48 protein-coding genes (2 of these 48 only partly in view) are annotated in these 56896 nt (G+C 67.6%); 24 read left to right on the top strand and 24 right to left on the bottom strand.

Going from position 1 to position 56896, the window contains the following annotated elements:
• Nucleotides 1-1195 carry the 5' portion of a propionate catabolism operon regulatory protein PrpR gene (gene prpR, locus ACI48D_RS17460; RefSeq protein WP_435572512.1) on the bottom strand. 728 nt of this gene lie to the left of the window's left edge, so 1195 of the gene's 1923 nt are visible here — the first part of the coding sequence; the start codon lies at nt 1193-1195; its stop codon lies off the left edge, out of view.
• 169 nt (nt 1196-1364) lie between these two features.
• Here prpR and ACI48D_RS17465 point away from each other — a divergent pair, with 169 nt between their 5' ends.
• The 8 genes from ACI48D_RS17465 to leuD all read left to right on the top strand — a co-directional run bounded on the left by ACI48D_RS17465 (nt 1365) and on the right by leuD (nt 9084).
• Entirely contained in the window at nt 1365-2561 is a 1197-nt protein-coding gene (locus ACI48D_RS17465; RefSeq protein WP_435572513.1) for a CaiB/BaiF CoA transferase family protein, read from the top strand.
• 13 nt (nt 2562-2574) lie between these two features.
• Entirely contained in the window at nt 2575-3507 is a 933-nt protein-coding gene (locus ACI48D_RS17470; RefSeq protein WP_435572514.1) for a hydroxymethylglutaryl-CoA lyase, read from the top strand.
• A 100-nt stretch (nt 3508-3607) separates the two neighbouring features.
• A complete protein-coding gene (locus ACI48D_RS17475) occupies nt 3608-4588 on the top strand; it encodes an ABC transporter substrate-binding protein (RefSeq protein WP_435572515.1) in 981 nt (326 codons plus the stop codon).
• An 11-nt stretch (nt 4589-4599) separates the two neighbouring features.
• Nucleotides 4600-5436: an ABC transporter ATP-binding protein gene (locus tag ACI48D_RS17480; RefSeq protein ID WP_435572516.1), complete on the top strand. Its 837-nt coding sequence runs from the start codon at nt 4600-4602 to the stop codon at nt 5434-5436.
• Nucleotides 5433-6260, top strand: coding sequence for an ABC transporter permease (locus ACI48D_RS17485; RefSeq protein WP_435572517.1), 828 nt, complete (start codon nt 5433-5435; stop codon nt 6258-6260). The genes ACI48D_RS17480 and ACI48D_RS17485 overlap by 4 nt, the downstream gene beginning before the upstream one ends.
• Nucleotides 6257-7039: an ABC transporter permease gene (locus tag ACI48D_RS17490; RefSeq protein WP_435572518.1), complete on the top strand. Its 783-nt coding sequence runs from the start codon at nt 6257-6259 to the stop codon at nt 7037-7039. The genes ACI48D_RS17485 and ACI48D_RS17490 overlap by 4 nt, the downstream gene beginning before the upstream one ends.
• Nucleotides 7040-7054: 15 nt before the next feature.
• Nucleotides 7055-8464 carry a 3-isopropylmalate dehydratase large subunit gene (leuC, locus tag ACI48D_RS17495; protein ID WP_435572519.1) on the top strand — a complete coding sequence of 470 codons (1410 nt, stop codon included), beginning with the start codon at nt 7055-7057 and terminating at the stop codon, nt 8462-8464.
• A complete protein-coding gene (gene leuD, locus ACI48D_RS17500; RefSeq protein ID WP_435572520.1) occupies nt 8461-9084 on the top strand; it encodes a 3-isopropylmalate dehydratase small subunit in 624 nt (207 codons plus the stop codon). The genes leuC and leuD overlap by 4 nt, the downstream gene beginning before the upstream one ends.
• Before the next feature lie 58 nt (nt 9085-9142).
• Here leuD and ACI48D_RS17505 read toward each other — a convergent pair whose 3' ends face one another.
• The 4 genes from ACI48D_RS17505 to ACI48D_RS17520 all read right to left on the bottom strand — a co-directional run bounded on the left by ACI48D_RS17505 (nt 9143) and on the right by ACI48D_RS17520 (nt 12583).
• Nucleotides 9143-11074: a DUF2382 domain-containing protein gene (locus ACI48D_RS17505; RefSeq protein WP_435572521.1), complete on the bottom strand. Its 1932-nt coding sequence runs from the start codon at nt 11072-11074 to the stop codon at nt 9143-9145.
• Nucleotides 11075-11096: 22 nt separating this feature from the next.
• The gene (locus ACI48D_RS17510; protein WP_435572522.1) at nt 11097-11507 is read right to left on the bottom strand and encodes a DUF2382 domain-containing protein; all 411 of its coding nucleotides are present in this window, start codon (nt 11505-11507) and stop codon (nt 11097-11099) included.
• A 114-nt stretch (nt 11508-11621) separates the two neighbouring features.
• Nucleotides 11622-11888 (bottom strand): hypothetical protein, encoded by a 267-nt coding sequence (locus ACI48D_RS17515; protein WP_435572523.1) that lies wholly within the window; start codon nt 11886-11888, stop codon nt 11622-11624.
• Complete coding sequence (locus ACI48D_RS17520) at nt 11885-12583, bottom strand: DNA/RNA non-specific endonuclease (RefSeq protein ID WP_435572589.1); 699 nt, start codon at nt 12581-12583, stop codon at nt 11885-11887. The genes ACI48D_RS17515 and ACI48D_RS17520 overlap by 4 nt, the downstream gene beginning before the upstream one ends.
• Before the next feature lie 324 nt (nt 12584-12907).
• On the opposite strand from ACI48D_RS17520, the gene ACI48D_RS17525 reads away from it, so the two are divergent.
• From ACI48D_RS17525 to ACI48D_RS17540, 4 genes are all read left to right on the top strand, one after another.
• Nucleotides 12908-13300 (top strand): hypothetical protein, encoded by a 393-nt coding sequence (locus ACI48D_RS17525; protein ID WP_435572524.1) that lies wholly within the window; start codon nt 12908-12910, stop codon nt 13298-13300.
• Complete coding sequence (locus ACI48D_RS17530; RefSeq protein WP_435572525.1) at nt 13301-13558, top strand: DUF5985 family protein; 258 nt, start codon at nt 13301-13303, stop codon at nt 13556-13558.
• Between the two features lie 11 nt (nt 13559-13569).
• Nucleotides 13570-13833 (top strand): DUF5985 family protein, encoded by a 264-nt coding sequence (locus ACI48D_RS17535; RefSeq protein WP_435572590.1) that lies wholly within the window; start codon nt 13570-13572, stop codon nt 13831-13833.
• A gap of 80 nt (nt 13834-13913) precedes the next feature.
• On the top strand, nt 13914-14198 hold the full coding sequence (locus tag ACI48D_RS17540; protein WP_435572526.1) for a hypothetical protein: 285 nt from the start codon (nt 13914-13916) through the stop codon (nt 14196-14198).
• Here the strand turns inward: ACI48D_RS17540 and ACI48D_RS17545 are convergent.
• A complete protein-coding gene (locus ACI48D_RS17545) occupies nt 14195-15040 on the bottom strand; it encodes a phytanoyl-CoA dioxygenase family protein (protein ID WP_435572527.1) in 846 nt (281 codons plus the stop codon). The genes ACI48D_RS17540 and ACI48D_RS17545 overlap by 4 nt on opposite strands.
• A gap of 120 nt (nt 15041-15160) precedes the next feature.
• On the opposite strand from ACI48D_RS17545, the gene ACI48D_RS17550 reads away from it, so the two are divergent.
• Nucleotides 15161-16720 carry an ATP-binding protein gene (locus tag ACI48D_RS17550; RefSeq protein ID WP_435572528.1) on the top strand — a complete coding sequence of 520 codons (1560 nt, stop codon included), beginning with the start codon at nt 15161-15163 and terminating at the stop codon, nt 16718-16720.
• A gap of 15 nt (nt 16721-16735) precedes the next feature.
• Here ACI48D_RS17550 and ACI48D_RS17555 read toward each other — a convergent pair whose 3' ends face one another.
• Together ACI48D_RS17555 and ACI48D_RS17560 are read right to left on the bottom strand one after the other, a co-directional pair.
• Entirely contained in the window at nt 16736-17170 is a 435-nt protein-coding gene (locus ACI48D_RS17555; RefSeq protein ID WP_435572529.1) for an NUDIX hydrolase, read from the bottom strand.
• A complete protein-coding gene (locus tag ACI48D_RS17560; RefSeq protein ID WP_435572530.1) occupies nt 17167-20454 on the bottom strand; it encodes a response regulator in 3288 nt (1095 codons plus the stop codon). Before ACI48D_RS17560 ends, ACI48D_RS17555 begins: the two co-directional genes overlap by 4 nt.
• A gap of 125 nt (nt 20455-20579) precedes the next feature.
• On the opposite strand from ACI48D_RS17560, the gene ACI48D_RS17565 reads away from it, so the two are divergent.
• The 4 genes from ACI48D_RS17565 to ACI48D_RS17580 all read left to right on the top strand — a co-directional run bounded on the left by ACI48D_RS17565 (nt 20580) and on the right by ACI48D_RS17580 (nt 24629).
• A complete protein-coding gene (locus tag ACI48D_RS17565; RefSeq protein ID WP_435572531.1) occupies nt 20580-21689 on the top strand; it encodes a mechanosensitive ion channel family protein in 1110 nt (369 codons plus the stop codon).
• Nucleotides 21690-21828: 139 nt separating this feature from the next.
• Entirely contained in the window at nt 21829-22137 is a 309-nt protein-coding gene (locus tag ACI48D_RS17570) for a KGG domain-containing protein (protein ID WP_435572532.1), read from the top strand.
• Between the two features lie 388 nt (nt 22138-22525).
• Nucleotides 22526-23680, top strand: a complete 1155-nt coding sequence (glf, locus tag ACI48D_RS17575) for a UDP-galactopyranose mutase (protein WP_435572533.1) — start codon at nt 22526-22528, stop codon at nt 23678-23680.
• A gap of 106 nt (nt 23681-23786) precedes the next feature.
• Complete coding sequence (locus tag ACI48D_RS17580; RefSeq protein ID WP_435572534.1) at nt 23787-24629, top strand: metallophosphoesterase; 843 nt, start codon at nt 23787-23789, stop codon at nt 24627-24629.
• Nucleotides 24630-24632: 3 nt separating this feature from the next.
• Here ACI48D_RS17580 and ACI48D_RS17585 read toward each other — a convergent pair whose 3' ends face one another.
• The 3 genes from ACI48D_RS17585 to ACI48D_RS17595 all read right to left on the bottom strand — a co-directional run bounded on the left by ACI48D_RS17585 (nt 24633) and on the right by ACI48D_RS17595 (nt 28809).
• On the bottom strand, nt 24633-25904 hold the full coding sequence (locus tag ACI48D_RS17585; RefSeq protein WP_435572535.1) for a lipoprotein-releasing ABC transporter permease subunit: 1272 nt from the start codon (nt 25902-25904) through the stop codon (nt 24633-24635).
• A gap of 76 nt (nt 25905-25980) precedes the next feature.
• Complete coding sequence (locus ACI48D_RS17590) at nt 25981-27222, bottom strand: glycosyltransferase (RefSeq protein ID WP_435572536.1); 1242 nt, start codon at nt 27220-27222, stop codon at nt 25981-25983.
• Between the two features lie 369 nt (nt 27223-27591).
• Nucleotides 27592-28809, bottom strand: coding sequence for a hypothetical protein (locus tag ACI48D_RS17595; protein WP_435572537.1), 1218 nt, complete (start codon nt 28807-28809; stop codon nt 27592-27594).
• A 151-nt stretch (nt 28810-28960) separates the two neighbouring features.
• Here ACI48D_RS17595 and ACI48D_RS17600 point away from each other — a divergent pair, with 151 nt between their 5' ends.
• Entirely contained in the window at nt 28961-30271 is a 1311-nt protein-coding gene (locus tag ACI48D_RS17600) for an NCS2 family permease (protein WP_435572538.1), read from the top strand.
• Here the strand turns inward: ACI48D_RS17600 and ACI48D_RS17605 are convergent.
• Together ACI48D_RS17605 and ACI48D_RS17610 are read right to left on the bottom strand one after the other, a co-directional pair.
• Nucleotides 30256-32931, bottom strand: coding sequence for a GGDEF/EAL domain-containing response regulator (locus tag ACI48D_RS17605; protein WP_435572539.1), 2676 nt, complete (start codon nt 32929-32931; stop codon nt 30256-30258). The genes ACI48D_RS17600 and ACI48D_RS17605 overlap by 16 nt on opposite strands.
• Before the next feature lie 327 nt (nt 32932-33258).
• Nucleotides 33259-33891 carry a response regulator transcription factor gene (locus ACI48D_RS17610; protein ID WP_435572540.1) on the bottom strand — a complete coding sequence of 211 codons (633 nt, stop codon included), beginning with the start codon at nt 33889-33891 and terminating at the stop codon, nt 33259-33261.
• A 207-nt stretch (nt 33892-34098) separates the two neighbouring features.
• Between ACI48D_RS17610 and ACI48D_RS17615 the strand changes: the two genes are divergently transcribed.
• Nucleotides 34099-34905, top strand: coding sequence for a DUF481 domain-containing protein (locus tag ACI48D_RS17615; protein WP_435572541.1), 807 nt, complete (start codon nt 34099-34101; stop codon nt 34903-34905).
• Here ACI48D_RS17615 and ACI48D_RS17620 read toward each other — a convergent pair.
• The 3 genes from ACI48D_RS17620 to ACI48D_RS17630 all read right to left on the bottom strand — a co-directional run bounded on the left by ACI48D_RS17620 (nt 34902) and on the right by ACI48D_RS17630 (nt 39823).
• Entirely contained in the window at nt 34902-36194 is a 1293-nt protein-coding gene (locus ACI48D_RS17620) for an MFS transporter (RefSeq protein WP_435572542.1), read from the bottom strand. The two genes, ACI48D_RS17615 and ACI48D_RS17620, sit on opposite strands and share 4 nt — an antisense overlap.
• Entirely contained in the window at nt 36191-36514 is a 324-nt protein-coding gene (locus tag ACI48D_RS17625) for a thioredoxin family protein (RefSeq protein WP_435572543.1), read from the bottom strand. The genes ACI48D_RS17620 and ACI48D_RS17625 overlap by 4 nt, the downstream gene beginning before the upstream one ends.
• Nucleotides 36515-36733: 219 nt before the next feature.
• Entirely contained in the window at nt 36734-39823 is a 3090-nt protein-coding gene (locus ACI48D_RS17630; RefSeq protein WP_435572544.1) for an amidohydrolase family protein, read from the bottom strand.
• A 257-nt stretch (nt 39824-40080) separates the two neighbouring features.
• On the opposite strand from ACI48D_RS17630, the gene ACI48D_RS17635 reads away from it, so the two are divergent.
• From ACI48D_RS17635 to ACI48D_RS17645, 3 genes are all read left to right on the top strand, one after another.
• Complete coding sequence (locus tag ACI48D_RS17635) at nt 40081-40263, top strand: DUF3606 domain-containing protein (RefSeq protein WP_435572545.1); 183 nt, start codon at nt 40081-40083, stop codon at nt 40261-40263.
• A gap of 199 nt (nt 40264-40462) precedes the next feature.
• The gene (locus tag ACI48D_RS17640) at nt 40463-41608 is read left to right on the top strand and encodes a mechanosensitive ion channel family protein (RefSeq protein WP_435572546.1); all 1146 of its coding nucleotides are present in this window, start codon (nt 40463-40465) and stop codon (nt 41606-41608) included.
• Between the two features lie 82 nt (nt 41609-41690).
• On the top strand, nt 41691-42533 hold the full coding sequence (locus tag ACI48D_RS17645) for an SDR family oxidoreductase (protein ID WP_435572547.1): 843 nt from the start codon (nt 41691-41693) through the stop codon (nt 42531-42533).
• A gap of 106 nt (nt 42534-42639) precedes the next feature.
• Here the strand turns inward: ACI48D_RS17645 and ACI48D_RS17650 are convergent, their stop codons facing one another.
• From ACI48D_RS17650 to ACI48D_RS17660, 3 genes are all read right to left on the bottom strand, one after another.
• Nucleotides 42640-45066, bottom strand: a complete 2427-nt coding sequence (locus ACI48D_RS17650; RefSeq protein WP_435572548.1) for a penicillin-binding protein 1A — start codon at nt 45064-45066, stop codon at nt 42640-42642.
• 90 nt (nt 45067-45156) lie between these two features.
• Entirely contained in the window at nt 45157-47976 is a 2820-nt protein-coding gene (locus ACI48D_RS17655) for a bifunctional diguanylate cyclase/phosphodiesterase (RefSeq protein ID WP_435572549.1), read from the bottom strand.
• 55 nt (nt 47977-48031) lie between these two features.
• Nucleotides 48032-49357, bottom strand: a complete 1326-nt coding sequence (locus tag ACI48D_RS17660) for a chloride channel protein (protein WP_435572550.1) — start codon at nt 49355-49357, stop codon at nt 48032-48034.
• Nucleotides 49358-49419: 62 nt separating this feature from the next.
• Between ACI48D_RS17660 and ACI48D_RS17665 the strand changes: the two genes are divergently transcribed.
• Nucleotides 49420-49926, top strand: coding sequence for a MarR family winged helix-turn-helix transcriptional regulator (locus ACI48D_RS17665; protein WP_435572551.1), 507 nt, complete (start codon nt 49420-49422; stop codon nt 49924-49926).
• A 164-nt stretch (nt 49927-50090) separates the two neighbouring features.
• On the opposite strand, the gene ACI48D_RS17670 is transcribed toward ACI48D_RS17665, so the two are convergent.
• Nucleotides 50091-51533 carry a metallophosphoesterase gene (locus ACI48D_RS17670; RefSeq protein ID WP_435572552.1) on the bottom strand — a complete coding sequence of 481 codons (1443 nt, stop codon included), beginning with the start codon at nt 51531-51533 and terminating at the stop codon, nt 50091-50093.
• Nucleotides 51534-51718: 185 nt separating this feature from the next.
• Between ACI48D_RS17670 and ACI48D_RS17675 the strand changes: the two genes are divergently transcribed.
• The gene (locus ACI48D_RS17675) at nt 51719-54154 is read left to right on the top strand and encodes a TonB-dependent receptor plug domain-containing protein (protein WP_435572553.1); all 2436 of its coding nucleotides are present in this window, start codon (nt 51719-51721) and stop codon (nt 54152-54154) included.
• Nucleotides 54155-54189: 35 nt separating this feature from the next.
• Here ACI48D_RS17675 and ACI48D_RS17680 read toward each other — a convergent pair whose 3' ends face one another.
• The 4 genes in view from ACI48D_RS17680 to cyoD are tightly spaced (at most 16 nt apart) and all read right to left on the bottom strand, a layout consistent with a single transcriptional unit that may run on beyond the window.
• On the bottom strand, nt 54190-54729 hold the full coding sequence (locus ACI48D_RS17680; RefSeq protein ID WP_435572554.1) for a response regulator transcription factor: 540 nt from the start codon (nt 54727-54729) through the stop codon (nt 54190-54192).
• A 16-nt stretch (nt 54730-54745) separates the two neighbouring features.
• On the bottom strand, nt 54746-56053 hold the full coding sequence (locus ACI48D_RS17685; protein ID WP_435572555.1) for an ATP-binding protein: 1308 nt from the start codon (nt 56051-56053) through the stop codon (nt 54746-54748).
• The gene (locus ACI48D_RS17690) at nt 56037-56867 is read right to left on the bottom strand and encodes an SURF1 family protein (protein WP_435572556.1); all 831 of its coding nucleotides are present in this window, start codon (nt 56865-56867) and stop codon (nt 56037-56039) included. Before ACI48D_RS17690 ends, ACI48D_RS17685 begins: the two co-directional genes overlap by 17 nt.
• A gap of 7 nt (nt 56868-56874) precedes the next feature.
• Nucleotides 56875-56896 carry the final stretch of a cytochrome o ubiquinol oxidase subunit IV gene (cyoD, locus tag ACI48D_RS17695; protein WP_435572557.1) on the bottom strand. It continues 416 nt past the right edge of the window, so only the last 22 of its 438 coding nucleotides appear in the window; the start codon falls outside the window, past its right edge; it ends in the stop codon at nt 56875-56877.

The following is a 56896-nucleotide window of genomic DNA, read 5'->3' on the forward strand; positions in this document are numbered from 1 at the left end:
CGCTTTCGAGCAAGGCCTCCGGAAAGGCCGCGCAATTGAGCGCGACGAAAGGCTGCCCCGCCCGCGTGCTGGCGTTATGGATCGCCTGCGCGAACAGCTCCTTGCCGGAGCCGCTTTCGCCGGCAATCAGCACCGTCAGGTCGGTGCGGGCGAAGCGCCGCGCGGTATTCACGGCGCGCAGGAAGCTTGCGCTGTCTCCGATCAGGTCGTCAAAATTCCACCTGGCCGCAACCTGGCGCTTGCGTTGCTGGATGCGCAGGCTGGTGTCGGCCTCGGCGATCACCTGGGCGTCGTACAGGGTCAGCGCAGCACCCACCAGCTCGCCGTATTCCCGGATTGGGGTGCGGTTGGCGATCCAGTCGCGGCGCGCAAAGCGCAGTACCACCGCGCGCTCCTCGGCGCCGTGCTCCATCGTGTGCTCGAGCGATAGTTCCGGCTCGATCTCGTCAAGGCGCTTGCCCAGCAGCGGCATGTCGGGCTTGTTCAGCAACTGCTGCATACGCGGATTGATCGCGATCACCCGGTGCCGGCGGTCCACCGCCAGCACCGCATCCTGCAGGTTGCCGAGCACGCCGTTGAGCTGCTGGTAGCGGCCGGACTCGAGCCGGCTCACCCGCGCCAGTTCGATGGCGTCATCCAGCCCGCGCCGCACGCCGGCGAGCGAGTAGGCCAGCAAGCCGCGCACGCCCTGCCCTTCGGCAATTTCGACCACCACGCTGGAGCCGACGATCACATCGAAACCATCCTCCTTCAGGCGCGCGCAGCAGCGGCGCGCCTCGTCGGTGGTCTCGTAGGCGTACTGCACCACCTCGAGCTTGAGCAGGACCTTGATGTCGTCGAGTTCAGGAATCGTGCGGCCATACATGACCACCCCGACCCGGTCCGAGATGGCGCGCGCCCTGAGCAGCGCCTGCAGCAGCGAAAATCCGTCGAGCTGGATGATCGCCACCGGTGCGGCCAGGTTCTTGCGCAAAATGGCACCGTTCGCGCCGGCGCTCATGAATACGTCCACCGCACCGCTCTTGATGCGCTCGCGCGCAATCGACAGCGCCGGGTCGAACGCGGCCTCGACCACTTCGATCTCGGCCCGCTGGCTGTACTCGGCAAACACCGGGGCGGCCAGCTGGGCGACGTGGCGGTACCCGAGAAAACAAATGCGCGGGCGGACGGCGGGGACGGCGGCTTGGTCGGGCATGCGGGTCTCGTGTCAATGCGACGCTATGGCTGTCTCAGCATTGTTTCATGAAACGTGTGTCCGCCACCATAAAAATAATCTTCCCATAAAAATCAGCGACTTGGCCCAGCCGGCATGACTTGGCACATTCCATGCAAGGGTGAAGACCACAACAACGACAGAGACGACCATGGCACTCGAACACATCACTGTTTTAGATCTCACCCACATGCTGTCCGGGCCCTACGGCACCATGCTGCTGGCCGACCTGGGCGCGCGCACCATCAAGGTCGAACCGCCGGTGACCGGCGAAGGCACCCGGCGCCTGCTCGAGAAAGATCCCGATTATTCGACCGATGGCATGGGCGCCTACTACCTGACCCTGAACCGCAACAAGGAAAGCGTCTGCGTCGACCTGAAGTCGGACGCCGGCAAGGCGGTGTTCTTCGACCTGGTGCGCAAGGCCGACGTCGTGTACGACAACTTCAGCGTCGGCGTCACCGAACGGCTCGGCATCGACCATGCCGCACTGTCGCAGATCAACCCACGCATCATTACCTGCTCGGTCACCGGATTTGGCCAGACCGGTCCGGAAACCCATCGGCCGGCATTCGACCAGGTGGTGCAGGCGATGGGGGGCGGCATGTCGATTACCGGCACGCCCGACGGCGGCCCCATGCGCAGCGGCATCCCGATCGGCGACCTGGGCGGCGGCATGTTCGGCACCATGGGCGTGCTGGCCGCGCTCGCTGAACGCGAACAGAGCGGCCGTGGCCAGCATGTGGATGTGTCGATGCTCGATGCCCAGATCTCGATGCTCAACTACATGGCGACGATGCACCTGATGTCCGGCATCGTCCCGGGCGCGATCGGTAACGGCCATTTCGTGCATGTCCCCTACAACAGCTTTGCCACCAGCGACGGCCATGTGATCGTGGCCTGCATCGGGGACGCGTTTTTCGGACGCTTCGTCGAGACCATGGACCTGCCGGAGCTGCGCAAGCCCGAATACATGCAGCAGCCGGTGCGGTTCGCGGCCAAGGACCGGATCGAGGCCGTGATCAACGCGGCGATGAAGCGGGAATCGACCGCGTTCTGGCTCGACAAGCTGCGCGCTGCGCGGATTCCCTGCGGACCCGTCAACAATTTCGAGCAGGCGCTGAACGACGTCCAGGTGCAGGCACGCGACATGGTGGTCGAAGTCACGCTGGCGTCCGGAAAAAAAGTCCGCATGCCCGGCAACCCGGTCAAGCTCTCCGCCGCTGCGCCGGCCGCCTTCACCCGTCCGCCGCAGCTGGGCGAGCACACGCAGGCGGTGCTCGGCACCGTGCTCGGCTATTCCGATGCGACCATCGACCAACTCCAGCGCAGCGGCGCGATCGCCTGAACGGAGCCCGGCCATGGAACCCATCTTCATCACCGACGTCGCCCCGCGCGACGGTTTGCAGAACCAGCCAGTGCACCTGTCGACCGCGGACAAGCTCCAGCTGATCGGCCTGCTCGCCGGCGCCGGCGTGGCCAGCGTCGAGGCAAGCAGCTTCGTGTCGCCCAAGGCAGTGCCGCAAATGGCGGACGCCGCCGAACTGCTGCAGCAGCTCGCCGCCGCCCAGCCGTCCCTGCGCGCGTCGGTGCTGGTGCCGAACTTGAAGGGACTGGAACGCGCGGTGGCCGCCGGCGCCCGCGAAATCGCGGTCGTGCTGTCGATCACCGACACCATGAACCTGAAGAACATCAACATGAGCCTGGAACAGGCGACGGCCGCCAGCGCCGATACGCTGCGCCAGGCGCGCAGCCTGGGCCTGGCCACCCGCGCTTACCTGGCGGTGGCCTTCGAGTGCCCGTTCGAGGGCGTGACTCCGCTGCCGCGGCTGCGGGAACTGGCGGCGGCGATGCTGGCCGCGGGCGCCCAGGAAATCGTCGTCGCCGACACCATCGGCGCGGCGGCGCCGGCCGCCGTCCGCGAGCGTATCGACGCGCTCGCCGAAGTCGTTCCACTTGCGCAATTGGCAATCCACCTGCACGATACACGCGGTATGGCCCTTGCCAACGCCTGGGCTGCGCTCGAAGCGGGGGTGCGCCGCTTCGATGCGAGCGCCGGCGGCATCGGCGGCTGCCCGTTCGCGCCCGGCGCCGCCGGCAACCTCGCAACCGAAGACCTGGTCCTGATGGCCGAAGCCAGCGGATATTCCACCGGAATCGACCTGGACGGGCTGCTGGCCGCCGTCGAATTCGCCGAAACCAGGCTGCAACGCTCGCTCGGCGGCGGCGCCAGCCGCTGGCTGCGCCGCCAGCGCGAACGGCGCCAGGCCGCCGCGCACGCGAAAGGAGGCTGAACCACGAGCCACAGGGCAAGCTTTGTCACGACAATAACAATGGCCGGCGCTCCCGGGTGCACAAGGCCAGTAGTCAATTCTTTTAACAGGAGACAAAACAATGAAACTCGTCCGCACCTTCAAACCCGCCGCAGCCGGCCTGCTGCTCGCCCTCGCCTTCGCCAGCGCCACCGCGTCGGCGGTCAACCTCACCGTTACCCACTGGGCCGACGGCATGTACGGGGCGCCGTTCGCGGTGGCCCTGGAAAAGGGTTACTTCAAGGAAGCCGGCGTCGACGTCACCGGCTTCATTACTTCCCAGGGCGGCGGCACCACGGTGCGCAACGCCATGGCGTCTGAAATTCCCTACGGCGAAGTGGCGCTGCCGGCCGCGATCGCCGCGGTCAAGCAAGGGGTCGACCTGACCATCGTCCACGGCGGGGTGCTCAGCCTGGCGGACATCTACTGGGTGGCCAAGGCCGGCTCGCCGCTCGCGTCGATCAACGACCTGAAAGGCAAGAAGCTCGGCTACAGCAGCCCGAAATCGGTGACCGACATGGTGTCCACCATCGCGCTCAGCAAGGCCGGCATCCTGAACGACGTGCAGCGCAAGGCGGCCGGCAGTTCGGCGGCGGCCCTGACCGCACTGCGCGAAGGCGGCCTCGACGTCATCTACGCGACCGAGCCGATGTACAGCCGCGAAAAGGCCAGCCTGAAAATGGTGATCCGCTCGACCGACCTGGTGCCGAGCGCCACCCAGACCGTGGGGGTGGTCCGCACCGATTACCTGAAGAAGAATCCGGGCATCATCAAGGCGATCATCGCCGCGCGCCGCAAGGGCGTGGAGTTCATCCAGAAGAACCCGGCCGAAGCGGGCGAGATCATGGCCAAGCACTACAAGATGCCGGCCGACGTCGCCAAGGCCGCGATCAATGAGATCCTCGCCGCCAAGGGCACGTACTGGAGCACCGGCAAGCTGGACTACGAGGGGATGAACACCATGCTGGCCGGCCTGACCCTGGTGAAGGCCGTCGAGCCCGGCCCTTTCGACTGGAACAAGATCGTCGATGAGAGTCAGCTGCCGGCCGACCAGCGCAAATGAGGACCGCCCACATGATCCCGTTCCCAGCCGAGCGCACCCCGGCGGGTGCGCCCGCCAGGGCCCACGTCGCCGTCAAGGACGCCACCCGGGTATTCGCGGCGCGCGACACCGGCCGCCCTTTCCACGCGCTCGGTCCGGTCTCGTTCGAGCTGCGCGAAGGCGAATTCTTCTCGGTGGTGGGCCCGTCGGGCTGCGGTAAATCGACCCTGCTCGACCTGATCGCCGGGCTGTGCGCGCCCTCCGGCGGCAGCGTCCATTTCGAAGGCAATCCGGTGGCCGGCGAGGTGCCCGACGGGATCGCCGTGGTGTTCCAGGAAGACGCCAGTTTCCCCTGGCTCTCGGTGCACGACAACGCCGCGTTCGGCGCCCGCCGCGCCGGCCTGCCGGAAAGCGAGATCAAGGAACGGGTCGACCACGCGCTCGCCTTCATGGGCCTGGCCGGCTTCGCCACATCCTATCCGTCGCAGCTTTCGGGCGGCATGCGCCAGCGCGTGTGCATCGCGCGCGCGATGGTGATGCGGCCGCGCCTGATGCTGCTCGACGAGCCGTTCGGCGCACTCGACCAGCAAACGCGCCTGCTGATGGGCGAGGAAATGCTGAAGCTGTGGCGCGATACCGGTTCCACCGTGATGCTGATCACGCACTCGATCGACGAAGCGGTGCTGCTGTCGGATCGCATCGGCGTGATGTCTTCGCGCCCGGGCACCTTCATCGAGATCGTGGACACCGGCTGGAGCCGCGAACGCGACGCCCGGACCGCGCTCGACCCGCGCTACGGCGCGCTGCAGGCGCAGATCTGGGGCATGCTGCGCGCCGAATCGATCAAGGCGCTCGGAGCAAAGCCATGAGCACGGTCACGCTTGCCCGGCCGGCGCCGGCGCCACGCGGCGGCCTGGCCTTGGCCCTGTACCGCTACCGGGTGCCGCTGCTGCGTAGCGCCGTCGTGGCCTGCGCGGTGCTGCTGCTCGAAGCGGCCAGCCGGCTCGGCTGGATCGATCCGGTCTCGTTCATCGCGCCGTCGAGCATGGCGGCCAGCGCCTGGACCATCCTGCTGTCCGGCACCTACAAGGCCGATATCCTGCTTTCCCTGTACACGGCCGGCGGCGCGGTGCTGCTGGCGGTGGTGTTCGGCTTCCTGTTCGGCGTACTCCTGTTCAAGCTGCCAAGGCTGCGGCGCGTGCTCGACCCGCTGCTGCTGTCGTATTACGCGGTGCCGATCTTCGTGCTCTACCCGGTGCTGATCGTGCTGTTCGGGCTGAACCGCTGGCCGCTGGTGGCGCTGGGCTTCCTGTTCGCGGTGGTGGCGATGGCGATCAACACGCTGAACGGGCTGGAGCGCGTGCCCAAGGTGATGCTGCGTACCGCGCGCATGCTGCGCATGGGCCGCGCCGACGAAGTGCGCCTGATCACGTTGCCGGCCAGCCTGCCCTTCGTGTTCACCGGGATCAAGCTGGCGATCGTGTATTCGTTCATCGCCGTGATCGGCGGCGAATTCGTGCTCTCCGGGGCCGGGTTCGGCTACCAGATCGCCTACGCCTACAACAATTTCGACAACCCGACCATGTACGGACTGATGCTGCTCCTGCTGCTGTTCGTCGGCTCCATCAACCTGCTGCTGCACAGCGCCGAACAGCGCCTGTACCAGCGCCGCGTGCTCAAGGAGCTGGCATGACTTCCCAAACCCGGCTGCAAACGAAGATGCACATGGCGGCGGGCGCACCGCGCTGGACCGACGGCCTGCTGCTGGTGGCCGTCCTGCTGGCCTGCTGGCAGGTCGCGAGCTGGGCCCTTGGCGCGGCCGTGCTGGCCGATCCGCTGCGCACGCTGCAGCAGATCGTGAGGGAAGCGAGCGACCCGGAATTCGGTGGCCACCTGCTCGAGACCGCCAAGGCCTTCGGCACCGCCCTGTGCATTTCGCTGGTCGGCGGCACCGTGCTCGGCGTGCTGCTCGGCTCGCGCCGGCTGGCCGGCGACGTGTTCGAGCCGCTCCTGATCGCGCTCTATTCGATCCCGAAAATCGCTCTCTACCCGATCGTGCTGCTGGTATTCGGCCTCGGCATCTCGGCCAAGACCGCGTTCGGTGCGCTGCACGGCATCATCCCGGTGACGATCTTCACCATGACCGCGGTGCGCAACATCCGTCCGGTGTACATGCGTTCGATCCGGACCCATCGCCTGAGCGCGGTGCAAGGCGCGCTGCATGTGCTGATCCCGGCCGCCATTCCGGAAATCGTGGCCGGGCTGCGCATCGGCTTTTCGCTGACCCTGCTCGGCACCCTGCTGGGCGAAATGTTCGCATCGCAGCGCGGCATCGGCCATTTGCTGATGCGCGCCATCGAGCGTAACGACGCGCCCACCATCATGGCGCTGGCCGTGATGCTCTTCCTTTTCGCCACCAGTGTGAGCCTGTGCCTGCTGCGCTGGGACCGCCACCTGCGCCGCGGCGCCTGAACCAGGAAACCAAGAATGCCAGATACCTTATTCGACAAGGTGTGGGACATGCACCAGGTGGCGGAGCTGCCCGGCGCCGTAAGCCTGCTGCATGTGGACCGCCACCTGATGCACGAACTGACCGGATCGGCGGCGATCGCCCAGCTGGAACGGCGTGGCCTTGCCCTGCGCAACCCGGAGCTGAGCTTCGCCACGCCCGACCACGTGATCTCGACCCGCCCGGGGCGCACCGGCGGCGACGAAGCATGGAGCAGCGCCATGGTCGATACGCTGCGCGAGCAGACCTCGCGCCTGCGCATCGCCCGCTTCGACATCGACGATGGGCGCCAGGGCATCGTGCACGTGATCGGCCCGGAACTGGGCCTGACCCTGCCCGGCCTGACCATCGTGTGCGGCGACAGCCATACCTGCACCCATGGCGCATTCGGCGCCATCGCCTGGGGCATCGGTTCGTCCGAGCTGGTGCACGTACTGGCCAGCCAGACCATCCGCCAGCGCCGCCCGAAGACCATGCGCATCAGTTTCAAGGGCGCCATCCGCGCCGGCGTCACGGCCAAGGACATGGTCCTGCATGCGATCGGCATGCTCGGGGCCGCGGCCGGCACCGGCCATGCGGTCGAATTTGCAGGCGCGGCGATCCGGGCGCTGGACATGGAAGCGCGCATGACGATCTGTAACCTGTCGATCGAACTTGGCGCCAAGTTCGGCATGGTCGCCCCCGACCAGGTGACCTACGACTACCTGCGCGGCCGCCAGTACGCGCCGCACGGCGAACGATTCGAGGCGGCCGTCGCCGCTTGGGAAGGGCTGCGCTCGGGCCCCGATGCGGTGTTCGACCGGGAGGTCGAGATCGATGCGGGTGCGATCCGGCCCCAGGTGACGTGGGGGACCAGCCCTGAACAAGTGGTGGCGGTCGACGGGCGCGTGCCCGATCCCGCGCTCGAGCAGGACCCGGTCCGTTGCGTCCAGCTCGAGGGGGCGCTCGACTACATGCGGCTGCAGCCGGGCCAGCGCATCGACCAGATCCGGATCGACCGCGTCTTCATCGGCTCGTGCGCGAACAGCCGCCTGTCCGATCTGCAGGCTGCGGCCGCCATCGTCAAGGGACGCCGCATCGCCGCCGGCGTCACGGGCTGGGTCGTGCCGGGCTCGCTGGCGGTCAAGCGCGCGGCCGAGGACCAGGGCCTCGACCGGGTGTTCCTGGATGCCGGCTTCGAATGGCGCGAGCCGGGCTGCTCGATGTGCGTGGGCGCCAACGGCGACCTGGTGGCGGCGGGGCAGCGCTGCGTATCGACCTCGAACCGCAACTTCGTCGGGCGCCAGGGACCGGGCGCGATGACCCACCTGGCCAGCCCGGCCATTGCCGCCGCCAGCGCCATTGCCGGCACCATCGCGCAGCCTGCAAGCATCGGAGCCGGAGCATGAAACCATTTACCGTGATCGAGGGCTACGCCGCGCCCCTGATGGAAGACAATATCGACACCGACGTCATCGTGCGCATCGAACGCATCGCCAGACTCAAGCGCGGAGAGTTCGCCGCCTGGGCGTTCGAGGCGCTGCGCTACCGCCCGGACGGCAGCGAGGAGCCCGGATTCATCCTGAACCAGGAACCGTACCGCGCGGCGCAGGTGCTGCTCGCCGGGGCGAATTTCGGCTGCGGCAGCTCGCGCGAGATGGCAGTGTGGGCGATCCAGGAGTTCGGCATCGGCTGCATCATAGCGCCCAGCTTTGGGGATATTTTCTATTGCAATTGCCTGCAGAACGGCATCTTGCCGATCAGGCTGGACCGGGCGCAGGTCGAGCTGCTTGCCGGCGCGGCGGCGGCAGGCGAGACCGTGGCCGTCGACCTGCGGGCCTGCACCGTGTCGACGGCATCGGCCGGGACGATCGCCTTCGAGATGCCCGCCGCCCAGCGCGAAGCACTGTTGGGCGGCCTGGATGAAGTGGCGCAGACGCTGGGCATGGCTGCCGCGATCGACCTGTTCCAGCAGCACGACCGGCAGGCGCGGCCGTGGGCGTCTCCTGAAGCGTCGGCGCGAAGATAGCGGAATCGCGAATAAAAACGCCGGCCTCAGCCGGCGTTTTCATGGTGCTGCAAGCGGATCAGTGAGCAACCTTGTCCCAGCCGTGGCGAACCGCCGCCTTCATCTTGTCCCAGGTCGAGACACCGTTCTTGCTGTAGCGGGTATCCCAATCGCTGCGCAGGTCGGATTCTACGTCGTCCCAGTTGCGACCCTGGTAACGGGCGTCGCTGCGCATCTGCGTGCCGTAGCGGTAGGCAGGATCGTAGTCGTTGTAGGTGTCGCCCGTGCTGCCGTAGTTGCTCGTCCAGTGATTGCGGTAATAGGAATCGTCCGAATCGCTGTCCGGGGTCATCTTGTCCCAGCCGTGGCGGACGGCGGCCTTGGTCTTCTCCCAGGTCGAGGGCTGGCCGACGTTCTTGCGGTCCCAGTTGGTGCGCAAGTCGGATTCGACGTCGTTCCAGTCACGGTTGCGGTACTGGTCGCTGTTGCGCATTTCCGAGCCGTAGCGGTAGGCCGGCGCGTAGTCGTCGTAGCTGCCGCCCGAGCCGGCGAAGTTGCTGTTGTAGTGGCCGCGGTAATAGCTGTCGTTGTCGGTGGTGTCCGGGGTGATCTTGTCCCAGCCACGGCGGACCGCCGCCTTCATCTTGTCCCAGGTCGAGGCGCCGCTCTTGCCGTAGCGGGTTTCCCAATCGCTGCGCAGGTCGGACTCGATGTCGTTCCAGTCACGGTTGCGGTATTTTTCGTTACGGCGCATTTCGGAGCCGTAGCGGTAGGCCGGCGCATAGTCGTCGTAGCTGCCGCCCAGGCTGGAATAGTTGGTCTGCCAGTCGTTGCGGAAATAGCTGTCGTCGTCCTGGGCGCCCAGTTTCTCGACCTGCACCTCGGTGTGGCGCACGGTGTCGTGGATGTTTTCCTGGCGCTGGGTGGTTTCCTTGCCCACCCGGACTTCCTCCACCACGCGCGCGGTCTTCTGCACCACGGCTTCCTCGGCCCTTTCGCGCATCTCGATCGTCTGTTCCTTGAAGAGGCTGGAGTCGGCGCTGGAAATCGGCTGGTCGACCGGGCGGCGTTCCACGTTCACGTGTTCTTCGCGCAGGTTGACGGTCTCGTTGACCGGGGTTTCGACCACGCGCGAGAACACGCGCACGCCGCCGCGCTGCACTTCGCGCTTGCCGATCTTGACGTCTTCCTGCACGACCGGAATCGCGGCGCTGCGCTGATCGTTGAGCTGTTCGCCCATGTCGCGCTGCATCGAGCCGGTCTGGATGGTGCCGCCCAGCGAGGCGTCGCTCGACCCCTGCAGCGACGACGTGCCCTGCAGCGTCGAGCCGGTCGAGGTGTCGAGGGTGTTGCCGGCGATATTACTGTCCATCGAGCCCCCCGCCTGCAGCGAGTCGCCGGCGCGCATCGAGCCGCCCATCGGTTCCTGGTAGGTCTGGCCCTTCGGTACCGGATCATTCAGGTCCTGGGTGGCGAAGGAGTTGCGCTGGCCCGTTTCGCCGCTCAGCGAACCGGCGCCGTAGGACGGCTCGCGGTACTCCGATTGCGAGGACATCGAGGCATCGCGCTGGATGCCGCTGCCGCCGGCCGCGCCGGCCGCCAGCATGGCCGGGTCGAGCGAGCTGGCCGAACCCGTCAGGTCGTGGCGCTCGTCCAGGTCGACCGGACCGAAGCGCTCGATGATGTCGGCGGCGCGTTCGACTTCCGGCTCGGTCTGGGTAACCAGGGTCAGCACGTGGTGGCCGCGGCTGACGACGTCCGAATAGCGGGACACGTGTTCGTCGTTGTCCGAGCCGAACAGGCCGGTGAAGAAGTGCTTGATCTGGGCGCCGATGCCTTCGTGAACTTCGCTGGTGTGGGTGGTGGTGCCGGTCACGCTGTTGGTCTGCCCGGTCGGGTCGGCGCTGGAGACGTTGACGTCGGTGCGGGTGAAGCCCGAGGCCAGCAGTTCGTCCATCGCATTCTGGGCGTCGCTACGGTTGTCGAAAACCGCTACTAAGGTATGTTGCATGGTAGTTCCTCCGATTGAGAGTTCACTCTGGTGGGCGGTCGCCGGCCTCGTCGAAGTGCTCCACGCTGACCTGCTCGGACTTGAGCATGACGGTTTCCGCGTGGCGCTCCTCGCGCCGTGTCCGGGTGATGCGAAGCTCCTCCTTGATGCGCACGCGGCGTTCGACCACGAGCACCTCTTCGAGGATCGGCACCACCAAGGTATCGCCTTCGTAGCGCGTGGCGGGCGCCGCGTCGAGCGGGACGATGCGGTCCACCGGTACGTGGCTGACCTCGACATCATCGCGCAACAGGCGTTCGTCGATATGGCAGGGATGCTCGGCGACAGTCTTGTGGATGCGCACGCCGCGCCCCGTGTCGACGACCTGCTTTTCGACCTCCACTTCCTCGCGGACCACCGGTACCTTCAGCGACTCCGGTCCGTTTGGTTGCATATGGTCAATTGGCACAGTCCATCTCCCGAGAACACGACGTTAGAGCAAACGAGGTTACTCCAAAAGTCGACTGAGCCCGCGCACCATTGACTCTCTACAAACTAGGGGGAAGGATCAAGCGAACGGATTGTCGACCGTCTCCACCTGGGGCGGCGGCAACTGGTCCGGAAGGGGCCTGCTTTCGAGGTTGGCGACGACCTGGCCGAGCAGCGCGTGCAGGCGGCGCGCCGCTTCCAGGCCGCGCTTGTCGGCGGTGAGGTCGACGTCGCCGGAGATGGTGATGCGGTCGAGACGGTTTTCCAGCATCAGGCGGCCGACTTCGATCACGTCGGCTTCGTTCGCGTAGGGCACGAAGGCCGGGTTGTCCTCTTTCTTGCTCATGATGGATTCCTCCTGTCGCCATTGTTCTGGCGGATGTTCGGCAGGCGCAGCATGTGCTCCTTTTCTTCCTCGCTGAGGGCGGGCAGCAGGTTGATGCCGATGATGCGTTCGAGCTCCGGGATCGGGATCACGTTCGGCTTGGCGTCGGCCTTGTTCTCGACGAACCAGGCGGCGCCGGCTTTCTGGCGCGGACTGTATACCAGTTTGTACAGGTGGGTCGGCACCAGCACATTGCCGACCTTCTGCAGATTGCTGCCGAGGAAGGCCGGCCCGGTCACCACGTACAGGTCGCCTTCCTTCTTGGCCATCTTGCGCACCACCCCCTCGATCCCGGCCCACAGGTGGCGGTTGTTCTCGCCGTCCTGCGGCACGATGTTGGCCAGGCTGAAGCTGTCGCGCTGGCTGTCGCGGTCGGGCATGTCGCCGTTCGGCGCCATGTGGCCGCGGTCGAAGCCGCTGCGCGCGTAGTCGGCCAGTTCGGCGCGCTGCCCCGCCGGCAGGCGCTGCTCGGCATGGAAGGAATTCTCGCGCGTCAGCTGCTGGGCCGACTCCACTTCCTGCGCTTCCAGGTGCTCGGCCGACCACAGCGGCGTACGGGTCACACCCGAGTGCATCACGCTGAACACGCCGAAGCACAGTTCCCGGGTCTGCGGGGCGAGCTTGGGATTTTGGATCTGCGGGGCGCGCCCATCCAGGTAATGGTCGGCGCAGGATTCGCGGCCCCGACCGGCGTCGCCATGCGCGGCGGTCGAGGCGTTCGGACGGGACGCATCCACGGGACGCCGGTCGCAGCCGGCAAGCGACAGCAGACTGGACAATAAAACAATGGGAACGAACAACTTGTGGAGCATGGCATATAGAAAAATCAATCGTCCCGACATTGTAGCTGACGGAGGTTTGCGTGCCCTCATGGCACAAACGCCACACTGCGCACCGTTGAAAAGCACGTTTCCAATCGGAATGTTATAGAATCCTACTCTTTCCAAAAGCTAAAGTGCATTTGAGCAAATATAGTGGCAATGGATAACCTCTCCATTCCCGAGGATCTGCGGCGCTTCGTGCTGACCAATATCCCATCGGTGCCGTACCTGGAAGCCCTGCTGCTGATGCGGGCCGACCCGGACCGCCCGTGGAGCACGGACAGCCTCGCTCGCCGCCTCTACGTACGGGACAAGGTCGCAGAAGGTCTGCTGGCCGAGCTGTGCCGCTCCGGCATGGCCGCGCCCCGGTCCGACGGCGCGGCCGACGCTTATTGCTACCGGCCGCGCGACGAGGCCCTGCGCGAACGCATCGACCGCCTCGCCGACCTGTACGCGACCAACCTGGTCGAAGTCACGCACCTCATCCATTCATCCCTGGACCGCAAGGCGCAGCAATTCGCGGACGCCTTCAAATGGCGAAAGGATTCCTAAGTGGCGTTTACCATCTATACACTGTGCGCCCTGACCTCGCTGGCCTGTGCCTGGCTGCTGCTGGCGAGCTACCGGCGCACCCGTCACCGGCTGCTGTTCTGGAGCGGCTGGTCGTTCGTGGCGATGACCGTGAACAACCTGTTCCTGGTACTGGACAAGATCGTCTTCCCCGACGTCTACCTGCTGCCGGTCCGGCTGGTCGCCGCCCTGGTGTCGATGCTGCTCCTGCTGTACGGCCTGATCTACGAAAAGGAATAACCGTGACCGATATGCTTACCGGCGCCATCGCCATGGCCTCGACCGTGATCGCGCTGTTCTTCCTGCGTTTCTGGCGCAACACGCGCGACCGCTTCTTCATGTATTTCGCGCTGTCCTTCGGCATCGAGGGCGCGCATCGGGTGTACTCGGCCCTCACCTACCAGGATGCCGAGGATTCGCCCCTGCATTACCTGATCCGGCTGCTGGCCTATGGCCTGATCATCTGGGCGATCCTGGAAAAGAACCTGCCGTCGCGCAGCAAATCCGGCGGCTGAACGCCTGGGTAGCGTGCGCCCGCGCCGTCCCCCCTGCGCCATAATCGGACCACGATCCGATACGAGCGAAGGAGGAAACGATGGCGAACCAGCAGAACCAGCAAGACCAGAAGCAGCAGGGCCGGCAGAACCAGCAGCGCGTCACCCCTGACCAGAACGGCGAAGTCAGCCGGTCGGAAGACCTGCTGCCGGCGGGTGCAGCCGACAATACGGCCGACGGCCGCTTCGAGGTGGCCGAAGAAGTGAGCCTGGACCAGCAGTCCGATGCCACCCGCCGCGTCGGCCAGCCGCCCACGGGCATCGCTTCCGACGCCCTCGCCGATTCCCTCAAGCCGGACGCCGGCAAGGACGACAGCGGCGCCTAGCCCGGCAAGCCCATCCGCAGGCCCTCGATGGTGTGGGCCTGATAAATGTCTTCCAGCGACGCCACCACGCGGCAGGTCAGGTGCGCGCGCACCTCTTCCGGCAGCGCGTCCCAATATGCCTGCGTGACCTGCAAATCGTGCTTCTCGGCGTTGCGCGCGTCCGCCGCATCCACGCCCAGCACGAACACCGGCCGCGACTGCTGCGAGCGGTTGGCGGTGCCGCGGTGGATAGTCAGCGCCGAGCGCGCCGAAATGTCGCCCACCTTCGGCAGCTTGCGCTGGGCCCGCGCCTCGTAGCGCGGATACAGTTCCTTTGCCGGGAACATCGGGTCGCCTCCGGCCAGGTCATCCCACTGGGTGCCGGGCGCGATCTCGAACGGCCCGATTTCCTCGGTCACGTCGACGGTCGTGAGGTTGAAGGCCAGCGAATTCAGGCGCCGGCCGACCAGCGTCGCTTCCGGCGCCGGGAAGTCGCGGTGCCAGGGCTGGTGCATGGCGCCCGGAAACGGGATGTCGAAGCCCGCCTCCACCACCTTGTAGCCGTCGCCCAGCACGGCGCGGCAGACCGCCTTCACCCACGGATGCGTGACCAGGTCGACGAAGCCGCGCACGCGCTCCGGGTGCACCTCGACGTAGTAGCGGTTCGGCCCGCGTTCGAGGGCGCCGCCGGGCCGCGCGCGCGCTTCCGCGAACAGGGTCTCGATGTCTTCCTTCAGCGCGGCCACCCATTCCTTCGTGAACGCGCCCTTGCAGGCGATGATGCCGTCCCCGTACAGGCCGCCCATGATGGCGCCCACGTCGTAGGTCTCGCTCTCGTACCGCTGATTGCTTGCCTCGCTCATGATTCCTCCTCCTGGGACGCCATCCTAACGCCAAGCCGGCAAGCGCAGCGCACGGGCGACGGTTGACATTCTGTCGGACAAATCCTACATTGCAAGGACGAGCAAACTGAAGGACAGCATATGGATACAGCGCCCGCCGCCGGCACGAACTTCCCGATCGCCACCCGCGGCCGCGTGCTGTTCGTCTGCGGGCGCCCCGGCTCCGATCCCGCGGTAGCCGGCGTCGCCACGGAACTCGGCTACGAGATCCTGCGCGTGCGCAGCGCCGACGAGGCCCTGCGGCACGCCGCGCCGCCCGGCTTCGCCCTGATCCTGGCCGGCTACACCGACGACGTCGCCGCCTTCGCCGATGTGGTGCGGCGCCTGCGCGCCGCCTTCCCGCGCACGCCGCTGGTGGCGATCGGTCCGCTGCTGCGCCACGAGGCGGCCACCGAACCCCTGTACGAAGCGGGCGCGCTGTCGGTGCTGCAGGAACCGGTGTCGGCGACGATCCTGAAGGCCAAGGCGCGCTTCTACCTCGATGCCTACGCCAACGCGGCCGAGCTGCGGCGCCTGGCCGACGACCTGGCCGAGCAGGACCGCCGCAAGACCGAGTTCCTGGCGACCCTGGCGCACGAGCTGCGCAATCCGCTGGCGCCGATCCGCAGCGGCCTGCAGCTGATGCGCCGCACCAAGGGCGACCCGGCGGCGCAGGCGCGGGTGGAGGACATCATGGACCGCCAGCTCGACCACCTGGTGCACCTGGTCGACGACCTGCTCGACGTGGCCCGCATCACGCGCGGCCAGGTCGAGCTCAAGCCCGAATGGATCTCTCTCGACGAAGTCGTGCGGGCCGCGGTCGACACCAGCCTGCCGCTGATCGAGGCGGCGCGCCACCGGCTCGACCTGCGCCTGCCGGCCGAAGCTCTCGACCTGTACGCCGACCCGACCCGCCTGACGCAGGTGGTCAGCAACCTGCTCAACAACGCCGCCAGGTACACCCCACGCGGCGGCGCCATCCTGGTGGCGGCGGAACGCGACGGCGAGCATGCCGTGATCGTGGTTTCGGACAACGGCATCGGCATCGCGCCCGAGTCGCTCGAATCGGTGTTCCAGATGTTCACCCAGGTCGCACCCCCGACCCAGCGCGGCAACGGCGGCCTGGGGATCGGCCTGTCGCTGGTGCGCAGCCTGGTCGAACTGCATGGGGGCACGGTCAGCGCCGCCAGCGCCGGGATCGGTGCCGGCAGCGTGTTCACGGTGCGCCTGCCGCTGGCGGGCAAGGACAGCCCGGCCCCGCAGCGCGCCGCGCTCGCGCCGATCGCGCCGGCGGCCGGCCTGCGCCTGCTGGTGGTAGACGACAACCGCGACGCCGCCGAAACCCTGTCGGCGCTGCTGGCGATCATGGGCCACACGGCGCCGGTGGCGGCCGACGGCCACCAGGCCGTGCGCATGATCGCCAGCCTGCGCCCGCATGTGGTATTCCTCGACATCGGCATGCCCGGCATGTCGGGCTACGAGGTGGCGCAGGCGGTACGCGCCGATCCGCAGTGCGACGGCGTGCGGCTGGTGGCCCTGACCGGCTGGGGCGGCGCGGCGGACCGCGCCCGTACCAGCGCGGCGGGCTTCGATGCCCACCTCACCAAGCCGGCCACCGTGGCGGCGATCGAGGAAGTGCTGGCGCGCCTGGCGCCGCCCTGAATCACGCTGCCGGCGTCACCAGGCCAGCGACAGCAGGCGCGCGGCCATGCGCGGCCAGCACAGCTTCGCCACCTCGTCGCGGGTGGCCCAGCGGAAGCCGTCCATCTCGGGCGTGTCCTTGCCGGTCACGTGGTGCGGAAAGAAGCTGCGGCACACCAGGTGGCCGAGGTCGCACAGCTCCTCGCCCACGTCCACCTTGTACAGGTGCAGGCATTTGTCGCGCCGGTAGGCGAAGCGCCCCAGTTCGACGAAGCGCGCGGCGTCGAAAGCCAGGCCGGTTTCCTCGTCGAGTTCGCGCATCGCGGCGGCCAGCAGGTCCTCGCCCGGGTCCTGCAGGCCCTTGGGGATGTCCCATTTCGGGGTGCCGGTCACATGCCCGAGCAGCAGCCGGCCGGCGCCGTCGACCACCAGGGTGCCGCAGGAGACGCCGATGTTCGCCGTCCTGTTCATGACAGGCTCCTCGAAGCCGCGGCGAGCGCCTGTTCCAGCGCCTCCAGGCTGACCGGCTTGGTCAGGTGCTGGTCGAAGCCGGCTTCGTGGGATTGCTGCTGGTCGCTCTGCGCGCCCCAGCCCGTGAGCGCGATCAGCACCACGTCGCGCAGCGCATCCGTGCGGCGGATCTCGCGCGCGACTTCGTAGCCGCTCATGCCGGGCAGGCCGATATCGAGGAACACCAGGTCGGGCAGCAGCGCGCGCGCCGCCTGCAGGCCCTCGACGCCGTCGTGCGCCACGCTGCCCGAATGGCCCAGCAGCTCCAGCAGCGCGACCAGACTGTCGGCGGCATCGGCGTTGTCGTCCACCACCAGCACCCGCAGACGGCCGCCGGCGCCGGCGTCGAGCGCGGCGCCGGCCGGCTCCGCGGGCGCCGGCGCATGCGGGGTGCCGGGGCGCAGCGGCAGGCGCACCGTGAAGGTGCTGCCCTGGCCGCGCCCGCCGCTGAAGGCGCTGACACGGCCGCCGTGCAGTTCGACCAGGCGCCGCACCAGCGACAGGCCGATCCCGAGTCCGCCCTGGGCTCGGTCGAGGCTGCCGCGCACCTGGGTGAACATCTCGAATACCGAGCCGATGCTTTCAGGCGGAATGCCGATCCCGCTGTCCGCGACCGCGATCACGGCATGCCCGTCCTCGCGCCAGGCCGACAGATTGATTCGTCCGCCCGAGGGCGTGTACTTGGCCGCGTTGTTCAGCAGGTTGGACAGCACCTGCACCATGCGCGTGACGTCGGCCTCCAGCTCCAGCGGCTCGGACGGCAGCTCCACGCTCAGCGTATGGCGGTGCGCCTCGATCAAGGCGGTGCTGGTCTCGACCGCGGTGGCGACGATGGTGCGCAGCAGGACCGGCTCCTTCTTCAGCTCGATCTTGCCGCGCGTGATGCGGGCGATGTCGAGCAGGTCGTCGACCAGGTGGATCAGGTGGCCGAGCTGGCGCTCCATCATCCCATGCACGCGCACGGCGGCTTGCGGATCGGAGGGCGCGATGCGCAGCAGATCCAGGCCGGTGCGGATCGGCGCCAGCGGGTTGCGCAGCTCGTGCGCCAGGGTCGCCAGGAACTCGCTCTTGCGGTGGTCCGCTTCCGCGAGGTCGGCGGCGACGCGGCGCAGCTCGTCCTCGGCGCTCTTTTGTGCCGTGATGTCGCGCGTGATGGTGGCCAGGCCGATGTTCTGGCCGCTCGCGTCGCGCACCGCGAAGCCCTTGAAGTAGACCGGAACCGGTTCGCCGCCGTGCGGACGGGCCAGGCGCAGTTCGCCCTCCCATTCGGCCTGCACGCCGGTTAGCGCCGCCATCATGTGTTCGCGCACGGCGGCGCGGTCCTCGGGCGGGAAGAAGTCCAGCATGCGCCAGTCGGCGATGTCGGCGTCGGCGCCGATGCCGGCCATGCGCCGCCCGGCCGGGTTCAGGTAGATGCCGCCGGCGTCCGGCGTGAAGATGCCGATGAAGTCGGAGGACTGCTCGGCCACCGCGGCCAGGCGGCGGATGCCTTCCTCGGCGCGGCGGCGGTCGGTCTCGTCGCGGAAGTACAGCGCAATGCCCTCCTGCTCCATCGGGAAGGAATTGATCTCGAACCAGCGCCCCTCGTGCTCGTCGTAGAGTTCCATGCGGCTGCGCGTGCGTTCCAGGGCGCTGCGCCGCAGGGCCTGCTCCTTGGCGCCGCCGCGCAGCGCCGGGAACAGGTCCCAGAACTGGCCGCCGACCAGGTCGTCGCGCTGGAGCCCGGTGACGGCTTCGAAGGCGCCGTTGGCATAGGTGATCCGCCACTCGCGGTCGAGGGCGACGAAGCCCTCGCTCATGCTCTCGAGGATCGCGCGTGAACGGTGTTCGGCCGCCTGGCGCTCGGCCGCCTCGTGGCGCTGGCCGATCACCAGCGAGGCGGTATTCGCCAGCAGGGCGAGCGCGGCTTCCTCCTCCGGTGCCAGGTGGCCGGTGTCGCGGTAGTACAGGCTGAAGGTGCCGAGCACCGTCCCGGACGGCGCCAGGATCGGCAACGCGCGGCAGCCGCGCAGGCCGTGCGCCAGCGCCAGGTCGCGCCAGCCGTCCCACAGCGGGTCGGTGGCGATGTCGGCGCTGGCGACCGCCTCGCCGCGCCAGGCGGCGCCGCCGGCCGCGCCGGACAGCGGGCCGATGCGCACGGCGTCCGCCTCGAGCTGGAATTCGAGCGGCAGCGAAGGCGCCGCCGCATGGCGCAGATACTGGCCGTCGTCCGACACCAGCTGCACCGAAGCCAGCGCCGCGCCGCCGCTGCAGTCTTCCGCGGTGCGTGCCAGGACGTCCAGCACGTCGCCCAGCGGGGCGTCGGTGACGGCCAGTTCGAGTGCGCCGCGCTGGCCCACCGCCAGCGCATTCGCGCGGGTGCGTTCGGTGACGTCGACCCCGTGCAGCAGCACGCCCGACACCTCGCCGTCCGGCTCGCGCAGCGCCATGCAGACGAAATCCAGGAAATGCTCGTCCAGCCCGGCGCGCGGGCCGCCGGCGCGCAGCATCAGGCGCGCGTTGCCGCCTTCGCAGGCTTCGCCGGTGTGGTACACCCGGTCGATCAGTTCGACGAAGTCCTGGCCCTCCAGTTCGGGCATGGCGGCGCGCAGCGGGATCCCGGCCAGCGGACGGCCGCCGGCCAGCTCCACGAAGCGCTGGTTGGCCATGTCCACCACGTGCTCCGGGCCGGTCATCACGCACATCAGCGCGGGCGCGCGCTGGAAGATGTCGCGCATCCGCTCGCTGGCCGCCTGCACTTCGCGGTACAGGCGATCGCGGTCGGCCTGGGCCTGGCGCTCGGTCCGCGCCAGCTTCTCGTCGCGGCTGCGGAGCGCGGCGCGGTGGCGCTCTTCCTCGATGCGCGCGAGCTCGGTACGCTTGCGGTGCAGCTCGATGAACACGCCGGTCTTGGCCCGCAGCACCGTCGTATTGAAGGGCTTGGTCATGTAGTCGACCGCGCCGAGCGCGTAGGCGCGCTCGATCGGAAACTCCTCGGCATCGCCGGCGGTCAGGAAGATGATCGGGAGGGCCTGGGTACGCGGATGCTGGCGGATCAGTTCGGCCAGCTCGAAGCCGTTCATGGTCGGCATGCGCACGTCCAGCAGCACCACCGCGAAGTCGCGCGCCAGCACCTCGCGCAACGCGGCTTCGCCTGAGGTCACGGACACGAGCTCCTCGGCCAGCCCGGCGAGGGTGGCTTCGAGCACCGCCAGGTTGGCGGGCTGGTCGTCGACGAGGAGGATGCTGGTGTGGTCGTTGGCCATGCAGGAAATGGGCGATGCAATTAAGGCAATGTATGCCTGGAGCTTCCGAAAGTCAATTGTGCGCACCCTGAGGCCGGGCGCCCGCACACTAGGATGGGTATCTTGCCCGTCCCTGGAGTGTATCGATGAGTGTTCCCTACCTGGCGCCCCTGCGCCAGTTTTCCTTCCTTAACAATTCCCTTGAAGACTGGGCGCTGGCCCTGATCGTGACGGTGCTGGCGACCGCCGCGATGGCGTTCGTGCGCTCGCTGGTGCTGCGGCGCCTGGCCGCGAGCTCGGCCCTCACCGAAGCCAGGCTGGACAGCCTGGTGGTCAAGATGCTGTCCAGGACCTATCTGCTGTTCATCCTTGCCTTCGGCATCTACTTCGGCAGCACCTTCCTCGAACTGGGGCGTACCCACGACCTGTTCGTGTCGCGGGTGGCGGTGGCCGCCCTGCTGGTCCAGCTGGCGGTGTGGGGCGACGTCGGCCTGCGCGCCTGGCGCGACCAGTTGCGCCTCGCCCAGGACGGTGCCCGCCGCAATTCCAGCGCCGTGCTGGGTTTCATCCTGCGGCTGACGCTGTGGACCATCGTGGTCCTGATGGTGCTGGATAACTTCGGCGTCAACATCACCGCCCTGGTGGCGAGCCTGGGCGTGGGCGGCATCGCGGTGGCGCTGGCGGTGCAGAACATCCTCGGCGATCTGTTCGCCTCGCTGTCGATCACCCTGGACAAGCCGTTCGAGATCGGCGACTTCATCATCGTCGGCGACGTCCTCGGCTCGGTCGAGCATATCGGCCTGAAGACCACCCGGGTGCGCGGCCTCGGCGGCGAGCAGGTGGTGTTCTCGAACGGCGACCTGCTGAAGAGCCGGATCCACAACCACAAGCGGATGGAGACCCGGCGCGTGTCCTTCGTGCTGCGGATCGCCTACGGCACCAGCGAGGAGCTGCTGTGCCGGATCCCGCGCATCATCCGCGAGATCGTCACGGCCAAGCCGAACGTCGACTTCGAGCGCGCCCATTTCTTCATGTGGGGCGAATGGTCGCTCAACTTCGAGATCGTGTACCACTTCCGCAGCCCCGACTACATCCTGCACATGGACGCCCAGCAGGATATCTTCCTGGAGATCTACCGCCGCTTCGAACAGGAGGGAATCCGCTTTGCGCATCCGCTGTCGATCGTGCGCCTGGCCGATCCGCCGGCCGGCATGGCGCAGGGTCTCGGTGCGGCCGGGGCAGCCTGGCGCCACTGAAGTGTTGCCCGCCGAGCCGGACTCATCCTACAGCGCTACCATAAGATGTCCTATAGCCGGGCTTATGCGTGGGGCATAAGATGAACTCACTCCCCGCCACGGGGAATCGCATGGCAACCATTCATAAAGGAGAATGATCATGGCACAAAACAACCAACAGAACGGCAATAACGGCAACCGCGGTTTTGCAGGCATGGACCCGGAAAAGCAGCGCGAGATCGCTGCCGAAGGCGGCCGCGCCGCCCACGCTTCGGGCAATGCCCACGAGTTCACCTCGGAAGAAGCACGCCGCGCCGGCTCGCTGAGCCACAAGAACGACGGCAACCAGCAGAGCGGCGGCAACAACGGCGGCAACAACGGCGGCGGCAATGGCGGGGGCACCCGCGGCGGCTCGCCGGAGCAGCACGCCAAGGCCGGCGCCCAGAGCCACAAGAACGACAAGCGCTGATCTTCACGCTTGAGCAGGTGCTGAAAGAACTGCCGGCTTAGCCCGGCAGTTTTCGTTTTTGTGTGGCGGAAATTGTTGTGACGCATCACAGCAATCAGCCGAGTCCGCTTCTCCCTCCCGCCCATCCCGGACGTGTCCAATTGTGCGATGCCGAACGGGTGATCAATGATATATTTTTGGCACGATATTGAACGCCGCGCCCCGCGCCCGACGGCATGCCCTGCATGCGGACGGTGTCGCGCCGGGGCGGCTGTGCGCGCAACCTGTGCTCGTAGGTTGCCGTCGTAGTCAGCCCTTCGTCGCACCCATGTTCTTATCCGGCACCAAGCTTCAGGTCCTGCGGCCGCCGCGGGAATACGGATTTAACTCAACAGTTAGGATAAAACAGATGAAAAAGAATATCGCCATCGTTGGCGCTGGATTTTCGGGAGCCGTGATCGCCAATCAGCTCGCGCACGCGGGCTACCAGGTCGAAGTCTTCGAATCCCGCCCCCACGTGGCGGGCAACTGCCATTCGGAACGCGATCCAGAAACCGGCGTCATGGTCCACGTCTACGGCCCCCATATCTTCCACACGGACATCGAGCGCTCCTGGGAATTCGTGAACCGCTACATGGAATTCATGCCCTACGTGAACCGCGTGAAAGCCATCACCAACAACGCCGTCTACACGCTGCCGATCAACCTGCTGACCATCAACCAGTTCTTCGGCAAGACCTTCCGTCCGGCCGAAGCCGAGGCATTCATGCAGAGCCTCGGCGACAAGTCGATCGAGAACCCCACCACCTTCGAAGAGCAGGCGCTGCGCTTCGTCGGCCGCGAGCTGTATGAGGCCTTCTTCAAGACCTACACCATCAAGCAATGGGGCCTGCAGCCGAGCGAACTGCCGGCCAGCATCCTGAAACGCCTGCCGGTGCGCTTCAACTACGACGACAACTACTTCAACCACAAGTACCAGGGCATGCCGAAGGACGGCTACACGGTGCTGGTGGAGCGCATCCTCGACGTGCCGGGCATCACCGTGCACCTGAACACGAGGTTCGACCCGGATTCGAAGGTCGACTACGACCACGTGTTCTACAGCGGCCCGATCGACTCCTGGTTCAAGCACGCCGAGGGCCGCCTGCCCTACCGCACGCTGGACTTCGAAGTCTTCCGCGACACCGGCGACTACCAGGGCAATGCCGTCATCAACTACTGCGACAACGCCCAGCCCTACACCCGCATCACCGAGCACAAGCACTTCTCGCCGTGGGAAAAGCACGAGAAGACGATCTGCTACATGGAATACAGCCGCCAGTGCGAGGAGAAGGACATTCCCTACTATCCGATCCGCCAGGCGCGCGAGAAGGCGCAGCTGGAGCGCTACGTCAACCTGGCGAAGAACGAAGCCAACGTGACCTTCGTCGGCCGCCTCGGCACCTACCGCTACCTCGACATGGACGTCACCATCAACGAGGCCCTCAGCACTTCCGACAAGTTCCTCGAAGCCGCGCAGCAGAAGGCCCGCATGCCGGCCTTCGCGATCGACCCGCTGGCCTGATCCAGGGACTGTAGGCCGATCGGCGCACGGGCACCCCTCCGGTGGCCGTGCGCCGATCCGTCGGGCGGCGATCCGTCGGGCGGCGATCCGTTATACTGGCCCGATCATGCGAATTCAGCTATTTTCGGACCTGCACCTCGAGCGCGATCCCGCTTTCCAGCCCGTCATCCATCCCGGCACCGATGTGGTCGTGCTGGCCGGCGACATCGGCTCCTACCAGGCCAGGTCGCGCCTGCAGGACGACGATTTCGGCCTGGCGCGTTTCGCCCCGCGGCATACGGACGCAGTTGGCTCCACCTCGGCAAAAGTCCTGTACGTCCCCGGCAACCACGAATTCGACGGCCTCGAAGTCGACGAAGCCTACCAACGCCTGCGCCGCGTCTGCGACCACCTCGGCATCGCATGGCTCGACCGGGAAACGATCGTGGTCGACGGCGTGCGCTTCATCGGCACCACCCTGTGGAGCGACTTCGACGCCGTCGCCGGCCAGGAGCCGGACCCGGAAAAGCAGCTGCAGGCGCGCGGCAAGGCCTTCCGTGCCGCCAACTACTACCTGAGCAAGAACACCACCTTCCGCGGCGGCGAGCCGGTGCTGGCCGAGGCCCAGCGCGAAATGTCGCTGGCCTGCCAGGACTGGTTGCGCGCCGCCCTGGCCACGCCCTTCGGCGGGCCGACCGTGGCGGTGACCCACTACGCCCCCAGCCTGCGCAGCGCCGATCCGCGCTATGGCGTCACGCCGGGCACGGCGGGCTTCTGCAATGCGATGGACGCGCTGATTCCCTACGCCGACGTGTGGATGCACGGCCACCTGCACTGCGCCAACGACTACCTGGTCGAGGGCGAGCTCGATGGCCGCAAGCGGTCCTGCCGCGTGGTCGCCAATCCGCTCGGCTACGCGAACAAGGGCGAGCAGGCGGCGTTCCGCCCGGAGCTCGTGATCGAGATCTAGCGCTTATTCGTAGCGCAGGGCCGCCGCCGGCTGCAGGCGCGCCGCCGACCAGCTCGGATACAGCGTCGCCACGAAGGCCAGCAGCACCGCCACCCCGCCGATGCGGCCGACGTCGGCCCAACGCAGGTCGCTCGGCACTTCGCTGATCAGGTAAATGTCCTTGGCCAGGAACTGCACGCCGAACAGGTGCTCGATGGCCGGCACGATCACGCCGACGTTGAGTGCGACCAGGACGCCGAAGGCGACGCCCAGCAGTGTTCCGATCACCCCGACCAGGGTGCCCTGGATTACGAAGATCTGCATGATGGAGCGCGGCGAAGCGCCCAGCGTGCGCAGGATCGCGATATCGGCCTGCTTGTCGCGCACCGTCATGACCAGGGTCGAGACCAGGTTGAAGGCGGCCACCGCGATGATCATGGTAAGGATCACGAACATCATGCGCTTTTGCGACTGCACGGCCGCGAACCAGGTCGAATTCACGCGGGTCCAGTCGCGCAGCAGGAAGCGCTCGTCGAGGCTACGCGCCAGCTCCATCGCCACGCGCGGCGCCGCGTACATGTCGGCCAAGCGCAGGCGCAGCCCGGTCGGACCGGCCAGGCCCTGCAGGGCAATGGCGTCGTCGATGTGGACGAAAGCCAGGGCCGAGTCGAACTGGTAGTTACCGGAATCGAAGACGTCGGCCACCGTGAACACGCGCTGGCGGGTGGCGATCTGCCCCGGCTGGCCCTCCGCACCGGGTGCCGCCACCAGCAGGCGCACCTTGTCGCCGGCCTTCACGTCGAGCGAGCGCGCCAGTTCGCTGCCCAACACCACGTTCTGGGAGCCGGAGCGCAGCGCCGCCAGGTTGCGGGCATGGGTCTGGCGCGCGATGTCGGAGACCTTGTCCTCGGCCTCGGGCAGCACGCCGCGGATCACCACCGGCTTCATCGTGTCTTCGCGCAGCAGCATGCCCTGCACCTCGGCGAAGGGCGCGGCGGCGACCACCTCGGGATTGCGCAGCGCCTGCTGTTCGATGGTGCGCCACTCGGGCATGGCGCCATTGGTGGCCAGCACCTCGACGTGGGCCAGCACCGAGAGCATGCGTGCGGTGACCTCCTTCTCGAAGCCGTTCATCACGGACAGAACGACGATCAGTGCGGCGACCCCGAGGGCGATGCCGGCCACGGAGATCAGGGAAATGAAGGACAGGAAGCGGTTGCGGCTGGCGCGCTTGGCGGCGCGGGTGTAGCGCAGGCCGATCAGCCACTCGTAAGGCAGGCGGTGCAGGATACTCATCCGCGCATTTTGCCATAAAAGCAAAAAAGCCGCCCACGCATTGCTGCATGGGCGGCTCGATCCGGCGTCGGGCGGCTTATTCGGCGGCCTGGGCCTTTTTCGGCTTGGCGTCGATTTCCACGGCCTGGGCAGTCTGCTTGTGCGCTGCACTGAGCGGCAGCGCGCTGACGTTCTCCGCGCCGGCGATGTCGGCCAGATCGGCGGTCAGGCGCTGGGCGCGGTTGCCCGGCGCGGTGGTCTGGATCAGCTTGTGCATCGCGTTCGCGGTGATGTCCCACGAAGTGCGGGCCACGATCGCGCGCATGCGCTCGGCCAGGGCCGCCTTCTGCTCCGCGCCCATGTTCAGCATGCGGTCGCAGGCGGCGATGAACTCTTCCGCGGTCTCGGCGATGGCGACCACGTCACCGTAGGGCACCTTGACGTCGGTGATCGGGGTGCTGACCGACGGCAGTTCGGCGGCCATGTATTCCAGCACCTTGGTCGGGCTGATGAACTTGGTCGAATCGTTCATCGCGAACGGCAGCAGGCACACGTCCCAGCCGGCCAGGAACTTCGGCAGCTCTTCATAGGTGCGCTGACCCATGTAGTGGATATTCGCGGCTTGCGGCAGGTGCGCCGGATCGATCTTCACGACCGGGCCGACCAGCACGATCTGCCAGTCCGGGCGGGCAGCCGCCATCTCACGAATCAGCTCGGTGTCGAAGCGCTCGTCGATCACGCCGTAGAAGCCCAGGCGCGGATGCGGAATGTTGGCCTGGTCCGGGTGGCTGTACGAACGGTCCTGGGCCTTCTGGAAGTGCTTGGCGTCGACGCTGCTCGAGAAGCAGTGGGCGTTGGCGTGGCGTTCCTTCTTCGACTGGTACAGGCTGGGGCCGCCGGTGAAGCACAGGTCGGCGATGTTCAGCAGTGCGCTTTCGCGCTGCACCAGCTGCTTCGGCGGATTCTTGAAGGCGGCAAGTTCGTCCATGCAGTCGTACACCACCAGCGAGGGCTCGAAGCTTTGCAGCAGCGGCAGGGCCATCGGGGTATAGAACCAGACCACCGGCTTCTCGCCTTCCGGCACGAGGTCGGCCAGCAGGGTCCGCAGGGTCGGGATCTGGTCGTCATGGAAGCCCGGCGCATGGATCGCGGTTTGCGGCTGGCACACCGTGATGTTCGGCGCGACGACCGTCTTCTTCAGGTGTGCCTGCCCTTCGTGGTACACCGGTTCCTCGACGATCAGGATTCGGTAGTGTTCCGCCATGCGAGTCATCAGGTGCTGGGGACGCTGAAAGACAAAGTCCCAACGCAGGTGGCAAAACACGATAAGGGTTGGCATTTTTCAAGTTCCTTTCGCCTTGGGGCGTTCTAGTTGATCTGGGATACAGCCAGCCGGAGGATCGTCTGGGCATGCGGTCGCATGCACCAGGAATCGTCGTGCCGGACCGGAGAATCGTAACATGTAAAATTCTCAAGATTTTCGTTTGCAGGTTGCAATATTTACAAGAGGTAACGAAAATTGGCTGTCCAGCTTCCGACTCCCTAGGGAACTTGTGACTGTTGGTCAAAAATGTAGGTGTGGTCCTACGATTATTCAAGAAAAAACACTACGAAAACGCATCGTGCACTCAAGCGTGCGCAGGGGTTAAGTGGAGAACAGAAGGCTTGGAAATCGGCATTGACGAGAACCGGATATCCCGACCTTGTATCAATCACTCAAATAGGCCTCGGCCCCCTCCGGCTGCCCGCCCTCGTCGAAACCGCGCGCCACCAGGATCCCGTCCAGCCCGACCGTGCCCAGGCCGTCGCACAGGTCTTCCATCTCGCTTTCGAGGTCGGCCGCCAGGTCGAGCGGCTTGTCGACCGTCGCCATGGGCGCGCCGCCGTCCAGCGGATAGAGGTTGATCCGCAGCGCCGCGTGGTCGCCCAGGTCGACCGGCGCCACCACCGCCTTGATCCGTTCCGGCTCCAGCTCCAGTTCGTCGAGCCGGCCGTTCACCTCGGCCAGCGTGGCCAGCATCGCCAGCTCGGCCACGCCCTGCTCCTTCGCGCCGTAGAACAGGTCCTGGTACAGGAAGTTCAGTTCGATGCGCGCCGGGTTGGAGGACAGGCAGCGCGACAGCAGCCCTGCGATGCTGCCGGCCCACATCCGGTAGCGCGCCATGCGGCTCTCGAAATAGGCGTCGGCCGCCACCTCGTCCTTCGGCACCTTGTAGAACGGGTCGTCCGCATGCTTCAGCGAGAAGCCCAGCAGGAAGCGCAGCTCCATCGCCTCGTCGTCCGGGCCGTAGCCGCTGGCGTGCCAGCCGCGCATGCTGGCTTCGATGGCGGGGGCCGCCACCAGCTTCTTGCTGCGCATCGAGGCCGCGGCCTCCTTCAGCATCTGCTGCAGCTTGTTGTAGCCGACGTGGTCGACCTCGTCCAGGTCGTACAGATAGCGCACCAGCACGACCCGGCTGTCGGCGCTGGCCAGGCCGGTGTGGCGGAAGCTGTCGCTCAACTCCTCGAAGGCGGCATCGTCCTGGAACACCTCGGCGGCCTGCAGTCCGCCGGTGCTGCTGACGAACAGCGGGATCATGAAGGCGTCGATCTCGAGCTCGGCGCCGTCGTCATCGCGCAGGCGCAGCGTGGCGGCTTCCTCCTCGATCTGTTCCTGCAGGTAGCGGCAGCAGTCCGGGTCGGTGTAGCGCGCGACCTCGATCGCACCGTACAGCAGATCGTCATGCTGGCGGCGCAGCGCGCGGCGGATCAGGGTCAGCAGGTCCTGTTCTTGCTGGGGCTTCCTGGCGGCGGCCTGCAGGTCCTCCGGGTCGGTCTCGGTGATGTCGAGCGCGAGATCGACCAGGTTCTGGGCCAGCGCCTCGTGGTCGGTCTCCGCCGCCGGTTTCGCGGGTTTGCGGGGAGCTGGGCGCTTGTTTTTGGACATGGCGACAATCGTAAAAAGTGGACAAGGCCCCATGTTATCAAATGGGATGAAAAAACCTTGCGAAACAGCGGCCGGGAAAGCCAGGGCTTGCCGAACTGATCAAAGGTATGGCCGAACACGCGCCAAGTGATATGCTTCGGTCATCCCTTCCATGACGCGTCAAAACAACATGCTCGAACGCCTATTCAACATCAAACAGAGCGGCAGCGACCCTCGCACGGAAATGCTGGCCGGCCTGACCACTTTCCTCACGATGGCCTACATCATCTTCGTCAACCCTTCGATCCTCGGCGACGCCGGGATGCCGAAGGAAGCCGTGTTCGTCGCGACCTGCCTGGTCGCCGCGCTCGGCAGCGCGGTGATGGGCCTGTATGCCAACTACCCGATCGCGATGGCGCCGGGCATGGGCCTGAACGCCTACTTCGCCTACGCCGTCGTGCTGGGCATGAAGGTGCCCTGGCAGGCGGCGCTGGGCGCGGTGTTCGTGTCCGGCTGCCTGTTCATCCTGGTGTCCGTGTTCGGCTTGCGCGCCATGATCGTGAACGGCATCCCGCGCTCGCTGCGGGTCGCGATCACGGTCGGCCTCGGGATGTTCCTGGCCTTGATCGCCCTGAAGAACGCCGGCATCGTGGTGGCCAGCGAGCCGACCCTGGTGAAGGTCGGCGACCTGCACCAGGGCGGCGCGATCATGGCCATGATCGGGTTCCTGCTGATCGTCACTCTGGACCGCCTGCGCGTGCGCGGCGCGATCCTGATCGGCATCATCGCGGTGACGGTGCTGAGCTTCTTCTTCGGCGGGAACGAATTCCACCACGTGGTCTCCGCCCCGCCCTCGCTGGCGCCCACCTTCCTGAAGCTGGACGTGCCGGGGGCGCTGGCGGTCGGCATCCTGAACGTGATCATGGTGTTCTTCCTGGTCGAGCTGTTCGATGCCACCGGCACCCTGATGGGCGTGGCCAGCCGTGCCGGCCTGCTGGTCGAAGGAAAGATGGAGCGGCTGAACAAGGCCCTGCTGGCCGACAGCGCCGCGATCGTCGCCGGCGCCGCCCTCGGCACGTCCAGCACCACGGCGTATATCGAATCCGCAGCCGGCGTCCAGGCCGGCGGCCGCACCGGCCTCACCGCCCTCACCGTGGCCGTGCTGTTCCTGGCCTGCCTGTTCATCGCACCGCTGGCCGGCGTGGTGCCGCCCTACGCGACCGCGCCGGCGCTGCTGTTCGTCGCCTGCCTGATGCTGCGCGACCTCGGCGACATCGAATGGGGCGAGACCACCGAGGCGATCCCCGCCGCGATCACGGCGCTGACGATCCCCTTCACGTACTCGATCGCCGAGGGCATCGCCTTCGGCTTCATCACCTACGCGGTGCTGAAGCTGACCACCGGCCGCGTGCGCGAAGTGGCCCCGATCGTGTGGGTGATCGCGGCGCTGTTCGCGTTCAAGATCGTCTACATCGGGACCTGATGCGAGGCGTCCGATTCCTCGGCCTGGCCCTGCCTTAAAAGCGCCAGGTCGAGCATGGCGCCGTCGCGCAGCATGCGCCCGAACTCCTCGGCCGGCAGCGGCCTGCTGAAGTAGTAGCCCTGCATGGCGTCGGCGCCATGCTCGGCCAGCAGGGCCAGCTGGCCGGCGGTTTCCACCCCTTCCGCCACCACCGTCAGGCGCAGCCCGTGCGCCATCGCGATCACCGCGCGCGAGATCGCCAGGTCGTCGCCGCTGCCCAGGAGGTCGGCCACGAATGACTGGTCGAGCTTCAGCTTGTCGACCGGGAAGCGCTTCAGGTAATTCAGGTTCGAGAAACCGGTGCCGAAATCGTCGATCGACAGCCGGATGCCCATGCTCTTGAGCTGGGCCAGCAGCGCGCAGCTCTTGTCCGCGTCCGCCATCGAAGCGCTTTCGGTCAGTTCGAGCTCAAGCAGCTCCGGCTCGATGCCCCACTTGGCCAGGGCACGGCCGACGGTGTCCACGATCTGGTCGTTGAACTGGTGCGCGGACAGGTTCACCGAGACCGGCACCAGCGGCAGCCCGGCGTCGCGCCACGCGCGTTGCTGGCGGCAGGCGCTATCCAGCACCCAGTCGCCCATCGGCAGGATCAGGCCGGTTTCCTCGGCCAGCGGAATGAACACGCCCGGCGGGACCAGGCCGCGCTCCGGATGCTGCCAGCGCAGCAGCGCTTCGGCGCCGACGATGCGGCCGCCGGCCAGGTCGACCTGGGGCTGGTAGTGCAGCACCAGTTCGCCGCGCTCGATGGCGCGGCGCAGCGCGCTCTCCAGCTTGAAGCGGTCGTTCGCGCCCTGGTTCAGTTCCGGCCGGTAGAAGGCATAGTGCTGGCCGACGCCTTCCTGCGCCTGGCGCAGCGCCGCCTCGGCGCCGCGCACCAGCACTTCGTACTTCATGCCGTCGTTCGGGTACACGGCGATGCCGATCGACGGGTCCAGGTGCAGTTCCTCGTTCTCCCAGCCGAAGGGCTTGCCGAGCGCGGCCAGCAGGCGGCGCGCGCAGGCGGCCAGGTCTTCGGGCACCGCGCGCACGGCCAGCACGGCGAAGCTGCCGTCGGAGAAGCGGCCGACGACGTCCGCGCCGGCCGTTTCGCGCAGCCGGCCGGCCGCTTCCTGGAGCAGTGCCTGTTCGGCCGCGGGGCCGAGCGCCTCGCGGATCAGCGGCATGCGCCCCAGGCCCAGCAGCATGAGGCCGAGCACCTGCCCCGCGTCCCGTGCCTTCACCTTCAGCTGGCGCAGGCGGGCGCGCAGCAGCAAGCGGTTGGGCAGGCCGGTCAGGGTATCGAAGTTGCTGACGTAGCGCAGGCGCTCCTCGGCGCCGCGCAGCTCGGTCGCGTCGATGCCGGTGCCGAGCACGTATTCGACGCTGCCGTCGTCGCGCCGCAGCAAGGTCTGGGTCCAGATGATCGAGCGCGGCCCGCCCTTGCGGGTATGCCATTCGCCCTGGATGCGGGACATTTCAGGCATGCGGTCCAGGTACTGGAACGCGCGCCGCACCACCAGCTCGTCGTCGACGCGGCGCACCACTTCCCAGCACGGGCGGCCGATCGCATCGGCCGCCTTCCAGCCCAGCGCCTCCTCGCAGGCACGGTTGAACATCACGATGTGGCCGCTGGGCGCCGCCAGCAGCACCAGCGCGCCGGCGGTGTCGACCACCGCCGACAGGCGGTTGCGCTCCGAGCGCAGGGCCTCGGTGCGCTCGACCACCAGCGCTTCCATGCACGCGTACAGGCGCGCACGCTCGAGTGCCGAACCGACCTGGCTGGCGGCGCTGTCGAGCAGCGAGCGTTCGGTCTCGCCCAGCGCCGGGCCGGCCGGCAGCAGTTCCAGAATGCCGACTTCGCGCCCCTCGGCCAACAGCGGCAGGCGTACCAGCGGCGCGCCGGCGGCGGCGTCCGGCGGCATCCCGCGCGCCGCCAGCGGACGCACGCCGCCGCTGCGTCCGACTGCGCCGATCGCGGCACCGCTCAGTCCCGGCATCGCCAGCAGATGGGCCAGCGCGGCCTCGGCGACCGCCTGTTCGCCGACCGCTTGGTTGAGCGCGGCGGCCATGCCGTGCAGGATCGCCAGCGAGCGCACGGAGCGCTCCAGCCCCGCGCGCTGCTCGGCCAGCTCGGCGTTCATGCGCAGTGCCTGCGCGTGGGTGGCGACCAGCAGCTCATAGATCTGGCGCCGTTCGGCGGCCATGAATTCCAGGGGACGGTCGGGCGCCCCGAGCCCACAATCCTGCAAGATGCGGCGCAGGCGCTCGCGCAGCTGGGGGCCATCGTAGGGCTTGCGCACGAAACTGTCGGCGCCCGATTCCAGCGCCCGGACGATGTCGTTCAGGCTCGCCAGGCGGGTCAGCAGCACCACCGGCAGGTTGGCGTAGACCGGATCGTCCTTCAGCGTACGACATAAGGTGAAACCGTCCATCCCAGGCATCGCGATGTCGCTGATGATCAGGTGGGGCCGGCGCCGCGCCACTTCGGCCAGCGCGCTCGAGCCGTCGCCGGCAATCCTGGCCCGCCAGCCGGGCTCGCTCGTCAGCAGGCGCGCAAGGTGCTGCGCCTGGGTGGGACTGTCTTCCACTACCAGGATGTCTACCGTTTCCCCCGGCGTGGCATGTTCTCGCTTGGTTATCATCTTATTCGTGCAGCGACATGGCTACCGCCTGTCTTGAATTTCGACCACGCCGACAGCCGCCGCGCTACAGGGCGGCCGACATACTTGCCACATTGATAGGCAAGATGGACAAGTTATAACATTGTGACGCGTGTTGGCGGGAGGGCAATGGTGCCGGTGATGTATTGACGGATGCCGTCCGACCCGCCGGCTGGGACCGGCCCGGTCGCGGATTCATAGTGAAAAGGGATTCCGGGCGCGGCCGCGCTGTCGTCAATTCACAGTCCGCTGTCGCAGATTTAACGACAAGAAATCGTTTACATTGTTGCCAGGTGGCAACGGAAGAAATCAGCGCGCCAGGCCATGCCGCAAGGCATAGCGGATCAGGGCCGCGTTCGAGGACAGTCCCATCTTCCGGAAGATGCGGGTGCGGTAGGTATTCACGGAGCTGATGCTGATACTGAGCTCGGCGGCAACCTGCTTGACCTGCAGCCCGGCCCCGATCAGCGCCACGATCTCGGCTTCGCGCAGGGTCAGCAGATGGTGCGGCGGGGGTACCGGCGGGCAGGCCATTTCCTCCACCAGCAGCGCGGCGACGCGCGGCCCGAGCCAGCGCAAGTCCTGGGCCGCTTTGCGCAGGGCATCGATCAGGTCGGCCGAGGCGCTGGCCTTCGAGACGTAGCCGAGGGCGCCGCCGCGCAGGGCGGCCAGCGCGTAGCGTTCTTCCGGATGCATGCTCAGCATGACCACCCGCAGGGATGGGAAATGGCGGCGCAATTCGGCCAAGCCGTCGAGCCCGTCGTAATCGGGCATGGTCACGTCCAGCACCACCACGTCGGGCCGCACCTGGGCCACCAGCGCGATGGCCTGCGCCAGGTCGGCGGCTTCTCCCACGACCTTCAGGTCGGCACAATGGCGCACGATCTTTTTGATTCCCTCGCGGATCAATTCATGGTCGTCGGCGATGACTAGCCTGATCAATGGTTTTCCTTATACATACATGCCGGTATGCGCGGCAAAACGCATCATTCTAGGCGTGAAAATGGCTGAGCTGCAAACAAAAGACGTCGAAACTTCACAATTTCTTTATATTCTAACGGAAATTTCGTGGGAAAAACGTTGCACCGGATGGGTTTGGGGCCGGCTTTCGTTTACAATGTCGGGCCATCCATGAACCATGGGATGCTCATGAAATCTCCGATGCTTTGGGCGCTGGTGCTGGCCGGCGCAACCGGCACGGCAATCGCCGCGCCCGACGACTTCGCCAGCTCCGCGCCGTCGTCCACTTACTTCACGCAAGCGCCAACCACCGCGATACCGGAAGGCAGCAACTGGTACACGTCCGCCGAACTCGGCGCGATCTCGACCTCGGGCAATACCACCGGCACCTCGGTCACGGGCAAGATCGACGCCCGCCACGAGATGAGCAACTGGAGTAACGAATACGTCTTCAGCGGCTTTTTCAAGGAAGACGATGTGGTCAATGCGGATGGCACGCGCACGCGCACCCGTTCGGCCGAGCGCTACCAGTTGTCGGCAAAGGCTGCCTTCAAGCTACTGGAGGACGGCAACCGCGCCTTCCTGCTGGGTTCCCATGTGAACGACAAATTCGGCGCCTACACCCGCTACTCGACCCTGGCGGTCGGTTACGGCACCCAGCTGCTCAAGCGCGCGGACAAGACCGTCGACGTCGAGATCGGCCCGGGCTACTTCCACGGCGAGAGCGCGTCCGGCGAACAGGATTCCGGCATGACGGTGCACGGCGCGGCCCAGCTGCGCTGGAAGCTCAGCCCGTCGGCCGCCTTCAGTCAGACCGTCAGTGTCGAGCGCGGCACCACGAACGTGCACACGGTGGCGGAAACCTCCCTCAGTACCAAGATCAACGGCACCATGCAGATGAAGGCCGCGTTCAGCGCGCGCAGCGACAGCAAGGTTCCGGAAGACAAGAAGAATACCGACACCCAGACCTCGCTGACGCTCGTCTATTCGTTCTAAGTCTTCTCTCCCGCAGTCCTTACCAGCAGCAGTGCCACTAGGCTGATCAGCGCGGCAGAGCTCAGGTACCAGCCCACGGTCGGCAGGCCGTGGTTGGTCGCCAGCCAGGTTGCCGCATACGGCGCCAGCGACGCGCCCAGGATGCCCGCCAGGTTGAAGGTCAGCGAAGCACCCGTGTAGCGCACCTCGGCCGGGAACATCTCGGACAGCAGCGTGCCCAGCGGGCCATAGGTCATGCCCATCAGGCACTGGCCCAGCACCATGAACACCGTCACCAGGACCAGCGAGCCCGAGCCGAACAGCGGTCCGATGGTCAGCCCGAACACGGCGATCGCGGCGGATACCCCGATCATCACACGGCGCCGGTCGTAGCGGTCGGCCAGCACGGCGGACAGCGGGATCGTCAGCCCGAAGAACAGGATCGCGAACAGCTGCAGCAGCAGGAACTGCTGGCGCGAGTAATGCAGGGCCGTGGTGCCCCAGCTCAGGGCGAACACCGTCACCAGGTAGAAGATCACGAAGGTCGCCAGCGCGGCCAGGGTGCCCAGCACCAGGGCGCCGGGATGCGACTTGAACACGACCGCCACCGGCAGGCGCACGCGCTCGTTGCGCTCCAGGACCTTCTGGAAATCAGGCGTCTCGGTAATCTTCAGGCGCACGTACAGGCCGACCGCGACCAGCAGTGCGCTGGACAGGAAGGGAACGCGCCAGCCCCAGCTGAAGAAGTCGGCGTCGGACAGGGTCTGGGACAGCGCCAGGAAGGTCGAGCCGGACAGGAGGAAGCCGAGCGGCGCGCCCAGCTGCGGGAACATGCCGTACCAGGCGCGCTTGCCCGGCGGCGCATTCTCGGTGGCGAGCAGCACCGCCCCACCCCACTCCCCGCCCAGGCCCAGGCCCTGGCCGAAGCGGCACAGCGCCAGCAGCAGCGGCGCCAGGGTGCCGATCTGCGCATGGGTCGGCAGCAGGCCGATCACGACGGTCGACAGGCCCATCGTCAGCAGCGCCGCGACCAGGGTGGCCTTGCGCCCGATGCGGTCGCCGAAGTGGCCGAACACGGCCGAACCCACCGGCCGCGCGAAGAACGCGATCGCGAAAGTGGCCAGCGACTGCAGCGTCGCGGCGGCCGGACTGGCGGCCGGGAAGAACAGCTTCGGGAACACCAGCACGGCGGCGGTGGCATAGATATAAAAGTCGAAGAACTCGATCGTGGTACCGATCAGGCTGGCGAACAGCACCGTCGCCGGGCGGTTCGTGGCGGCGCGTGCCGCTTGCGTCTCGGCCGCGATCATGCGGCGCCTGCCTGTGCCAGGGCGTTCTTCAGTTCCTGTGCATCGGCCGGGCGCACCACCCGCGCGACTTCCTGGCCATTCTTCATCACGACCACGGTCGGCCACAGCTTCACGCGGAACGAGCGGCCCAGCGGGCGGCCCGGGCCGTCCTCCGCCTTCAGGTGGTTTACCTTCGGATAGTCCTTCAGGGCCTCCTCGATGTGGTGCTCGGCCGCCTTGCAGTAGCCGCACCAGTTGGTGCCGAAGTCGACGGCCACCACGCCTGGCATCGCGTCGACCGCGCTGCGTTCGGGTTGGGCGGTTTCATAGGGCTTGGTCATGCATTTCTCCTGGTTGTACAAATGACAGTAGCGTACCTCAAATGCACGTCGGCGGCGATATCCGCGGCGCCCGCTTTGCCTGGTGGCCGGGTTTTTTGTGTTTTCTTGTTGATATGTTGGTTAGTTGCATATTTAAGGAAGTAAAAAAGCCCGCAGCCGCAAGGCCGCGGGCATCAACCCGGCCCGGTGCCTCGATCCGGCCCCGGCTACCAACGCTGGTCAGTCGGCGTGCCGGCCGTCTTCCGCGCACTCGGACGGATGGCTGCGGCAACGCGCCTGGTAAGCGGCCAGTGCGCCGCGGCGGGCCGCCATCGCCGCCGGGGTTCGGAATGGCGCGAGGATCTCGGCCTGGGTATACGCCCTGCCGTTCTTCATGACCACCTCGACCTTGGCCGCGGCCCGCAGGTCGGCGAGCGGATTGCCGCGCACCGCGATCAGGTCGGCCAGCTTGCCCGGTTCCAGCGATCCGAGCTCACGGTCGACCAGCGCCATCTTCGCCGCATTGATGGTGACGGTCTGCAGCGCCGTGTAGTTGCCGAGGACCAGGCCGGCGGCGCGCAAATTCAGGTGCAACTGGATGCCGGGCACGACCAGCGGCGAGTCGGTGCCGTTCGCCACCAAGCCCCCTGCCGCCACCACTTTCGCCTGCTGGGTGGCGTCGTTGATGATGCCGGCCAGCTGGGCCGGGGTCGGCGGCGCGGCGTTCTGCAGGCCGCTCACGAAGTTCGGCGGCACCAGGATGAAGCGCGGGTCGCTGGCGATGCCCGGATCGAGCCCGGCCAGCGCGGCGGCCGAGAACAGCGTGTCGATCAGGCGGAAGCTGCCCTTGCCGTAGGTAGCATAGGCGTCCTGGTAGGTGATTGCGCGCGCGGCCGACTTCGACCAGCCGTAGCCCATGCGCTGGGTGGCACTGAGGTGGGTCGTGCCGGCGATGCCGGTGGCAGCCCCCCGCTCGATCGGATGGGTGCCGCTCTGCACGCCGAGGTCCAGCGCGCCCTGGGCGATGCGGCTCATGATCGGGATCGGCGCACGCACGTAGGCCTTCAGGAAATCGGCGTCCATGGCCTTGGCCTTGGCGATCTCGAGATCCGCCACGGCCGGCGTGCGCAGGGTGCGCGCGAAGTGGTAGAACAGCCGGTTGCCTTCCCACAGCGGCGGCGAGACAAACAGCCGCGGCCCGACCAGCTTGCCCGACTCCAGCGATTCGCGCAGCTCGATGCTCTGGTGCAGCGGTCCGCCCACCGACTGGGCGGTGGTTAGGCCATACGATAGCATCAGCGGCAACCACTGCCCCACCTGCCCGCCCTGGTACAAGGTCAGCGGGTGGATGTGGGTCTCGATCAGGCCCGGCATCACGGTCAGGCCGCTGGCGTCGATGAAGTGCCCGACCTGCGCTTCGGACCCGGCCACGTGCGGGCGGATCCAGGCGATGCGGTTGTTCCGCACCAGGATGTCCATGTCGTGGCGCAGGGTCGGCCCCAGGCCGTCCCACAGGGCGCCGGCACGGATCAGGGTCGAGCCGCCCGGCACCGCCTGCTGCCACTGCAGGCTGACGTTGACGTCGCGCGCGTGGCTGCCGTCGGCGTCGATCACGCGGATCCGGTTCGCGTTCTTGTACATCAGCCTGTTGTTGCCGCCCCAGGACGGCAGGTCGGCCGCTTCATTCGTCACCTGCCGCGCCGGGCCGGCCGGCGAGCCGTCCGGATTCAGCGGCATCAGGTGCAGCAGCGAATCCATGACGAAGGCGACCCTGGTCCCGTCCGGGGAAAGGACGGCCGCCCCTTCGTCGCGCTCCGAGACCTGGCGCGGCGCCGGGGCCACCGCGTGGAATACGCCCTGCCCCGTCGCCACGTCGATCACGCGCAGCTTGTTGTAGCCTTCGCGGAAGCGGTTGTTGATGCGGTCGTTATCGACCAGCAGGATGTGCTGTCCGTCCGGCAGCCATTGCGGGGTGCTGACCTGGCTGCCGACCGCCGGCGCGACCACCCGGAAGCTGCCGGTGGCGCGGTTCCAGATCTCGAGCTGGCCGGACAGGGTCGTATAGGCGATCCGGTCGCCGCTCGGCGACAGCTTCGGCAGCGCCATGGAGCGGCCCGGGATCGCAGCCAGGCGGGTGCGTGCGCCGGTGGCGACCTCGACCTGATCGACCGCCAGTTGGCCGGCATTCCCGCGCTCGGTGGAGAAATACACCGCCGCACCGTCCGCGGTCCACTGCGGGCTGATGTCGCGGTCGCGGTCGTCGGTCAGGCGGTGCGGCGCCTCGCCGATGCGCATCACCCAGACGTCGTTCAGGGCCACGAAGGCGATGCTCTGTCCGTCCGGCGACAATACCGGCGCGCTGATGCCGCGGACCTGGCGCTGGCCGAAGTTGTCGAACTGCCGGTCCTTCGGATGCGAGAACACGGGGCGGCGCAGCAGCAGTTCGGCGCGGAAGCCGATGTCGGCCGGGGCGCCGCCGGCGGCGTCGCGCACCCGGATGTGGCCATCGGCCGTGTAGAGGAAGCGCCCGTCCGGCAAGAAGCGCACCGGGAACGGGAAAATGTCTTCGCCACTGGTGACCTGGACGCCGCGCACGACCAGCTGGCGGTCGGCGTTCTGGTAGACCAGGCCGGCACCAATCGGGGTCCAGGCCGGCGCCGTGCCCGGTGCGACGATGGCCGGGGTGCCGCCGACCAGCGCGCGCGTGACCACGTTCGGGCCGTCGACATAGGCGAGCGTGGTGCCGTCGGGCGACACCACCGGATTGCTCTCGGCGCCGGGGCCGGTGGTGATCCGGGTCGGCGGGCCGCCGTCGGCCGGCACGGTCCAGATCTTGTACTGGCCGTCGTTGCTGCGGTCGGACGAGAACACCAGGGCGCTGCCGTCCGGCGTCCAGGCCGGCTCGCGGTCGTCGTTCGGGCCAGTGGTCAGCTCTTCCGCATGGCGGCCGTCCGGGTCGATGGTCCAGATGTGGTAGTTGCCTTCCGGGGCGTAGTTCTGGAAGGCGATCCGCTTGCCGTCGGGCGACCAGACCGGCGCGGTCGGCTCCAGGCGCCAGCCGGTAATGCGGGTGGCGGTGCCGCCGGCGGCCGGGATCACCCACAGGGCGTCCTGCGCGGAGAACACGATGCGCTTGCCGTCCGGTGAAGGATAGGCCGCCATGTTCGTGCCTTCGCGCAGTTCGACCCGAAAATCCCGGGCCGGGCCGCGCAGGTCGTTCAGCTGGTCGACCCGGCCGCCGCCCTGCAGCTGGCAGGCCGAAACCAGGAAAGCCATCGTCGCGGCGGCGAGTGCGGTGCGGCGGGTGCTTAGAAGATGACGATGCTTCATGGCGCCTACGGGGTGTCGGAAAGTTTCTTATATGCACCAACTTGGTGCAGACATCCCCTTGATCGTACTGCCGGGCTTGCCAATCAAGGCTGGTATCGCTGGGTTTCCTGATCGCGGTCAAAGCTTATTACTGACGCATGGGAACTTTTTGCAGAAGAAAACTAGTTGCATTACGTGAGCCACCGAACGGAATACGGCCGCGCCTGCTGGCATCCTGAGGCTGTACACCTTGCTAACCTGCCGAAAAGGAGACCATCATGTCCGATGATCTGCAAAATCGCGGCGCGCAGGATCGCGCCCGCATCAACATGCATGAGAAACACGAAATCCAGTACTGGACCAAGGCGCTCGGCGTGACCGAGGAAGAACTGGCCCAGGCCGTGAAACAGGCCGGCAGCAGCGCCGAAGCGGTCCGCCAGCACCTGCGCACCAAGCACTGACCCGGTACTGAGCAGCCCCCACCTGCACTGAGCAGCACCGCCTCCGGCGTGTCCGGCCGGATGGGCGCCCACGCGTCCACCCGGCTGCACACGCCTGCCGCCCCGGCGATCCGGCGATCCGGCGATCCGGCGATCCGGCGATCCGGCGTCCCGGCGCCGCTTCGCATCCCCTCAGCATCAAGCACACGAAAGGAGCCCGATGGACATCCGCGGCTATTTCACATCCCTCGACATCGGCTGGACCAACGCCACCATCGCGGTCGTGGTCGCGGTCCTCAGCTTCGTCCTCATCCACGGCGCCGTGATGCTGTTCCGGCGCCGCCTCGACCAGCTGTCCGGCGCGCGCGCCCAGCGTCCCATCGTCGACGTGCTGGCGCACACGCTGGCGCGCACCAGCAGCCTCGCGGTGCTGGCGACCTCCCTGCTGATCGGCGCCTCGGTGCTCGATCTGCCGCCGCCCTGGAACCAGCGGATTTCCCACCTGTGGTTCATCACCCTGGGCGCCCAGCTCGCACTATGGCTGCACCGCGCGATCGGGGTGACGGCGCGGCGCTACTTCCGCGTGCACGGCAAGAACCAGGAAAACGAACAGGTCACGGTGGCGCACACGCTGATGATCTGGGCGCTCCAGTGGAGCGTCTGGACCGTGTTCCTGCTGGCGATGCTGTCCAACCTGGGCATCAACGTCACCACCTTCGTGGCCAGCCTGGGCATCGGCGGCATCGCGGTGGCGCTGGCGGTGCAGAACGTCCTCGGCGACCTGTTCGCTTCGCTGTCGATCGCGATCGACAAGCCCTTCGAGGTCGGCGATTCGATCTCGGTGCCGGAGTTCTCGGGCACGATCGAGCACGTGGGCCTGAAGACCACCCGCATCCGTGCGCTGTCCGGCGAGCAGATCGTGATCGCCAACGCCGAGCTGCTGCGCAAGACCGTGCACAACTTCAAGCGCATGAACACGCGCCGCGTGCAGTTCAACCTGCGCATCAACCCGGCCACGCCGCCGGAGCTGGCGGCCAAGTTGCCGCCGCAGCTCTCGGCCATCATCGACGCCAAGGAGAAGGTCAAGCTGGACCACGTCAACCTGACCCTGCTCGACCAGAACTTCATCGAGTACGACATCGTCTACAACCTGAGCGAGGCCGATTACGGCCTGTTCCTCAAGACCCAGCAGCAGGTGCTGCTGGAGGCGATGGCGCTGTGCCGCGACCTGGGCATCTCGACTGCCCCGCGCGCCCAGCAACTGGTGCTGAGCAAGGCGGCCGGCCCCGAGCAGGCGGCCAACGACAGCCCCGCCGTGAAGCGCCCCGACGGGCGCGGCCAGGCCCAGGCCCGGCCCATCCATTGAAGCGTTTTCCCGGCGGCAGGCTGGCGCCGCCGGGCATCGGGCCCGCATAGAATCGCAGGCCAACGCTTTCGATGGAGGACCTATGCCGCAACAGCAGACCCCGCAGCAAACCCCGCCCGGCCTTGAATCCCTACTGACGCCCAAGGCCGACCATGGCGAAGACAGCTACGTCGGCCACGGCCGGCTGGCCGACAAGAAGGCCCTGATTACCGGCGCCGACAGCGGCATCGGCCGCGCCGTGGCGCTGGCCTTCGCGCGCGAGGGCGCCGACGTGCTGATCTCCTACCTGAACGAACACGAGGATGCGCGCGAGACCGAGCGCCTGGTGAAGGAAGCCGGCCGCAAGGCGGTGCTGGTGCCGGGCGACCTGGCCGACCCGGCCCACTGCCGGCTGCTGGTCGACCGCGCCGTGCAGGCATTCGGCCGCATCGACGTGCTGGTGAACAACGCCGCCTTCCAGATGACCCACGAATCGATCGAGGAGATCCCGGACGAGGAGTGGAACCACACCTTTGCCGTCAACATCCACGCGATGTTCCACATCTGCAAGGCCGCGGTGAAGCACATGGCGCCCGGGTCCTCGATCATCAACACCAGCTCGATCAACTCGGACAATCCGAAACCGACCCTGCTGGCCTATGCCACCACCAAGGGCGCGATCGCCAACTTCTCGGCAGGTCTGGCCCAGCTGCTGGCCGAAAAAGGGATTCGCGTGAACTCGGTGGCGCCGGGACCGATCTGGACCCCGCTGATCCCCTCGACCATGCCGCCGGACCAGGTGGCGAGCTTCGGCCAGCAGACGCCGATGAAGCGCGCCGGCCAGCCGGCCGAGCTGGCGCCGGTGTACGTGATGCTGGCCTCGAACGAGGCCAGTTATGTGTCCGGGGCGCGGATCGCGGTGACGGGCGGGACGCCGATCCTGTAATGGCTATCACGTCATTCCCGCGAAGGCGGGAATCAAGGTTTTGCGAGCGTTACCGCAACGCTGGCAACTTGGGTCCCCGCCTGCGCGGGGGACGACGTGGCGTCATTCACGCATCGTTCGGGAAGCGATTCCCCACATCCTGCGCCCGCGGGTGAGGTTCCCCTTCCTCGTCCTTCGGCTCGGGCTGCGGCAGGTCGGCCGGCGGGCCGCCTTCCTGCTGCATGTCGTTGCCCTCTTCCATGTCTTCCTCCGGCTCCTCATGGCGAACCACCGGTGCCGGCTTGTGGAAGCCCGGGAACTCGGCATCGGCGCTGAGCTTGCCGCTGTCCAGCGCTGCCTTGAAGAAGTCGCCCACCAGCAGGATCGCGCTGTGCCCGCCCTGGCCCCAGTAGTTCGAGCGCATCGTCACGCGGTTGTCGTTGAAGCCCACCCAGGCCCCGGCCACCAGGTTCGGATGGATCATGATGAACCAGCCGTCGGCATTGTTCTGGGTGGTGCCGGTCTTGCCGGCGACGTCGCCGTTGATGCCGAAGCGGGTCCGCACGGCGGTGCCGGTGCCGCGGTTGACGACGCCGCGCATCATGTCGATCAGCGTCTCCGCCGAGCCTTGCGACAGTACCCGCTGCGGGGTCTGGCCGGCGAAGTCGGCGACCACCTTGCCGTCGCGGTCCGTGATGCGGCGCACGAACACGGGGCGGCGGTATTCGCCCTGGGCCGCGATGGTCGAATAGGCGCTCACCATTTCCAGCAGGGTCACCGGGCTGGTGCCGAGCGCGATCGAGGGCACGGACGCCAGCTTGCTCGAGCGCACACCCATGTCCTGGGCCAGCTTGACGATGGGCTTCACGCCGACGTCCTGCATCACCTGGGCCGTGATCGTGTTCTTCGAGTACACCAGGCCGTCGCGCATGGTCAGGCGGCGGCCGGTGGTGCCGCTGTTGTCGGTCGGGCGCCAGGTCGTGCCGTTGGGGTCGCGGATCGTCGTCACCGCGTCCAGGTAGGGGTGGTCCGGCGTGATGCCCTGCTCCAGCGCCGCCGCATACACGATCGGCTTGAAGGTGGAACCGGGCTGGCGCGTGGCCTGGGCCACGTGGTCGAACTGTTCGCGCTGGAAGTTGCGGCTGCCGACCCAGGCCTTGACCTCGCCGGTGCCCGGGTCCATCGCCACGAAGCCGGCCTCCAGGCGCGCCTTGGCGTTCTTCAGCTGGCGCATGAAGTCGCGGTCGGCCTTCAGGCGCTTCAGCGCCGCCGCCGGCGCCTCGCCGCCGTCCACCGCATGCTTGTACTCGCCCGATTCGCGCACGAAGGCGTCGAGCAGCTCGCCATGCGACTGCCAGTAGTAGGCGAACGGCGTCACGCCTTCGCGCATGTCGGCGTAGGTCTGGGTCGAGGTCGAGTTGATCGGCCAGGCATGCGCCCAGTCGACGTCGGCGATGGCCTGCAGGGCCTCGGCCTGGCGCTCGACGGCGCGCTGGGCGGCCTGCTGCAGGTCGTAGTCGAGCGTGGTCTGCACCACCAAGCCGTCCTGCTGCAGGTTGACGTCGTTCTTGTCGGCCCACTCGACCAGCCACTTGCGCACATAGGCGGTGAAGTGGTCGTCCTTGCCGGAGCGCTCGGGCTGGCGCGTGAAGCGCACCTTGAGCGGACGCTTGATCAGCTGCTCGTAGCGCTTCTGGTCGAAGGCGCCGGCCTTCAGCATCTGCGCCAGCACCACGTTGCGGCGCGCCTTCGAACGCTCCGGATTCGTGACCGGGTTGTAGTAGGCGGTGCCCTTCAGCATGCCGACCAGGGTCGCGGCCTCGACTTCGTTGAGCTGGGCGGCCGGCTTGTCGAAATAGGTGCGCGCCGCCATCTCGATGCCGAAGGTGTTGTACAGGAAGGGCACCGTGTTCAGGTAGGCTTCCAGGATCTCGGTCTTGCTGTAGGTGTTCTCGATCTTGAAGGCGGTGATCAGTTCCTTCAGCTTGCGGTTCAGGTTGCGCGCGCTGCCGATCTCGTCGCGGAACATGTTGCGCGCCAGCTGCTGGGTGATGGTCGAGCCGCCCTGGGCGTCGCCCTTCAGGTTGGCGAGCATGGCGCCGCCGATGCGCGTGAAGTCGACCCCATGGTGCTCGTAGAAGCGCCGATCCTCGGTCGCGACCAGGGCCGTGATCACGTGCGGCGAGATCTCCGACAGCTTCACCTTTTCCTGCAGGCCCTGCTCGAAGCTGGCCAGCTCGCGCCCGTCGCTCGATACCACCACGGTCGGGCGCGCGACCCGCGCCTGCTTCACGTCCTCGATGCCCGGGGTCAGCGGAAACAGCAGCGCCACGTAGACGCCGAACAGCACCGTGACGACCAGCAGCGCCGACAGGCCGATCAGCAGCCAGCGCTGCAGCGGCGGGCGCGCCATCAGGCCGGCGCGCACCTGCGCATAATGCGCGCGTGCCCGCGCGGCGGCGGCACCCGCGCGGCGCCGGTCCGGGCCGGGGTAGCCCATCGGGCCTTGTTCTTGCGCTTGTTGCCGTTCTTCGTTCTTGTTATGGTCGTCCACGTGGTGTTCCGCCTGCTGCTCTGATTATCCGCCGCAAGTATAGCCGAGGGCGTCGACATCCACGGTGCGCCAACGCGCATTGAGCCTGAATCAGGCGGTCGCGTCCTGCGGCTGCACCCTGCGGCCGGTGCGCAGCATGGCTTCGACATCGGCGCCGGACGCCGCGCGCGCGTACACATGGCCCTGCACCTCGTCGCAGCCGCGCTGCTTCAGGTAGTCGAGCTGGGCCTCGGTCTCGACTCCTTCGGCGATCACGCGCAGGTGCAGCCCGCGCGCCAGCTGGATGATGGCCGTCACCATCGCCGCGTCGTCCGCGCTGCTGGTGATGTCGCGGACAAACGAGCGGTCGATCTTCAGCACGTCCACCGGGAAGCGGCTCAGGTAGGACAGGCTCGAATACCCGGTGCCGAAGTCGTCGATGGAGAGCTTAACGCCCATCCGCTTGAGTTCCCCCATGGTGCGGATCGCGCCCTCGACGTCTTCCATGACCAGGCTTTCCGTCAGTTCGATCTCCAGGCAGGTCGGCGCCAGGCCGGTCTCTTCCAGCACGTGCGCGATCTCGGGCACCAGGCCGGGCTGGGCGAACTGGCGCGCCGACAGGTTGACGGCGATGCGCAGCGGTCCGTAGCCGGCATGCTGCCACTCGCAGTTCTGGCGGCAGGCGGTGCGCAGTACCCAGGCGCCGATCGGCACGATCAGGCCGGTTTCCTCGGCCAGGTTGATGAAACGGTCCGGCCGTACCATGCCCAGGATCGGGTGGCGCCAGCGGATCAGCGCCTCCAGCCCGACCACCGAGCCGCTTTCGAGGTCGACCTGGGGCTGGTAGTAGAGCTCGAACTCGCCGTGGTGCAGCGCGCTGCGCAGCGCGCCTTCCAGCGCCATCCGTTCGCGCGCCCGCGCATTCATCGCCGGCGTGTAGAACTGCACTGCGTTGCGGCCGAGGTCCTTGGCGCGGTACATCGCCACCTCGGCGTGCTGCACCAGCGTAGCCGCGTCGTGCCCGTCGGCCGGCCAGGCCGCCAGGCCGGCGCTGCCGGTCATCACCAGTTCCTGGCCGTGCAGGCGCAGCGGCTCGGACAGCGCGTCCAGCACCGCCTGGACGGTGGCCGCGGCCTCGCTCTCGGCGGCGCGGCCCGGCAGCACCAGCACGAATTCGTCGCCGCCGGTGCGCGCCACGGTGTCGGCGCGCCCGACCGCGCGCTGCATCCGCGCCGCCACCGCCTTCAGCATCTCGTCGCCGGCGCCGTGGCCGAGGGTGTCGTTGACGTACTTGAAGTGGTCGAGGTCGAGCGTCGCCACCCACACCATGGCATCGCTGCCGGCCAGCTCGATGGCGGTGTCGATGCGGTCCTCCAGCAGCGCCCTGTTGGCCAGGCCGGTCAGGGTGTCGTAGCGCGCCCGCACTTCCAGCTCGGCCTCGTAGCGCTTAGCGGTGCTGACGTCGTACTGGGTGATCACGTAATGCCCCGGCTCGCCGCTGTCGTCCAGCACCGGGGCGATATACACCTCGGCGTACAGTTCGCGCCCATCCTTGCAGAACAGGCGCATGCTGGCGTGCCCTTCGCGGCCCTCGCGGATGGCCTGGCGCAGCTCGGCCACGGCGGCCTGGTCGGGCTCCTGCTCGGCCAGCTCGGCCAGCCGCTGGCCGACCACCTCGGCGGCGCTGAAGCCGCGCATGCGCTCGAAGGCAGGGTTCACGTATTCGATGGGCAGCCCCGGTCGGCGCGCATCGACCAGGATGACGGCGTTGGCGCTGGCCTCGATCGCGCGCAGGTACAGACGCATCTGGCCGAGCACCTGTTCGAGGTCGGCGGTGCGGCGCTCGACCAGGGCTTCGATGCGGCCGGCGCGCTGGAAGCGGCCGCGCACCCAGGCCGCCAGCCCCGCGCTCAGCAGGCAGCCCATGATCAGGATCGCCAGCGGCGCGGTGCCGCCGATCATCTCGGTCGAGCGGCCGGACAGGCGCAGCTCCCAGTGCTGCCCCGCCAGGTCGAAGGAATGATTCGCGGTAAAGACTTCCTCGCCCAGCCAGTCGTGCCAGGCCGGCATGGCGCGCCGGTCCAGGCGGTCCCAGCGGAAGGCGGTGCGCATGCCCTGCTCGCCCATCCCCTTCAATTCGATCGCCATTCCGCTGCGGTCCAGCAGGTTGGCGCCGGCCAGGGTACGGCCCACCAGTTCGCCCACGTCGACCCCCACCGAGGTATCGCCGAGCACGTCGGCGCGGCGCGCGGCGACGCTGGCCGGCACCCCGCCGCCGCGGTAGACCGGCATCGACAGCACCACGCCCATGTGCGCCTGCTCACCATGCTTGCGCAGCAGCGGCATCAGCACGCTGGCCACCGCCGCGCCGCTGTCGAGCGCGCGCTCGAAGGCGCGGGCCTGCGGTGCGAAGGACAGTGCGTCGTAGCCGGACACGTCCTCGTAGGCGTCCGAGGGTTCGATGTACTCGGCCACCAGGTAGCGCCGGCGCGCGCCGGCAGCGGCCACCCCGGTGCCGGCCCGCTCGATGATACGGAAGCCCGGCCGCAAGCGCTTCTGCTCGGCCTCGTAGGCGGCGCGTCCGCCGGCCTCGACCACCCGGTGGAATACCACGTCCTCTATATACGGACGATTCTTCAGCAGCGGGCGCACGAAAGCGCCGAACTGTTCCGGCCCGACTTGGCCGACCGACCGGAACAGCGCGTTACTGGCCTGCAGGACCACCAGGGCATCGCCGAAGCTGTTGACGACCGCGGCCGAATGGGTTTCGGCGCGCTGCAGGAATCTGGAACGGGCGCGCTCGCGCTCGGCCTCCAGCAGGCCGCTGGCGAGTGCAAAAGAAATCGCGACGCCGCCCAGCAGGGCCAGGACGGCGGCGACATCGGGGGGCCGCAAACGGACGCGGCCGATGCGCGCGAGCCAATTCGACATAGCCCATGGTAGCAGGGATGCGCCACGCGCACGACGATTCGCTTGCCGGGCGCGGCTATTCTTCGGTGCGCTTCGGGAGACGTTCGAGCTGGAAGCCGGCCAGGGTCGGATACAGCGGCGGGCTGATCGCACGCGCCACCACGAAGGACACCAGGGCGCAGGCCATCAGGCTCAGTACCATGGCGTGGCCGTCGACCATCTCCATCACGATGATGAACGCGGTCAGCGGAGCCTGGGTGGCGGCCGCCAGGAAGCCGACCATGCCAAGCGCGATCAGGGCCGGCGCCTGGACGCCGTACAGCAGCAGGGCCACGTCGTTGCCGATCGCGGCGCCGATCGCCAGCGAGGGCGCGAAGATGCCGGCCGGCACCCCTGACCAGGTGGTCAGCCAGGTCGCCAGGAACTTGAACAGCGCATAGGCCGGCGGCATCGCCGCGCTGCCCTCGATCATGACGCGGGTCGTGCCATAGCCGGAGCCGAACGGCGCGCCGGCCGAGACGACCCCGATCACCGCCACCGCCAGGCCGCAGGCGGCGGCGAACAGCACCGGTCGGCGCGCGCGCAGGCGGCTGAACACGTCGGTCGAGCGCCCGGACAGCGAAGCGATCAGCAGGCGCGAGAACAGGCCGCCGGCAATGCCCGCCAGTACCGCCAGCATCAGGCCCGGCAACAGCAGTTCGAGGCCGGGCGTGGGCGCGTGGATGACCCCGAAATAGGTGCCGTTGCCATGCGCCGACACCGCCACCAGGCCGGCCAGCACGATCGCGGCGATGATCAGGCCGCTGCTGCGCCGCTCGGGCGAGCGCGCCAGTTCTTCGATCGCGAACATCACCCCGCCCAGCGGCGTGTTGAAGGCGGCCGCGATGCCGGCGGCGCCGCCGGCCACCAGCAGGCCATGGATCCCGACCGAGGCGCCGGCCGGCATGAAGCGCCGTGCCTGCAGCATGATGCCGGCGGCGATCTGCACCGATGGACCCTCGCGGCCGAGCGACAGCCCACCCAGCAGGCCGGTCGAGGTCAACAGGATCTTGGCGACGCTCAGGCGCAAGGAGACGAACAGGCCGCGCTCGGCATCGCCGACATCCTTCTCCAGCGTGGCCATGACCTGCGGAATACCCGAGCCGGCCGCGCCCGGCGCGAAACGGCGCGTGCACCAGACCACGGCTGCGGCGCAGGCCGGCGCGCACAGCAGCGGCGCCCACCAGGCATGCGCGCGCAGCAGGCCGAACCAGCCGCTGGCGGTCTCCGCCAGCCAGGTGAAGCCGACCACGGTCAGGCCGGCGACCACCGCGGCGGCGACCACCAATGCCCGTGCCAGCCACAGGCGCCAGTCGGCCAACTCCTGGCCGACCGCCTCCTTCAGGGTGCGCGCCGCCCTCATCGCGCAACACCCCGGCATCGCGGCACTGGGCTAGCATGGTCCTTATCCGTTATCATCCACATATGTCCTCTTCATCGCATCCACCCCAGGCCGGCATCGAACCGGCCGCCGCTCCCGCGAACCGCGTCCTGCGCCAGTTCCGCGTGGTCTTCAATTCCGTCAAAACCCATTTCCGCCAGGTCGAGCGCGAGGCCGGCGTCGGCGGCGCCCAGCTGTGGGCGCTGTCCGTGATCGAGCGCCGGCCAGGCATCGGCGTGACCGAGCTGTCGCGCGAGCTCGACATCCACCAGTCCACCGCCAGCAACCTGATCAAGAGCCTCACCGAGCGCGGACTGGTCACCGCCGCGCGCGAAGGCATGGACCGGCGCAGCGTGGCCTTGCGCATCGCCGCGCCGGGCGAAGCGGTGCTGCGCAGCGCCCCGCTGCCGTTCGCCGGCGTGCTGCCCGACGCCCTGTCCAGTCTCGACCCCGCGACCCTGGAACGCCTGGAGCAGGACCTCGGCAAGCTGATCGCCATGCTCGAAGCGGACGAGGCCAGCGCCGGCGTGCCGCTGTCCCAGCAGATGTAAACGAAAAAAAGCTCCCGGGCGCGCCGGGAGCCGAATAGCTACAAAGTATCCTCATCGCTGATCACGAAGACGGGCTAAACCAGCTTCAGCCGCCCCGCTCACAAACTGGATTGTGGCATAAATTATGTATTGCTGGCAACCACATTTGAGCAAATATATGTAATTCAATGCACAGCCGCGCGCGGCACCTGCGGCAGCGCGCAGCGCGAGCGACGGCCCTCCACCTTGCAGCTGTTGCGTTCCCTGCCGTCGCGATCGTGAACCACCACGTCCCAGCGGTCCGCGGCGCGCCTTTCCATGGTCATGAAGCCGAAGCCGTCGATCCATGAACTCATGGCCTCGACCACGGCGCCCGGCGCCGGCACGGTGCCCGCCGGGAGGCTTGCCGGCAGCGGCACGATGTCTTCCGCCGTGCCCGCGAAACCGCTGACGAACTGGGTCGGGTGGTCCGAGGCGAAGCTGACCTGCTCCCACAGGTGCACGTGACCCGACAGCAGCACCTCGACGCCTTCCGGCAGCAGGCGCGGCTGGATCGCGCCGAAAGTCTGGATCAGGCCGGCGTCGCCGCCGAACAGTGTGACCGCGCCGGTCTGCTGGTCCTGCTGGGCGCCAAAGCCGTACAGCGGATGGTGGTCGACCGCGATGCTGTGGCGCACGCGCCCTGCCAGCGACGCCAGCTTGCGGTAGGTGTCCGCATACCTGTCGAGCCGCAGGTCGCCGGCCTTGAACCCCTTGTAGCTCGTATTCGCGCTGTCGAACACCAGCAGCTGGGCATCGCCGCCGAGCGGCACGGCATACGGGTCGGTGTAGTCGGCGATGCCGTCGTGGGCCGGATCGTCGCAGGTGGTCTCGGGCCGCAGCGGACGCGGATCGAGGAAGCGCCACCAGCCCTGCCCGCCGCGCGCGCAGGTTTCGTGGTTGCCGCGCGCGACCACCCAGGGCGCGGCGGCAAGGAGCGTCCGCGCCGGCGCGAAGAAATCGGCGTTCCAGGCGTCCCAGCCGTAGCCGAAGGGACTGCCTGCGCAGCCCGGACGGCCGGCCGGGCAGGGATCCTCGCGGTAGTGGTAGTCGCCCACGTGGATGACCAGGTCGGGCTTCCAGGCCGCCGCACTGGCCGCCACCCGCGCAAACGGGTAGGCCCCGGCATCATTACAGTCCTGGAATTCCTTGCCTTTCAGGCGGCAGCCGGTATCGCCGATCACGACGATGCGCTTCGGCTCGGCCACCGGCAAGGGCAGCGCATGGCCGGCCACGGCCACGCTGCGCACGTTTGCCGGCAGCGCCGTCTCGCAGCTCTGCACCGGCGACGACGGCGGCACCGGGCGCGCCTCGCCCGCCCCGGCCGCGGCAGGAGCGCCCGGCCGCGGCGGGATCGCCGCCAGCGGCGCCCGGACCGCCATCGGCGCGGCGCGGCCGTCGATCTCGATGGAGGGACAGCGCGCCGAGGTGGTGATGGCGCGCGCGATCGCGGCGCCATCGTCGCCGAGGATGACGAAGGCCGCCTGCAGGCTGTCATGCGCCGGCTGCGGCTGCGGCGACGGGCCGGTGCAACCGGCGAGCGCGGCCGCACTCAGGAGGGCCAGGTAAAAACGGTGGGGAGACGGCATGGGCCCTCCGGAGAAAAGTTGGGAATGTACCACAACTCCCTGCGCATATTCCTTGGCCGCAAGCCGACGCTTATCCAATACGCATATAAGCATAATCCTAATTGTTATTGGTCAGGCAATAGCTTGACTGTTAAGCTCGCCCCCCTTCGCGGCCAAGCCACCGCGCAACATATAGAAAGAACAACATGAGCGTCAAACATTCGCGTCCCAATCCTACCCGCGCCCTCCTCGCGCTAAGCCTGATCGCCTCCACCCTGCCCGCCGCGCGCGCCCAGGACGCCGCCCCGGCCAACGCCCAGCCCGCCGCCGGCGAGGTGCAGGCCGTGGTCGTCACCGGCACCCGTTCGCTGAACCGCCGCACCCTCGAGACCGAATCGCCGGTCGACGTCATCTCCAGCAAGGAGCTGCTGAGCACTGGTTCGGGCGAACTGGCCACCGTGCTGTCGCGCCTGCTGCCCTCGATGAACTTCCCGCGCCCGGTCGGCGCCGACGCCAGCGACGCGGTGCGTCCGGCCCAGCTGCGCGGCCTGTCGCCCGACCAGACCCTGGTGCTGGTGAACGGCAAGCGCCGCCACAGCTCGGCCGTGGTCAACGTCAACGGCTCGCTGGGCCGCGGCTCGGCCCCGGTCGACCTGAACGCGATCCCGCTGGCCGCGATCGACCACATCGAAGTGCTGCGCGACGGCGCCGCGGCGCAATACGGTTCCGATGCGATCGCCGGCGTGGTCAACATCATCCTCAAGAAAGGCGCCGACGGCGGCGAGGCCGAAGTCAGCTACGGCCAGTATTCGAAGGGCGACGGCGAGCAGACCACCGTGCGCGGCTCGACCGGTTTCAAGCTGGGCAAGGACGGCTGGGTGCGCGTGGCGGTGGAAGCCGCCAACCGCAACCCGACCAACCGCTCGTTCGCCGACCCGCGTCCCGAGGCCGGCCCGCGCCAGGGCACGATCACCCAGCGCTACGGCGACCCGGACAGCCGTCCGCGCAGCCTGTTCGTCAACAGCCAGGTCCGCGTGAACGACGACATCGACTGGTACGCCTTCGCCAACTACGGCGAGCGCAAGACCTCGTCCGCCGCGACCTGGCGCACCGCCTACACCACGCCGTTCGACAAGAACGCTCCGCACCTGCGCACGGCCCTGTATCCGGAAGGCTTCCTGCCGCTGGAAGACAGCAAGTCCACCGACAGCTCGCTGGTGACCGGCCTGCGCGGCGAACTGGCCGGCTGGCGCTGGGACGCCAGCCTGAACTACGGCCGCAACCGCTTCAGCCTGGACGTCGACAACACCACCAACCTGAGCAAGGACTTCCCGGACCCGGCCCAGACCAGCTTCTACGCCGGCAAGCTGACCAGCACCCAGGAACTGTTCAACCTCGACGTCGCGCGCGACATCCCGGTGGCCTGGATGGCCGGCCCGCTGACCGTGGCGCTGGGCCTTGAAGCACGCTACGAATCCTACGAGATCGGCGCCGGCGAGCCGAACTCCTGGTTTGGCGGCGGCGCCCAGGGCTTCTCCGGCTTCCGTCCCGAAAACGCGGGCAAGAACAGCCGCAACAACCAGTCGCTGTACCTGAACCTGGAAGGCGACATCACGCAGCAGCTGTCCGGCTCCCTGGCCGTGCGCCACGAGCGCTACAGCGACTTCGGCAACACGACCTCGGGCAAGGCCTCGGCACGTTTCGCGTTCACCCCGCAATTCGCGTTGCGCGGCACCTTCTCGAACGGCTTCCGCGCACCCTCGCTGGCGCAGGAAAACTACACCATCACGACCACCAACTTCCTGGTCATCAATAAGTTGAACACGCCGATCGAGACCGGCACCTTCCCTGTCGACAGCCTCGCCGCCCAGGCGCTCGGCGCCCAGCCCCTCAAGCCGGAACGCGCGCGCAACCTGAGCTTCGGGGCGCAGTGGCAGCCGATCCGCAACTGGACCACCACCGTCGACCTGTACCGCATCGACATCGACGACCGCATCGTGTTCTCGTCGAACCTGCAGCTGTCCAGCCCCGCCGGCAAGGACCTGAACGCCGCCCTGCAGCAGCGCGGCATCTTCGTCGGCGCGGCGCGCTACTTCACGAATGCCGTCGATACCCGCACCAAGGGCGTGGACGTGGTCAGCACCTACCACATGAACCTGGCCCAGGGCGCGCGCGCCGATCTCACGCTGGCCTACAACCACAACGACAACGAAGTGCGCCACGTCGCCGCCACCCCGGCCGTGCTGGGCGCCGCCAACCTGGTGCTGGTGGACCGCCAGAGCGTGAACCGCCTGACCGTCGGCTCGCCGAAGGACAAGCTGACGCTGTCCGGCGACTACACGCGCGGCATCTGGAGCGGCCACGCCAACGTGACGCGTTACGGAAAATTCACCGTCCCGCAGAACAACGTGGCATTGGACCAGACCTACGATCCGCAATGGACGCTGGACGTCTCGGGCTCGGTGCGCCTGGCCGGCAACTGGCGCCTGACCGCCGGCGTGGATAACCTGACCAACCGCTATCCGGCCCAGGTGACCTCGAACGGCAACCTGAACGTGAACGGCACCCAGCCCTACAGCATCTGGGCGCCGAACGGCTTCAACGGCCGCTTCATGTACGTGAAGGCCGGCTACAGCTGGTAAGCCGCGTGCGTCGTTCCCGCCGCCGGGGACGACGACTATTTGACCCGCTGCTTCTCCAGCTTGCGCGCGAGCGTGCGCCGGTGCATCCCGAGCCGCCGCGCGGCCTCCGAGATGTTGAAATCGGTCTCGGCCAGCACCGCGTGGATGCGCTCCCACTCCAGGGTCTTGATCGAGGTGGAGCGGTTGGTCAGTTCCAGCTCGGCGCTGCCGGCGACGTGGCCGAAGGCGGCCTCGATGTCGTCGGTATTCGATGGCTTGGCCAGGTACTGGCAGGCGCCCAGCTTGATCGCTTCGACCGCGGTGCCGATGCTGGCGAAGCCGGTCAGCACCACGATCAGCATCTCGGGATCGTGCGCGTGCAGCATCTGCACGCAGGCCAGGCCGGAGCTGTTGCCCTTCAATTTCAGGTCGACCACCGCGTAGCCGGGGCCGTGCTCCTTCAGCAGTTCCTGGGCCTCTTCCAGGCCCGGTGCCAGCAGCACATCGTAGCCGCGCCGTTCGAAGGAGCGGCCGAGGGTGCGCGCGAAGGCGTCGTCGTCCTCGATGATCAGGAGCAGTCGTTCGGAATCAGGCATCGTCGTTTTTCTTCGTTCAGTCCTTGTCCAGCGCGATCGCCTGCAGCGGCAGCGTCAGGCGCACCTCGGCCCCGCCTCCGGGCCGGTTCGCCGCCGACACCGTGCCGCCCAGGGTGCGCGCCACGTTCACCACCAGGAACAGCCCCAGTCCGCCGCCGGGACGGCCCTTGGTCGACTGGTAGGGCTTGCCGAACTGGGTCAGCATGCCGGGGGCGAAGCCCGGGCCGCGATCCAGCACCGACAGCAGCAGCGTGCCGTGCTCCGCGCTCGCTTCCAGCCCGACCCAGTCGGGCGAGGCTTCCAGTGCATTATCCAGCACATTGTCGATCATCTGCTTGAGGGCCGAGTCGAACGCCACCGGCATGTCCTGCTTGATCCGGTTCACGTAGGAGAATTCGCGCACCGGGCGGCTGCCCTGCCACTCCTCGACCAGCTCGTCCATGAAGGTCCGAATGGTGGTGCGCACCGCCGACTCGCCGCGCGCCTCGCCGGCCGACAGCAGGATCCCACTGACGATCGCCTTGCAGCGCTTGAGCTGGGCCTGCATCTCGTCGATCTCTTCGATCAGGTCGGGATTCTGCTTGAATTCGCGCATGCGCTTCCAGTCGCCCAGGATCACCGACAGGGTCGCCAGCGGCGTGCCGAGTTCGTGGGCGGCACCCGAGGCCAGCAGGCCCATGCGCACGATGTGCTCTTCCTCGGCGGCACGCTGACGCAGGTCGGCCAGCTGGGCCGCCTTGCCGCGCAGGGTAGTCGAGATGCGCGAGATGAACACCACCAGCAGCGCGGCGTTCAGCGCAAAGCAGATCAGCATGCCCTGCACGTACAGGCTCGAGATGCCGCGCGCATGGTCGAAAGGCAGCGGCAGCGGCTTGGCGAAAACGGAGAGTCCCGCCAGGCAGGCCAGCGTGATCCCGACGATGGTCCAGGTCGACCAGGCTTCCAGCAGCACCGCCGACAGGATCACCTGCAGCAGGTACAGGAAAGCGAAAGGGTTGGTGGTGCCGCCCGACAGGTAGAGCTGCATCGTCAGGCTGGCGACGTCGACCAGCAAGGCCAGGAACAGTTCGTTGTTGGTGACGGGACGGTGTTCGTGCCAGCGCAGGTGGCTGGCGACGTTGAACGCGATCAGGCAGGCCAGCACCTCGAGCATCTGTACCAGGGGCAGATGCACGTCGAACACCAGGATGGCGCCGGCGATGGTGGTGATCTGGCCGATGACGGCGATCCAGCGCAGCTCGATCAGCTGCAGCATGTTTTTGTGGCCGGCGACGTATTCGACGTCGGCGGCGGAGTTCTTCAGTACCTCAGTCGTCGTTGTCATCGTTCCCTGCATCGGCCTTGCGCGCGGTCCACCACCACGCACCTGCCACCATCAGGGCCAGAGCGTACCAGGTCGCGGCGTACACCAGGTGGCTGTTGTGGAAGCTGACCACCGTAAGGCCGCCCTGCGGCTGGTCCGGTGCGCCGGGCGGGTTCTGGCCGGCGGCGGCGTCGATGAAAAACGGCGCGGTGAGGGAACTCGGGAGGCCGCGCGCCGCCGCGATCTGGGCGACGTCGCGCGAGTACCAGCGGTTCGCAACCGGGTCGTTGGCGCGGGTGAAAGCGCCGCCCTTCTCGCTGATGCGCAGCAGGCCCACCAGCTGGACCGCGCCGCCGGCGACCGTCGCGCAGGGATAGCCTTGGGACTTGCGCGGCTCGTAGCGCGTGCGCGCGCCCGGCTCGGTCGGGATGAAACCGCGGTTGACCAGGATGACGTGGCCGTCGACCGTGCACAGGGGCGTCAGCAGCCAGTAGCCGCTGCCCTGCTCGGTAAGGGCCTGGACCGGGGTCGTGTATTCGTAGAGATAGGTACCGGCGACCTGCACCCGGCGGTATTCGTCGGCGTCGGCGGTGATGCCGGCCCAGCGCGCGCTTGGCGGCGGCGCCACCGGGGCGGCGTGCACGCGCTGTTCGACGCGTGCGATCAGGTCCAGTTTCCATTGCAGGCGGTGGACCTGCCAGGTCCCCAGACCTGCGAAGAGGACGATCAGCAGCAGCGCCAGGGCTGCCGCGGCGAGGCGGACGCCCCGCCCTCGTGGTTCCTGCGCGGCGCCCCGCTCCGGGCCGCCGGCTGCTGCTGAATCGCTTGCTGACATCTACTGCTTACTGCATGTCGTGCATGCCA

Origin of the sequence: Massilia sp. LXY-6, from assembly GCF_051233485.1 — a bacterium.
Classification (GTDB): Bacteria; Pseudomonadota; Gammaproteobacteria; order Burkholderiales; family Burkholderiaceae_D; genus Telluria.

Bases quoted from the DNA above. Each gene is read 5' to 3' on its own strand.
- ACI48D_RS17465 (WP_435572513.1), top strand. From the start codon at position 1,365: ATGGCACTCGAACACATCACTGTTTTAGATCTCACCCACATGCTGTCC.
- ACI48D_RS17470 (WP_435572514.1), top strand. From the start codon at position 2,575: ATGGAACCCATCTTCATCACCGACGTCGCCCCGCGCGACGGTTTGCAG.
- ACI48D_RS17475 (WP_435572515.1), top strand. From the start codon at position 3,608: ATGAAACTCGTCCGCACCTTCAAACCCGCCGCAGCCGGCCTGCTGCTC.
- ACI48D_RS17480 (WP_435572516.1), top strand. From the start codon at position 4,600: ATGATCCCGTTCCCAGCCGAGCGCACCCCGGCGGGTGCGCCCGCCAGG.
- ACI48D_RS17485 (WP_435572517.1), top strand. From the start codon at position 5,433: ATGAGCACGGTCACGCTTGCCCGGCCGGCGCCGGCGCCACGCGGCGGC.
- ACI48D_RS17490 (WP_435572518.1), top strand. From the start codon at position 6,257: ATGACTTCCCAAACCCGGCTGCAAACGAAGATGCACATGGCGGCGGGC.
- leuC (WP_435572519.1), top strand. From the start codon at position 7,055: ATGCCAGATACCTTATTCGACAAGGTGTGGGACATGCACCAGGTGGCG.
- leuD (WP_435572520.1), top strand. From the start codon at position 8,461: ATGAAACCATTTACCGTGATCGAGGGCTACGCCGCGCCCCTGATGGAA.
- ACI48D_RS17505 (WP_435572521.1), bottom strand. From the start codon at position 11,074: ATGCAACATACCTTAGTAGCGGTTTTCGACAACCGTAGCGACGCCCAG.
- ACI48D_RS17510 (WP_435572522.1), bottom strand. From the start codon at position 11,507: ATGCAACCAAACGGACCGGAGTCGCTGAAGGTACCGGTGGTCCGCGAG.
- ACI48D_RS17515 (WP_435572523.1), bottom strand. From the start codon at position 11,888: ATGAGCAAGAAAGAGGACAACCCGGCCTTCGTGCCCTACGCGAACGAA.
- ACI48D_RS17525 (WP_435572524.1), top strand. From the start codon at position 12,908: ATGGATAACCTCTCCATTCCCGAGGATCTGCGGCGCTTCGTGCTGACC.
- ACI48D_RS17535 (WP_435572590.1), top strand. From the start codon at position 13,570: ATGCTTACCGGCGCCATCGCCATGGCCTCGACCGTGATCGCGCTGTTC.
- ACI48D_RS17540 (WP_435572526.1), top strand. From the start codon at position 13,914: ATGGCGAACCAGCAGAACCAGCAAGACCAGAAGCAGCAGGGCCGGCAG.
- ACI48D_RS17545 (WP_435572527.1), bottom strand. From the start codon at position 15,040: ATGAGCGAGGCAAGCAATCAGCGGTACGAGAGCGAGACCTACGACGTG.
- ACI48D_RS17550 (WP_435572528.1), top strand. From the start codon at position 15,161: ATGGATACAGCGCCCGCCGCCGGCACGAACTTCCCGATCGCCACCCGC.
- ACI48D_RS17555 (WP_435572529.1), bottom strand. From the start codon at position 17,170: ATGAACAGGACGGCGAACATCGGCGTCTCCTGCGGCACCCTGGTGGTC.
- ACI48D_RS17560 (WP_435572530.1), bottom strand. From the start codon at position 20,454: ATGGCCAACGACCACACCAGCATCCTCCTCGTCGACGACCAGCCCGCC.
- ACI48D_RS17565 (WP_435572531.1), top strand. From the start codon at position 20,580: ATGAGTGTTCCCTACCTGGCGCCCCTGCGCCAGTTTTCCTTCCTTAAC.
- ACI48D_RS17570 (WP_435572532.1), top strand. From the start codon at position 21,829: ATGGCACAAAACAACCAACAGAACGGCAATAACGGCAACCGCGGTTTT.
- glf (WP_435572533.1), top strand. From the start codon at position 22,526: ATGAAAAAGAATATCGCCATCGTTGGCGCTGGATTTTCGGGAGCCGTG.
- ACI48D_RS17580 (WP_435572534.1), top strand. From the start codon at position 23,787: ATGCGAATTCAGCTATTTTCGGACCTGCACCTCGAGCGCGATCCCGCT.
- ACI48D_RS17585 (WP_435572535.1), bottom strand. From the start codon at position 25,904: ATGAGTATCCTGCACCGCCTGCCTTACGAGTGGCTGATCGGCCTGCGC.
- ACI48D_RS17590 (WP_435572536.1), bottom strand. From the start codon at position 27,222: ATGCCAACCCTTATCGTGTTTTGCCACCTGCGTTGGGACTTTGTCTTT.
- ACI48D_RS17595 (WP_435572537.1), bottom strand. From the start codon at position 28,809: ATGTCCAAAAACAAGCGCCCAGCTCCCCGCAAACCCGCGAAACCGGCG.
- ACI48D_RS17600 (WP_435572538.1), top strand. From the start codon at position 28,961: ATGACGCGTCAAAACAACATGCTCGAACGCCTATTCAACATCAAACAG.
- ACI48D_RS17605 (WP_435572539.1), bottom strand. From the start codon at position 32,931: ATGATAACCAAGCGAGAACATGCCACGCCGGGGGAAACGGTAGACATC.
- ACI48D_RS17615 (WP_435572541.1), top strand. From the start codon at position 34,099: ATGAAATCTCCGATGCTTTGGGCGCTGGTGCTGGCCGGCGCAACCGGC.
- ACI48D_RS17620 (WP_435572542.1), bottom strand. From the start codon at position 36,194: ATGATCGCGGCCGAGACGCAAGCGGCACGCGCCGCCACGAACCGCCCG.
- ACI48D_RS17625 (WP_435572543.1), bottom strand. From the start codon at position 36,514: ATGACCAAGCCCTATGAAACCGCCCAACCCGAACGCAGCGCGGTCGAC.
- ACI48D_RS17630 (WP_435572544.1), bottom strand. From the start codon at position 39,823: ATGAAGCATCGTCATCTTCTAAGCACCCGCCGCACCGCACTCGCCGCC.
- ACI48D_RS17635 (WP_435572545.1), top strand. From the start codon at position 40,081: ATGTCCGATGATCTGCAAAATCGCGGCGCGCAGGATCGCGCCCGCATC.
- ACI48D_RS17640 (WP_435572546.1), top strand. From the start codon at position 40,463: ATGGACATCCGCGGCTATTTCACATCCCTCGACATCGGCTGGACCAAC.
- ACI48D_RS17645 (WP_435572547.1), top strand. From the start codon at position 41,691: ATGCCGCAACAGCAGACCCCGCAGCAAACCCCGCCCGGCCTTGAATCC.
- ACI48D_RS17655 (WP_435572549.1), bottom strand. From the start codon at position 47,976: ATGTCGAATTGGCTCGCGCGCATCGGCCGCGTCCGTTTGCGGCCCCCC.
- ACI48D_RS17660 (WP_435572550.1), bottom strand. From the start codon at position 49,357: ATGAGGGCGGCGCGCACCCTGAAGGAGGCGGTCGGCCAGGAGTTGGCC.
- ACI48D_RS17665 (WP_435572551.1), top strand. From the start codon at position 49,420: ATGTCCTCTTCATCGCATCCACCCCAGGCCGGCATCGAACCGGCCGCC.
- ACI48D_RS17670 (WP_435572552.1), bottom strand. From the start codon at position 51,533: ATGCCGTCTCCCCACCGTTTTTACCTGGCCCTCCTGAGTGCGGCCGCG.
- ACI48D_RS17675 (WP_435572553.1), top strand. From the start codon at position 51,719: ATGAGCGTCAAACATTCGCGTCCCAATCCTACCCGCGCCCTCCTCGCG.
- ACI48D_RS17680 (WP_435572554.1), bottom strand. From the start codon at position 54,729: ATGCCTGATTCCGAACGACTGCTCCTGATCATCGAGGACGACGACGCC.
- ACI48D_RS17685 (WP_435572555.1), bottom strand. From the start codon at position 56,053: ATGACAACGACGACTGAGGTACTGAAGAACTCCGCCGCCGACGTCGAA.
- ACI48D_RS17690 (WP_435572556.1), bottom strand. From the start codon at position 56,867: ATGTCAGCAAGCGATTCAGCAGCAGCCGGCGGCCCGGAGCGGGGCGCC.